The 57,332-nt window shown below is 55.3% G+C and carries 54 protein-coding genes, 1 other RNA gene, 2 pseudogenes and 1 other annotated feature (1 of these 58 running past the window's edge); of the genes and pseudogenes, 30 read left to right on the top strand and 27 right to left on the bottom strand.

Going from position 1 to position 57,332, the window contains the following annotated elements:
* Positions 1-209 precede the first annotated feature (209 nt).
* The 3 genes from clpB to rluD all read right to left on the bottom strand — a co-directional run bounded on the left by clpB (position 210) and on the right by rluD (position 4,621).
* Entirely contained in the window at positions 210-2,783 is a 2,574-nt protein-coding gene (gene clpB / locus ACOTZD_RS04210; RefSeq protein WP_003863168.1) for an ATP-dependent chaperone ClpB, read from the bottom strand.
* A gap of 129 nt (positions 2,784-2,912) precedes the next feature.
* A complete protein-coding gene (gene yfiH, locus ACOTZD_RS04215) occupies positions 2,913-3,644 on the bottom strand; it encodes a purine nucleoside phosphorylase YfiH (RefSeq protein ID WP_003863167.1) in 732 nt (243 codons plus the stop codon).
* Positions 3,641-4,621: a 23S rRNA pseudouridine(1911/1915/1917) synthase RluD gene (gene rluD / locus ACOTZD_RS04220; RefSeq protein WP_003863165.1), complete on the bottom strand. Its 981-nt coding sequence runs from the start codon at positions 4,619-4,621 to the stop codon at positions 3,641-3,643. The genes yfiH and rluD overlap by 4 nt, the downstream gene beginning before the upstream one ends.
* Positions 4,622-4,752: 131 nt before the next feature.
* Here rluD and bamD point away from each other — a divergent pair, with 131 nt between their 5' ends.
* The 4 genes from bamD (at position 4,753) to pheA (ending at position 7,520) form a co-directional block, all read left to right on the top strand.
* Positions 4,753-5,490: an outer membrane protein assembly factor BamD gene (gene bamD, locus ACOTZD_RS04225; protein WP_003863164.1), complete on the top strand. Its 738-nt coding sequence runs from the start codon at positions 4,753-4,755 to the stop codon at positions 5,488-5,490.
* Between the two features lie 267 nt (positions 5,491-5,757).
* Positions 5,758-6,099, top strand: a complete 342-nt coding sequence (gene raiA / locus ACOTZD_RS04230) for a ribosome-associated translation inhibitor RaiA (protein WP_003863162.1) — start codon at positions 5,758-5,760, stop codon at positions 6,097-6,099.
* Positions 6,100-6,203: 104 nt separating this feature from the next.
* Positions 6,204-6,329 (top strand) — a sequence feature (Phe leader region).
* Entirely contained in the window at positions 6,205-6,252 is a 48-nt protein-coding gene (pheL, locus tag ACOTZD_RS04235; protein WP_100229775.1) for a pheA operon leader peptide PheL, read from the top strand. It overlaps the preceding feature by 48 nt.
* Positions 6,330-6,359: 30 nt before the next feature.
* Positions 6,360-7,520 (top strand): bifunctional chorismate mutase/prephenate dehydratase, encoded by a 1,161-nt coding sequence (gene pheA / locus ACOTZD_RS04240; protein ID WP_003863160.1) that lies wholly within the window; start codon positions 6,360-6,362, stop codon positions 7,518-7,520.
* On the opposite strand, the gene ACOTZD_RS04245 is transcribed toward pheA, so the two are convergent.
* Genes ACOTZD_RS04245 through aroF form a run of 3 tightly spaced genes read right to left on the bottom strand, consistent with a single transcriptional unit; the run spans position 7,517 to position 10,652 of the window.
* Entirely contained in the window at positions 7,517-8,389 is an 873-nt protein-coding gene (locus ACOTZD_RS04245; RefSeq protein WP_032609874.1) for an SMP-30/gluconolactonase/LRE family protein, read from the bottom strand. The two genes, pheA and ACOTZD_RS04245, sit on opposite strands and share 4 nt — an antisense overlap.
* Positions 8,390-8,449: 60 nt before the next feature.
* Positions 8,450-9,571, bottom strand: a complete 1,122-nt coding sequence (gene tyrA / locus ACOTZD_RS04250) for a bifunctional chorismate mutase/prephenate dehydrogenase (RefSeq protein ID WP_022649060.1) — start codon at positions 9,569-9,571, stop codon at positions 8,450-8,452.
* 10 nt (positions 9,572-9,581) lie between these two features.
* On the bottom strand, positions 9,582-10,652 hold the full coding sequence (gene aroF, locus ACOTZD_RS04255) for a 3-deoxy-7-phosphoheptulonate synthase AroF (RefSeq protein ID WP_048241938.1): 1,071 nt from the start codon (positions 10,650-10,652) through the stop codon (positions 9,582-9,584).
* A gap of 212 nt (positions 10,653-10,864) precedes the next feature.
* On the opposite strand from aroF, the pseudogene ACOTZD_RS04260 reads away from it, so the two are divergent.
* From ACOTZD_RS04260 to ACOTZD_RS04275, 4 genes and pseudogenes are all read left to right on the top strand, one after another.
* Positions 10,865-11,240 (top strand): annotated as a pseudogene (locus ACOTZD_RS04260) (DUF2799 domain-containing protein).
* A 153-nt stretch (positions 11,241-11,393) separates the two neighbouring features.
* The gene (locus ACOTZD_RS04265; RefSeq protein WP_023323613.1) at positions 11,394-11,930 is read left to right on the top strand and encodes a YfiR family protein; all 537 of its coding nucleotides are present in this window, start codon (positions 11,394-11,396) and stop codon (positions 11,928-11,930) included.
* Positions 11,923-13,143: a diguanylate cyclase DgcN gene (gene dgcN / locus ACOTZD_RS04270; RefSeq protein ID WP_023323614.1), complete on the top strand. Its 1,221-nt coding sequence runs from the start codon at positions 11,923-11,925 to the stop codon at positions 13,141-13,143. Before ACOTZD_RS04265 ends, dgcN begins: the two co-directional genes overlap by 8 nt.
* Positions 13,144-13,155: 12 nt before the next feature.
* On the top strand, positions 13,156-13,641 hold the full coding sequence (locus tag ACOTZD_RS04275) for an OmpA family protein (protein WP_047055250.1): 486 nt from the start codon (positions 13,156-13,158) through the stop codon (positions 13,639-13,641).
* Positions 13,642-13,643: 2 nt separating this feature from the next.
* Here ACOTZD_RS04275 and ACOTZD_RS04280 read toward each other — a convergent pair whose 3' ends face one another.
* From ACOTZD_RS04280 to ffh, 7 genes are all read right to left on the bottom strand, one after another.
* Positions 13,644-15,014: a PepSY-associated TM helix domain-containing protein gene (locus ACOTZD_RS04280; protein ID WP_023314689.1), complete on the bottom strand. Its 1,371-nt coding sequence runs from the start codon at positions 15,012-15,014 to the stop codon at positions 13,644-13,646.
* A 38-nt stretch (positions 15,015-15,052) separates the two neighbouring features.
* Positions 15,053-15,457: a DUF2946 domain-containing protein gene (locus ACOTZD_RS04285; RefSeq protein WP_045346112.1), complete on the bottom strand. Its 405-nt coding sequence runs from the start codon at positions 15,455-15,457 to the stop codon at positions 15,053-15,055.
* Positions 15,458-15,589: 132 nt separating this feature from the next.
* On the bottom strand, positions 15,590-15,937 hold the full coding sequence (rplS, locus tag ACOTZD_RS04290; RefSeq protein WP_002914145.1) for a 50S ribosomal protein L19: 348 nt from the start codon (positions 15,935-15,937) through the stop codon (positions 15,590-15,592).
* A 43-nt stretch (positions 15,938-15,980) separates the two neighbouring features.
* The gene (gene trmD / locus ACOTZD_RS04295; protein ID WP_003863138.1) at positions 15,981-16,748 is read right to left on the bottom strand and encodes a tRNA (guanosine(37)-N1)-methyltransferase TrmD; all 768 of its coding nucleotides are present in this window, start codon (positions 16,746-16,748) and stop codon (positions 15,981-15,983) included.
* 31 nt (positions 16,749-16,779) lie between these two features.
* On the bottom strand, positions 16,780-17,319 hold the full coding sequence (gene rimM / locus ACOTZD_RS04300) for a ribosome maturation factor RimM (protein ID WP_003863136.1): 540 nt from the start codon (positions 17,317-17,319) through the stop codon (positions 16,780-16,782).
* A gap of 15 nt (positions 17,320-17,334) precedes the next feature.
* Positions 17,335-17,583, bottom strand: coding sequence for a 30S ribosomal protein S16 (gene rpsP / locus ACOTZD_RS04305; protein WP_003863133.1), 249 nt, complete (start codon positions 17,581-17,583; stop codon positions 17,335-17,337).
* Positions 17,584-17,699: 116 nt separating this feature from the next.
* Positions 17,700-19,061, bottom strand: coding sequence for a signal recognition particle protein (ffh, locus tag ACOTZD_RS04310; protein ID WP_003863132.1), 1,362 nt, complete (start codon positions 19,059-19,061; stop codon positions 17,700-17,702).
* 166 nt (positions 19,062-19,227) lie between these two features.
* Between ffh and ACOTZD_RS04315 the strand changes: the two genes are divergently transcribed.
* Entirely contained in the window at positions 19,228-20,019 is a 792-nt protein-coding gene (locus ACOTZD_RS04315) for a cytochrome C assembly family protein (RefSeq protein WP_003863130.1), read from the top strand.
* 19 nt (positions 20,020-20,038) lie between these two features.
* Positions 20,039-21,325: an HlyC/CorC family transporter gene (locus ACOTZD_RS04320; protein ID WP_026094274.1), complete on the top strand. Its 1,287-nt coding sequence runs from the start codon at positions 20,039-20,041 to the stop codon at positions 21,323-21,325.
* A gap of 52 nt (positions 21,326-21,377) precedes the next feature.
* Here the strand turns inward: ACOTZD_RS04320 and grpE are convergent, their stop codons facing one another.
* Positions 21,378-21,971 carry a nucleotide exchange factor GrpE gene (gene grpE, locus ACOTZD_RS04325; protein ID WP_003863126.1) on the bottom strand — a complete coding sequence of 198 codons (594 nt, stop codon included), beginning with the start codon at positions 21,969-21,971 and terminating at the stop codon, positions 21,378-21,380.
* A gap of 122 nt (positions 21,972-22,093) precedes the next feature.
* Between grpE and nadK the strand changes: the two genes are divergently transcribed.
* The 3 genes from nadK (at position 22,094) to bamE (ending at position 25,196) form a co-directional block, all read left to right on the top strand.
* Positions 22,094-22,972, top strand: a complete 879-nt coding sequence (gene nadK / locus ACOTZD_RS04330; protein ID WP_003863124.1) for an NAD(+) kinase — start codon at positions 22,094-22,096, stop codon at positions 22,970-22,972.
* Positions 22,973-23,057: 85 nt separating this feature from the next.
* Positions 23,058-24,719, top strand: coding sequence for a DNA repair protein RecN (recN, locus tag ACOTZD_RS04335; RefSeq protein ID WP_022651676.1), 1,662 nt, complete (start codon positions 23,058-23,060; stop codon positions 24,717-24,719).
* A gap of 138 nt (positions 24,720-24,857) precedes the next feature.
* The gene (bamE, locus tag ACOTZD_RS04340; protein WP_003863121.1) at positions 24,858-25,196 is read left to right on the top strand and encodes an outer membrane protein assembly factor BamE; all 339 of its coding nucleotides are present in this window, start codon (positions 24,858-24,860) and stop codon (positions 25,194-25,196) included.
* A 61-nt stretch (positions 25,197-25,257) separates the two neighbouring features.
* Here bamE and ACOTZD_RS04345 read toward each other — a convergent pair whose 3' ends face one another.
* Together ACOTZD_RS04345 and ACOTZD_RS04350 are read right to left on the bottom strand one after the other, a co-directional pair.
* Positions 25,258-25,545: an RnfH family protein gene (locus ACOTZD_RS04345; RefSeq protein ID WP_003863119.1), complete on the bottom strand. Its 288-nt coding sequence runs from the start codon at positions 25,543-25,545 to the stop codon at positions 25,258-25,260.
* On the bottom strand, positions 25,535-25,972 hold the full coding sequence (locus ACOTZD_RS04350) for a type II toxin-antitoxin system RatA family toxin (RefSeq protein ID WP_003863117.1): 438 nt from the start codon (positions 25,970-25,972) through the stop codon (positions 25,535-25,537). The genes ACOTZD_RS04345 and ACOTZD_RS04350 overlap by 11 nt, the downstream gene beginning before the upstream one ends.
* A 156-nt stretch (positions 25,973-26,128) precedes the next feature.
* On the opposite strand from ACOTZD_RS04350, the gene smpB reads away from it, so the two are divergent.
* Positions 26,129-26,611, top strand: a complete 483-nt coding sequence (smpB, locus tag ACOTZD_RS04355; protein ID WP_003863115.1) for an SsrA-binding protein SmpB — start codon at positions 26,129-26,131, stop codon at positions 26,609-26,611.
* An 89-nt stretch (positions 26,612-26,700) separates the two neighbouring features.
* Positions 26,701-27,064, top strand: a transfer-messenger RNA (tmRNA) gene (gene ssrA / locus ACOTZD_RS04360).
* 72 nt (positions 27,065-27,136) lie between these two features.
* On the opposite strand, the gene ACOTZD_RS04365 is transcribed toward ssrA, so the two are convergent.
* From ACOTZD_RS04365 to ACOTZD_RS04385, 5 genes are all read right to left on the bottom strand, one after another.
* Entirely contained in the window at positions 27,137-28,447 is a 1,311-nt protein-coding gene (locus ACOTZD_RS04365; protein ID WP_032609963.1) for an amidase, read from the bottom strand.
* Between the two features lie 53 nt (positions 28,448-28,500).
* Positions 28,501-29,796: a histidinol dehydrogenase gene (gene hisD / locus ACOTZD_RS04370; protein ID WP_022651679.1), complete on the bottom strand. Its 1,296-nt coding sequence runs from the start codon at positions 29,794-29,796 to the stop codon at positions 28,501-28,503.
* On the bottom strand, positions 29,797-30,939 hold the full coding sequence (locus tag ACOTZD_RS04375; protein ID WP_015571629.1) for an ester cyclase: 1,143 nt from the start codon (positions 30,937-30,939) through the stop codon (positions 29,797-29,799). It abuts the gene before it with no gap.
* A gap of 105 nt (positions 30,940-31,044) precedes the next feature.
* Positions 31,045-32,016 (bottom strand): nuclear transport factor 2 family protein, encoded by a 972-nt coding sequence (locus tag ACOTZD_RS04380; protein WP_015571630.1) that lies wholly within the window; start codon positions 32,014-32,016, stop codon positions 31,045-31,047.
* The gene (locus ACOTZD_RS04385) at positions 32,013-33,083 is read right to left on the bottom strand and encodes a LacI family DNA-binding transcriptional regulator (protein WP_003862277.1); all 1,071 of its coding nucleotides are present in this window, start codon (positions 33,081-33,083) and stop codon (positions 32,013-32,015) included. Before ACOTZD_RS04385 ends, ACOTZD_RS04380 begins: the two co-directional genes overlap by 4 nt.
* A 308-nt stretch (positions 33,084-33,391) precedes the next feature.
* On the opposite strand from ACOTZD_RS04385, the gene ACOTZD_RS04390 reads away from it, so the two are divergent.
* From ACOTZD_RS04390 to ACOTZD_RS04415, 6 genes are all read left to right on the top strand, one after another.
* Positions 33,392-34,630 carry an MFS transporter gene (locus ACOTZD_RS04390; protein WP_022651680.1) on the top strand — a complete coding sequence of 413 codons (1,239 nt, stop codon included), beginning with the start codon at positions 33,392-33,394 and terminating at the stop codon, positions 34,628-34,630.
* A gap of 75 nt (positions 34,631-34,705) precedes the next feature.
* Positions 34,706-36,028 carry a histidinol dehydrogenase gene (gene hisD / locus ACOTZD_RS04395; protein ID WP_003862272.1) on the top strand — a complete coding sequence of 441 codons (1,323 nt, stop codon included), beginning with the start codon at positions 34,706-34,708 and terminating at the stop codon, positions 36,026-36,028.
* A gap of 3 nt (positions 36,029-36,031) precedes the next feature.
* Positions 36,032-36,796: an SDR family NAD(P)-dependent oxidoreductase gene (locus tag ACOTZD_RS04400; RefSeq protein ID WP_022651681.1), complete on the top strand. Its 765-nt coding sequence runs from the start codon at positions 36,032-36,034 to the stop codon at positions 36,794-36,796.
* 8 nt (positions 36,797-36,804) lie between these two features.
* Positions 36,805-37,548 (top strand): alpha/beta fold hydrolase, encoded by a 744-nt coding sequence (locus tag ACOTZD_RS04405; RefSeq protein ID WP_045346147.1) that lies wholly within the window; start codon positions 36,805-36,807, stop codon positions 37,546-37,548.
* Positions 37,530-38,321 carry an HpcH/HpaI aldolase family protein gene (locus ACOTZD_RS04410; protein WP_022651683.1) on the top strand — a complete coding sequence of 264 codons (792 nt, stop codon included), beginning with the start codon at positions 37,530-37,532 and terminating at the stop codon, positions 38,319-38,321. Before ACOTZD_RS04405 ends, ACOTZD_RS04410 begins: the two co-directional genes overlap by 19 nt.
* Before the next feature lie 11 nt (positions 38,322-38,332).
* Entirely contained in the window at positions 38,333-39,508 is a 1,176-nt protein-coding gene (locus ACOTZD_RS04415) for a hypothetical protein (RefSeq protein WP_048209485.1), read from the top strand.
* Positions 39,509-39,608: 100 nt separating this feature from the next.
* Here the strand turns inward: ACOTZD_RS04415 and ACOTZD_RS04420 are convergent, their stop codons facing one another.
* From ACOTZD_RS04420 to opgC, 5 genes are read right to left on the bottom strand one after another with little or no spacing between them, the layout of a single operon-like run.
* The gene (locus ACOTZD_RS04420) at positions 39,609-40,028 is read right to left on the bottom strand and encodes an ATP-binding protein (protein WP_022651685.1); all 420 of its coding nucleotides are present in this window, start codon (positions 40,026-40,028) and stop codon (positions 39,609-39,611) included.
* A 7-nt stretch (positions 40,029-40,035) separates the two neighbouring features.
* On the bottom strand, positions 40,036-40,374 hold the full coding sequence (locus tag ACOTZD_RS04425) for an STAS domain-containing protein (RefSeq protein ID WP_003862258.1): 339 nt from the start codon (positions 40,372-40,374) through the stop codon (positions 40,036-40,038).
* Positions 40,364-41,578: a PP2C family protein-serine/threonine phosphatase gene (locus ACOTZD_RS04430; protein ID WP_032609966.1), complete on the bottom strand. Its 1,215-nt coding sequence runs from the start codon at positions 41,576-41,578 to the stop codon at positions 40,364-40,366. Before ACOTZD_RS04430 ends, ACOTZD_RS04425 begins: the two co-directional genes overlap by 11 nt.
* A gap of 8 nt (positions 41,579-41,586) precedes the next feature.
* Positions 41,587-42,486 carry a hypothetical protein gene (locus ACOTZD_RS04435; protein WP_058647809.1) on the bottom strand — a complete coding sequence of 300 codons (900 nt, stop codon included), beginning with the start codon at positions 42,484-42,486 and terminating at the stop codon, positions 41,587-41,589.
* Between the two features lie 10 nt (positions 42,487-42,496).
* Positions 42,497-43,714 (bottom strand): OpgC domain-containing protein, encoded by a 1,218-nt coding sequence (gene opgC, locus ACOTZD_RS04440; protein ID WP_003862253.1) that lies wholly within the window; start codon positions 43,712-43,714, stop codon positions 42,497-42,499.
* 282 nt (positions 43,715-43,996) lie between these two features.
* Here opgC and ACOTZD_RS04445 point away from each other — a divergent pair, with 282 nt between their 5' ends.
* From ACOTZD_RS04445 to ACOTZD_RS04480, 8 genes are read left to right on the top strand one after another with little or no spacing between them, the layout of a single operon-like run.
* Positions 43,997-45,811 (top strand): glycosyltransferase family 2 protein, encoded by a 1,815-nt coding sequence (locus tag ACOTZD_RS04445; RefSeq protein WP_058658377.1) that lies wholly within the window; start codon positions 43,997-43,999, stop codon positions 45,809-45,811.
* A complete protein-coding gene (locus tag ACOTZD_RS04450) occupies positions 45,808-47,139 on the top strand; it encodes a DUF3131 domain-containing protein (protein WP_003862249.1) in 1,332 nt (443 codons plus the stop codon). The genes ACOTZD_RS04445 and ACOTZD_RS04450 overlap by 4 nt, the downstream gene beginning before the upstream one ends.
* Complete coding sequence (locus tag ACOTZD_RS04455; RefSeq protein ID WP_032609971.1) at positions 47,136-48,683, top strand: DUF3131 domain-containing protein; 1,548 nt, start codon at positions 47,136-47,138, stop codon at positions 48,681-48,683. The genes ACOTZD_RS04450 and ACOTZD_RS04455 overlap by 4 nt, the downstream gene beginning before the upstream one ends.
* Positions 48,668-50,062, top strand: coding sequence for a DUF3131 domain-containing protein (locus tag ACOTZD_RS04460; RefSeq protein ID WP_023323636.1), 1,395 nt, complete (start codon positions 48,668-48,670; stop codon positions 50,060-50,062). Before ACOTZD_RS04455 ends, ACOTZD_RS04460 begins: the two co-directional genes overlap by 16 nt.
* Positions 50,059-50,493, top strand: coding sequence for a globin (locus tag ACOTZD_RS04465; protein WP_022651691.1), 435 nt, complete (start codon positions 50,059-50,061; stop codon positions 50,491-50,493). Before ACOTZD_RS04460 ends, ACOTZD_RS04465 begins: the two co-directional genes overlap by 4 nt.
* Positions 50,494-50,495: 2 nt before the next feature.
* On the top strand, positions 50,496-53,204 hold the full coding sequence (locus tag ACOTZD_RS04470) for a response regulator (protein WP_048241976.1): 2,709 nt from the start codon (positions 50,496-50,498) through the stop codon (positions 53,202-53,204).
* Complete coding sequence (locus ACOTZD_RS04475; RefSeq protein ID WP_421636252.1) at positions 53,173-55,371, top strand: glycosyl hydrolase 2 galactose-binding domain-containing protein; 2,199 nt, start codon at positions 53,173-53,175, stop codon at positions 55,369-55,371. The genes ACOTZD_RS04470 and ACOTZD_RS04475 overlap by 32 nt, the downstream gene beginning before the upstream one ends.
* 35 nt (positions 55,372-55,406) lie before the next feature.
* Complete coding sequence (locus ACOTZD_RS04480) at positions 55,407-55,832, top strand: hypothetical protein (protein WP_058658379.1); 426 nt, start codon at positions 55,407-55,409, stop codon at positions 55,830-55,832.
* Positions 55,833-55,871: 39 nt separating this feature from the next.
* Here the strand turns inward: ACOTZD_RS04480 and ACOTZD_RS04485 are convergent.
* Positions 55,872-56,593, bottom strand: a pseudogene (locus ACOTZD_RS04485) (SDR family oxidoreductase).
* Between the two features lie 98 nt (positions 56,594-56,691).
* On the opposite strand from ACOTZD_RS04485, the gene ACOTZD_RS04490 reads away from it, so the two are divergent.
* On the top strand, positions 56,692-57,332 hold the 5' portion of the coding sequence (locus ACOTZD_RS04490) for a LysR family transcriptional regulator (RefSeq protein WP_023323641.1). The gene runs 277 nt beyond the window's last position; 641 of the gene's 918 nt are visible here — the first part of the coding sequence; its start codon is at positions 56,692-56,694; the stop codon falls past the right edge of the window.

The raw sequence follows: 57,332 nt of genomic DNA on the forward strand, positions 1-57,332 counted from the left end.
TGCTTTTCTCTGCTGACCCGGCGGCTTGCGTGCCGTTGTTCCGTGTCAGTGGAGGCGCATTATAGGGAGTTATTCTGAGGCTGCAAGTGCAAAGTGAAAATTATTTACCGACTGCTCACTTTCCAGGCAAAACACATCTCAGACATTAATTCTTGCCTGGTTTTTAAACAAAAACGAGCCGCAAGCGGCCCGTTTTTGCGTTTTGTGACTTACTGCACTGCCACAATTCGGTCTTCGTTGGCTTCCAGACGGATAACTTTGCCCGGAACCAGCTCCCCAGAGAGGATTTGCTGTGCCAGCGGGTTTTCGATCTGCTGCTGGATAGCACGTTTTAACGGACGCGCGCCATAAACAGGATCGTAACCATTCTCGCTCAGCAGTTTCAGCGCATCATCAGAGATGTGGATTTCATACCCACGCTCTTCCAGACGTTTGTACAGACGCTGCAACTGGATCTGCGCAATCGACGCAATGTGTTTCTCACCCAGCGGATGGAACACGACCACTTCATCAATACGGTTGATGAACTCCGGACGGAAGTTTTGGCTGACCACACCCAGCACCAGATCTTTCATATGGCTGTAATCCAGCTCACCGAAGCGTTCCTGAATCAAATCGGAACCCAGGTTCGAGGTCATGATCACCACCGTGTTACGGAAGTCGACCGTTCTTCCCTGCCCATCCGTCAGACGCCCATCATCCAGCACCTGCAACAGAATGTTAAACACGTCAGGATGTGCCTTTTCTACTTCATCCAGCAGGATGACGGAATAAGGACGACGGCGAACCGCTTCCGTCAGATAACCGCCCTCTTCATAACCGACATATCCCGGAGGCGCACCGACCAGACGCGAGACGGCGTGTTTCTCCATAAACTCGGACATATCGATACGCACCATCGCGTCATCGCTGTCGAACATAAAGTTAGCCAGCGCTTTACACAGCTCGGTTTTACCGACACCGGTTGGCCCCAGGAACAGGAACGAGCCGATTGGACGATTCGGATCGGACAGCCCCGCACGGCTACGACGAATGGCGTTAGATACCGCTTCGACCGCTTCGTTCTGTCCAATGACGCGCTGATGCAGATCCTGCTCCATACGCAGCAGTTTCTCGCGTTCGCTTTCCATCATGCGAGCCACAGGAATACCCGTCCAGCGCGCCAGCACTTCGGCAATCTCGGCATCCGTCACTTTATTACGCAACAGACGCATGGTTTTGCCTTCCGATTGCGTGGCGATCTCAAGTTGTTTTTCCAGCTCAGGGATCTTGCCGTACTGTAGTTCGGACATCCGTGCCAGATCTCCTACGCGACGCGCCTGCTCAATGGCAATTTTAGCCTGCTCCAGCTCCGCCTTGATTGTCTGGGTGCCAGAGAGGGAGGCTTTCTCAGCTTTCCACTCTTCTTCCAGCTCAGAATACTGACGCTCTTTCTCGTCCAGTTCTTCGTTGAGCATATCAAGGCGTTTCTTGCTCGCTTCATCAGACTCTTTGTTCAGCGCCTGCTGTTCCAGCTTGAGCTGGATAATACGGCGATCGAGTCGGTCCAGCTCTTCCGGTTTCGAGTCAATCTGCATACGGATGCTGGACGCCGCTTCATCGATAAGGTCAATGGCTTTATCCGGCAACTGACGGTCGGCAATGTAACGATGCGAAAGCGTCGCCGCCGCAACGATGGCCGGGTCGGTGATCTGCACGTGATGGTGCAGCTCATAACGCTCTTTCAGACCACGCAAAATGGCGATGGTATCTTCTACGCTTGGTTCAGCGACAAACACCTTCTGGAAACGACGCTCCAGCGCGGCATCTTTTTCAATGTACTGACGGTACTCGTCCAGCGTAGTGGCGCCGACGCAGTGAAGTTCACCGCGCGCCAGAGCAGGTTTCAGCATGTTCCCTGCATCCATTGCGCCGTCAGCTTTACCCGCCCCCACCATGGTGTGCAGTTCGTCGATAAACAGGATGACGTTACCTTCCTGCTTCGCCAGATCGTTCAGCACGCCTTTCAGACGCTCTTCAAATTCACCGCGGTATTTCGCCCCGGCCACCAGCGCGCCCATATCCAGCGCCAGTACGCGACGGCCTTTCAGCCCTTCGGGCACTTCGCCATTAACGATACGCTGCGCCAGCCCTTCAACGATGGCGGTTTTACCGACGCCTGGCTCACCAATCAGCACCGGGTTGTTTTTGGTACGACGTTGCAGTACCTGGATTGTCCGGCGGATTTCTTCGTCGCGGCCGATCACCGGGTCAAGTTTGCCCTGCTCGGCACGTTCGGTCAGGTCGACCGTAAATTTCTTCAAAGCCTGACGTTGGTCTTCGGCTCCCTGGTCGTTCACGCTTTCACCTCCGCGCATTTTCTCAATCGCCTGGGTCACATTAGCGGTGGTTGCACCGGCGGATTTCAGCAGGTCGGTTAAGGTACCGCGTGATTCAAGCGCCGCCAGAACAAACAGCTCTGACGAAATAAAGTTGTCCCCACGTTTTTGCGCCAGCTTGTCGCAAAGGTTCAGCACGCGCACCAGATCCTGCGACGGCTGCACGTCGCCGCCGGTACCTTCGACCTGCGGTAAACGGCTCAGCGCCTGATCGATGGCGGTGCGTAACTGGCCGGCATTAATGCCAGCGGACGTTAATAACGGACGTACCGATCCCCCTTCCTGATTCAGCAAGGCGCTCATTAAATGAAGAGGTTCGATAAATTGGTTGTCGTGCCCCAGTGCGAGGGACTGGGCATCGGCGAGAGCAAGCTGGAATTTATTAGTAAGACGATCCAGACGCATAACTCCTCCCATAACAGGTCAAATTTGCTACTGGAGATTAAATGAGGTCATCCCTCAATTATTCAAGGTTAATAACCTGAATTATGTGAAAAGAAAACGGCGCGTACCGGATCGTCTTGATTCTTTAGGTTATATCAGCCAAATGAAACTTGCCATACGGCCTGTCGTCTTGTCGCGGCGATAGGAGAAAAAATCACCCTTTTCGGTGAAGGTACAGCGATCTCCGCCGAAGATTTGGGTCACACCGACGTTATTCAGGCGCTGGCGGGCAAGCTGGTAAATATCGGCCAGATATTTATCTCCGGAAGCCACAAACGCTTCGACCGCTTGTGGATCTTTTTCCATAAAGGCATCGCGCACTTCGGGCCCGACCTCAAATGCCTGCGGGCCAATCGCCGGGCCAAGCCAGGCGATGAGATTTGCAGAATCGTCCTGGAAGCAGGCGACGGTCTCTTCCAGCACGCCTTCGCACAGGCCTCGCCATCCGGCGTGGGCAGCAGCCACTTCAGTTCCTGCCTGATTGCAGAACAACACCGGCAGGCAATCAGCAGTCATCACCGCGCAAACCGTTCCCGGCGTATTGCTGTACGAAGCATCGGCGCGTTTAGACGCATAGGGCTCACCCGTCAGCTTCAGCACCGCTTTACCGTGCACCTGCTCAAGCCAGACCGGTTTTGAAGGAAGGTTTCCCGCAGCAAAGAGGCGTTTACGGTTCTCTTCAACGTGCTCCAGGTTATCGCCACAGTGCGCACCGAGGTTCAAAGACTCCCACGCGCCCTGGCTCACGCCACCGATACGGGTTGAACTACAGGCGGCCACGCCTTCAGGCAGTGGCCACTCCGGGACAATCAGTTTGGTCATAACCAGTCCACGTGATCCTTATGTTCTTCGAAATCTGCGCGCATCGCGTCGATAAGTTCCACCATATCCTGTGGGATCGGCGCATGCCATTCCATCTGAATTCCGGTGATTGGGTGGTAAAGACGCAGCATCGTCGCATGCAGCGCCTGGCGATCGAATTTACGCAGCACGGAGATGAATTCATCCGATGCGCCCTTTGGTGGACGCGGACGACCGCCGTAAACCGGGTCACCCACCAGCGGATGGGTAATATGCGCCATGTGCACGCGGATCTGGTGAGTACGCCCGGTTTCCAGGCGCAGACGCAGGCGCGTATGAATACGGAAATGTTCCATGATGCGGTAATGGGTCACCGCCGGTTTGCCCATCGGGTGTACGGACATATGCGTACGCTTGGTTGGGTGACGGCTGATAGGCTCTTCCACCGTGCCGCCAGAGGTCATATGACCAATCGCCACCGCTTCATACTCACGGGTGATTTCGCGCAGTTGCAACGATTCCACCAGGCGAGTCTGGGCGGGAACCGTCTTCGCCACCACCATCAGACCCGTGGTGTCTTTATCCAGACGGTGAACAATACCGGCACGCGGTACGTCGGCAATCGGCGGATAATAATGAAGGAGTGCGTTAAGTACCGTACCGTCAGGATTGCCCGCGCCCGGGTGAACAACAAAGTCGCGCGGCTTGTTGATGACCAGAATGTCGTCATCTTCGTAGACGATATCCAGCGGGATATCCTGCGGCTCGAAGCGGATTTCCTCTTCGATTTCAGCATTGATGGCGACAGCTTCCCCACCAAACACTTTCTCTTTTGGTTTGTCCCAGATCTTGCCGTTTACCAGCACGCGCTGGTCAAGGATCCATTCTTTTATGCGTGAACGCGAATAATCAGGGAACAATTCGGCCAAAGCCTGATCTAAGCGTTGACCGAGCTGATTTTCGGAGACTGTTGCGGTGAGTTCTACTCGTTGTGCCATAAACTGCTTCTTCGTTTAACGTTGGGTTTTACGGCTTTGCCGTTTAATATAGTGTGCTATTGTAGCTGGTCTTAATCGGGAGCAGGAACTGAGTTTCTCCCGGACAAACATTTGAGGAAAGTCAAAACGTCATGACGCGCATGAAATATCTGGTGGCAGCGGCCACGTTGAGCCTGGCTTTGGTGGGCTGCTCCGGTTCGAATGAACAGGTCCCTGACAATCCGCCGAATGAAATCTATGCGACTGCACAACAAAAGTTGCAGGACGGTAACTGGAAACAGGCGATAACGCAACTGGAAGCGTTGGATAATCGCTATCCGTTTGGTCCGTATTCGCAGCAGGTACAGTTAGATCTTATCTACGCCTACTACAAAAATGCCGATCTGCCGCTGGCTCAGGCAACGATCGATCGTTTCATGCGTCTGAACCCTACCCATCCTAACATCGATTACGTGATGTACATGCGCGGCCTGACTAACATGGCGCTGGATGACAGTGCATTGCAGGGCTTCTTCGGAGTGGATCGTTCAGACCGTGACCCGCAACATGCGCGTGATGCTTTCAATGACTTCTCCAAACTGGTGCGTAGCTACCCGAACAGCCAGTACATTACCGATGCCACTAAGCGTCTGGTGTTCCTGAAAGATCGTCTGGCGAAATATGAGTACTCCGTTGCGGAATACTACACCCGCCGTGGCGCATGGGTTGCCGTGGTTAACCGTGTAGAAGGCATGCTGCGTGATTATCCGGATACCCAAGCCACGCGTGATGGCCTGAAGCTGATGGAAAATGCGTATCGCCAGATGCAGATGACGGCTCAGGCTGACAAAGTGGCGAAAATCATCGCCGCGAACAGCAGCAACACCTGATACCGCTACAACGCATAACGGCAGCCCGCGGGCTGCCGTTTTTTTATTCTTTCAGACTTACGCTGAAGCGGTTTAGCTTCAACACATCCATTCAACTATGACCGCAATTGTTGGCTTCGACAAGGTAAATCTCACCTCTTCCTGCCCTGCCTCACAAAAAAGATTCCCTGACAAAAACCGACAAAATAACGTGATCTAAATCACACATTTTGACATTGGGTCGGGTATGCTGGAATCACCAAGACGGAAAGACAAGAGGTAAAATTTATGACAATGAACATTACCAGTAAACAAATGGAAATTACTCCGGCAATCCGCCAGCACGTCGCAGACCGTCTCGCCAAACTGGATAAATGGCAAACACATTTGATTAATCCACATATCATCCTGTCCAAGGAGCCGCAGGGTTTCATCGCTGATGCAACTATCAATACTCCAAACGGCCATCTGGTCGCCAGCGCAAAACACGAGGATATGTACACCGCAATTAACGATTTGATCAACAAGCTGGAACGGCAGCTCAATAAAGTGCAACACAAAGGTGAAGCACGTCGCGCCGCAACCTCGGTGAAAGACGCCAGCTTCGCGGAAGAAGTTGAAGAAGAGTAATCCTCTAAAATTGAGTGTACCGACAACGCGCCTTCGGGCGCGTTTTTTATTGACAGGATCAAAACAGTGCAGGTACTTTAACCCTATCAATTTCAGGATGACTTTATGAAACAGACGCCGTTTTTCTTCGCATTCTTTTTTACCTTCCCCTGACCGGGAGGCGTTTCGTCGTGTGATAAAGAATGCGAAGACGAACAACAAGGCCTCCCACACCGGGAGGCCTTTTTTATTGATAACGATAAAATGAGACAGACAACACTATGACACCGGAAAACCCGCTCCTGGATTTACGCGTAAAAATCAGTGCACTCGACGAAAAATTACTGGCCCTGCTGGCAGAACGCCGCGCACTCGCCGTTGAAGTGGGAAAAGCCAAGCTCGAGTCCCATCGGCCGGTGCGCGATATCGATCGCGAACGTGATTTACTGGAACGGTTGATTCAACTCGGCAAAGCGCATCATCTGGATGCGCACTACATCACCCGCCTGTTCCAGCTCATCATCGAAGACTCCGTTCTGACGCAACAGGCCCTGCTCCAGCAGCATCTGAACAAAACCAACCCGCACTCTGCTCGTATCGCTTTCCTCGGCCCGAAAGGGTCCTATTCTCACCTGGCGGCTCGCCAGTACGCAGCCCGCCATTTCGAAGAGTTTATTGAGAGCGGCTGCGCGAAATTTGCAGACATTTTCAACCAGGTCGAAACCGGCCAGGCAGATTACGCCGTGGTGCCTATTGAGAACACCAGTTCCGGCGCCATCAACGATGTTTACGATTTGCTCCAGCACACCAGCCTGTCGTTAGTCGGCGAGTTGACCATCCCTATCGATCACTGTGTGCTGGTCTCTGGCTCAACCGATCTGAGTCAGATCGAAACGGTGTACAGTCACCCGCAGCCGTTCCAGCAGTGCAGCCAGTTCCTGAACCGTTATCCGCACTGGAAAATTGAGTACACCGAAAGCACCTCGGCGGCGATGGAAAAAGTGGCGCAGGCAAACTCTCCTGCCGTCGCGGCTCTCGGTAGCGAAGCGGGCGGCGCGCTGTATGGCTTACAGGTGCTGGAACGCAATCTGGCCAACCAGACGCAGAATATCACCCGTTTCGTGGTTCTGGCCCGCAAGGCCATCAACGTGTCGGACCAGGTCCCGGCGAAAACCACCCTGTTGATGGCGACCGGCCAGCAGGCGGGTGCGCTGGTTGAAGCGCTGCTGGTGCTGCGTAATCACAACCTGATCATGACGAAGCTGGAATCCCGCCCAATACATGGCAACCCGTGGGAAGAGATGTTCTATCTCGACGTTCAGGCCAACCTGGAGTCTGCATCCATGCAGAAAGCCCTGCGCGAACTGGGCGAGATCACACGCTCCATGAAAGTGTTGGGCTGCTATCCGAGCGAAACCGTGGTCCCGGTCGATCCGGCTTAATGTTCGATAAAGCGGCTTTTCTTCATCCCTGCCACATTTACAGGCAGGGTGAAGATGGCACCGGAAAGCGGGTATTTCTCCAGCTCCTCCGCCTCCATATTTTCCCGCGTGGTGGTGATAAACAGCGTTTTCATATCGTCGCCGCCAAAGCAGACCATTGTCGGGCAGCGTACCGGCAGCCGGTGCTCTTCCAGCTGTTCGCCTTGCGGTGAAAACCGTGCGATACGCCAGCCGTCAAACAGTGCGCTCCAGTAGCAGCCTTCCTCATCCATTGCCGCACCGTCGGGAATACCGTCTCCCTCGCTAAACCGGCGAAACTCTTCGCGCTTACCGGGTTCCCCCTGCTCATCAAGCGGCGTACGGTAGATCACACCGTTCGGCGTATCAGAAGTAAACATCCACCGTTTGTCAGGACTAAACGCTAAACCGTTATGCCCCTGGATATCGCACTGGATCACTTTCGGCGTCAGGTCGTTGTCGATACGCATCAACATGGCCCCGTTATAATCTCCCGGCCCCCAGAACGTGCCCGCATAAAACCGTCCCTGATGATCGGTACCGCCATCGTTAAAACGTGCAAGCTGCGGGTTGGATGGGTTATCGCAAACCTTACGCTGGAGCAGGCCGTGTTTATCGGTCAGCCAGATGGCGTTTCGCATCGCGACGATAAATCCGCCGCGTTCACGCAGGGCAAAACACCCAACTTCTTCATGGAATGAGAGCACCGAGTGTTCCGCGGTGGGCAGATGGTACCGATGGATCTCCCCTTCCAGGATATCCGCCCAGTAGAGCGCCTTCTCTTCTGCACTCCACGTCGGGCATTCAGGCAGATGCCCGGTATAGTTCAACAGCAGCTGCGGTTCAGCCATGACAGTTCCCCAAAATGAAAAAAGCCAGCAATGCTGGCTTTCAGTATATACATCATTAGATTACTGGCGACTGTCATTTGCCTGGCGCAACAGCGTGCGGCTTTCACTCTGGAATCGCGTGGCGTAATCACCGAACCAGTGCTCCACTTTACGGAAACTGTCGATAAACGCTTGTTTATCGCCGTGTTCCAGCAAGGTGATCGCTTCGCCAAAACGCTGATAGTAGCGCTTGATCAGCGCCAGGTTATTTTCAGACGACATGATGATGTCGGCGTAAAGCTGTGGATCCTGGGCAAACAGTCGCCCCACCATCGCCAGCTCCAGACGATAGATTGGCGAGGAAAGCGCCAGCAATTGTTCAAGCTGAACGTTCTCTTCCGCCAGGTGCAGACCATAGGCGAAGGTTGCAAAGTGGCGCAGCGCCTGAATAAACGCCATGTTCTGATCGTGCTCAACCGCACTGATACGGTGCAAACGTGCCCCCCAGACCTGAATCTGTTCCAGGAACCACTGATACGCTTCCGGCTGACGACCGTCGCAGTAAACCACTACCTGCTTCGCCAGGCTGCCGCTGTCCGGGCCAAACATCGGGTGTAACCCAAGCACGGGCCCGGTGTGCGCCGCCAGCATTGCCTGTAGAGGACCATTTTTAACGGACGCCAGATCCACCAGAATGCAATCTTCCGGCAGCGGAGGAAGTTTCGCGATAATCTGCTCCGTCACATGAATCGGTACGCTGACGATAACCATTCCGGCATCCTTCATGAGTTCCGGTGCATGCGGCCAGTCCTCTTTTTCCAGGATGCGCACCTGATAGCCAGAAAGCGTCAGCATTTTTTCAAACAGACGCCCCATCTGGCCGCCGCCACCGACAATCACCACCGGACGCAGCGACGGACAGAGGGTTTTGAAGCCCTTGTCGTTTTCGCTGGAATAGGATTCCCGCATCACACGACGCAGGACATCTTCAATTAAGTCCGGTGAAACGCCCAGCGCCTGTGCCTCTTTACGGCGGGAGGCGAGCATAGAGGCCTCACGCTCCGGAACGTAAATTGGCAGGCCGTATTTGCTTTTAACTTCGCCGACCTCAGCAACCAGTGCCATGCGGCGCGCCAGCAGGTCCAGCAACGCCTTATCCACTTCATCAATTTGATCGCGTAATGCGGTCAATTCAGCAACCATAACTATCCTCTTATGCCAGACGCGTCGCCAGCTGGCCGTTCAAATCTTTGTGGATCTCACGCAGTAGCGCATCAGTGGTTTCCCAGCTGATGCAAGCATCCGTGACGGAGACGCCGGGCTTCATCGCGCTACGCGGCTGTTCCGATGACTGATTGCCTTCATGAATATTACTTTCAATCATCAGGCCGATAATTGAACGGTTACCATCTTTAATCTGTGCAATCACAGATTCTGCAACCGCAGGCTGGCGACGGTAATCTTTATTCGAATTACCATGACTGCAATCTACCATCAGCGCCGGACGCAGTCCCGCCTGTTCCATCTCTTTTTCACACTGCGCGACATCCGCCGGGCTGTAGTTTGGCGCTTTACCGCCGCGCAGGATCACATGCCCGTCCGGGTTGCCCTGAGTTTGCAGCAGGCATACCTGGCCCGCCTGGTTGATCCCGACAAAACGATGGGGCATAGCGGCGGCGCGCATGGCGTTAATCGCCGTAGCCAGGCTGCCGTCGGTACCGTTTTTAAAACCAACCGGCATAGACAGGCCAGACGCCATCTCGCGGTGGGTTTGCGACTCGGTGGTGCGCGCCCCAATCGCAGACCAGCTAAACAGATCGCCGAGGTACTGCGGGCTGTTCGGATCCAGCGCTTCGGTTGCCAGCGGCAGCCCCATGCTGACCAGCTCCACCAGCAGGCGACGCGCAATCTTCAGGCCCGCTTCCACATCAAACGAGCCATCCATGTGCGGATCGTTAATCAACCCTTTCCAGCCAACCGTAGTACGTGGCTTTTCAAAATAGACGCGCATCACCAGATAGAGGCTATCGCTGACCTCCTCCGCTAATGCTTTAAATCGACGAGCGTACTCAATGGCGGTTTCAGGATCGTGAATGGAGCAAGGACCACATACCACCAGCAGGCGCGGATCGCGGCCTGCGATAATGTCAGAAATGGTCTGGCGCGAGTGCTCAATCTGAGTTTCCTGCGCGACGCTCAGCGGGAATTCCGCCTTCAGTTGATCCGGGGTGATTAACACCTGTTCGTCAGTGATATGTACGTTGTTCAGCGCGTCTTTTTGCATGATTGCGATCCTGTCAAACTCGTTTGCGATAGTGGTTTTCCTCGAAGAGGTGACACAACGATATCACATCAAGTAAAGATTTCAATCCAAAATACGTACACATTACTTTACAGAAGCCCTTTAATTGCAAAATTAATGGCCTAAAACCGTAAATTTAAAATTACACACGCACACTTGTAAGCCAGGCTATGCTCACAAAAAGGAGAATAGCCATGCGTTCAATTACTCTCATGTTGTTGTCGCTGATTTTGTCGGGTTGCCAGATCAATCCTTATACTTTTCAGCCTGGCTGGACCAGCCCGGACTGGTTCACTGCCGGTAAAGAAGACGCTATGAATGGTGTTCCGGTTAAAGATAATCAGGCTCTGGCCGATAGTTTTAATGACCCTCAGGTTGATCGAGGGGAATATCTTCGTGGCTACGCTGACGGACAGAAAAAAAATATGCGAAGAGGGCTTTATTCACGCCTGGGGATTAGCGGGAAAATCATTTCCTGCCAGCTGCGATACAACTGAAAATGCAGTAAAACTGCATGAATCCTGGCAACAAGGATTGGATGAAAGTATGCGTTCCAGCAGGCTTAATTGAGCCTGCCTTAATTCCTCTGAATATAGCTCACTGTAAGATTTAGCTTAGGTCAAAACAGGGATATTTCTGACATAATGACGGCTTTGATAAACAATGGTATTCTGCCGACAATTCTTAAGGACATCTATTTCCGGGGCGGTTTGGCGGATTCTGATGAGAAATGCAATCTTGATCGCTTTGCTCCGACTCCCCCTGGCGCTAATGCTGTTCATTTTAGTGGCCCCTGCAAAGGCAGGCTCGTTCACTGAAACGGATAAATCAGTACGTTCGATTGTTTCTGGTATTGTGAGCTACACCCGATGGCCAGCACTGTCTGGCCAGCCTAAGCTCTGTATTTATGCCTCTTCCCATTACAGACAGGCGCTCAGCAGTGAAGATGAACACAACCCGTTGCCCTATAGTCCTGTCATTGTGCATAGCGATCGGGAAGCACTCACAGCAAGGTGCGATGCCCTCTATTTCGGGAGCGAGTCGCCAGCAAAACAACAGGAAATAATAAATCAATATCAGGACCAGGCGTTGCTATTAATGTCAGAACAAAATCCTGAATGCGTTATTGGCAGCGCATTTTGTCTGATAATAGAGCACAACCAGGTCAGGTTTTCCGTAAATCTGGATGCGCTGGCGCGCAGTGGCGTAAGAGTCAATCCGGATGTATTAATGCTCGCACGGAATAAGAAGCATGAATAAGGAAGTCGTACCAACACCGCGTCCGACGTTTAAAAGAACGTTGCGGCGAATCAGCATGATAAGCGTCATTATAACGATGACGTTTATATGGTTGCTGCTGTGTTTCGCTTCCGTGGTGACATTAAAGCAATACGCGCAAAAAAACCTCGAACTTACCGGCGCCACCATGAGCCACAGCCTTGAAGCCTCTCTGGTGTTCAACGATGCCATGGCAGCAAATGAAACGCTGGCGACCCTCGGCAAGCAGGGGCAGTTTGCCGTGGCGGAAGTGCTTAATGCACATCATAAACGGTTTGCCTGGTGGTCGTGGAACCCGGCGGATAATACCGACACGCTGGGCGCGCTGGTCAACCGGTGGCTGTTCCCTGTTCCTGTCGCACAGCCCATCATACATAACGGCAATGTGATTGGCGAAATTCGTCTGACCGCACGCGACAGCCTGATTAGCCACTTTATCTGGCTCTCGTTTGCAGTCCTCACCGGGTGCATTCTTTTTGCTTCTGCCGTCGCATTGACCATCACCCGCTCGCTACATCATGGCATGGTTGTTGAAATGCAAAACATCACTGACGTTGTGCATGACGTTCGCACCAACCGCAACTTTTCTCGCCGGGTAACGGAAGGCCGCATTGAAGAGTTCCACCAGTTTGGAGAAGACTTCAACAGCCTGCTGGATGAAATGGAAGAGTGGCAGCTCAAACTACAGGCGAAAAACGCTCAACTCTTGCGTACCGCCATGCACGATCCGCTCACGGGGCTTGCAAACCGCGCCGCGTTTCGCAACAACATTGCAGCATTAATGAATGACGCTTCGGCAAAAACCAATTCCGCCCTGCTATTTCTGGACGGTGATAACTTCAAGTTTATCAATGACACCTGGGGTCATGCCGCGGGTGACTGCGTTCTGATCGAAGCCGCAAAAAGGATGGTCGAATTTGGCGAAAAACGTCATCAGTCTTACCGTCTTGGCGGCGACGAATTTGCCATGATCCTTTACGGCGTCCACACCGCGCGTGAGGTCGAATATATTTGTGCTGCGCTGTCGCAGCAATTTATCCGTCCGTTTGATCTGCATAACGGGCACACAGCATCAATGTCACTCAGCATTGGCTTTGCTCTGGCATGGGAAAATGCCTCCGTTGAGGCCTTACTGGAGCAAGCCGATCGCAATATGTATCTGGTCAAAAACCAGCGTTCGAAAACAATATCCTGAAAGGAAGACGATATGTTAAAGCGATATTTTGCGCCGTTGTTACTGGCATCACTGGCAATGTCCGGATGCCAGTCATCCCCTGAAGGGAAATTCACGCCAGAGCAAATCGCGGCCATGAAATCCTATGGCTTTAACGAACTGAATGGCGACTGGTCTCTGGGCCTGTCAGATAAGATCCTGTTTGATAAAAATGACGCCAGGCTGCGCCCGGAAAGTGAAACGCAGATCCAGACTATGGCCTCACGCCTGGCGGCAACCGGCCTGAACCACGCCCGGATGGATGGCCATACGGATAACTATGGCGAAGAGAGCTACAACGAAGTGCTTTCGTTAAAACGTGCCAATGTTGTGGCGGATGCCTGGGCGAAGGGCGCGAACATCCCGCGCAGCAACCTCACCACGCGGGGCTTAGGCAAAAAATACCCTGTCAGCAGCAACCGCACTGCACAGGGGCGCGCTGAAAACCGCCGGGTTGCGGTAGTCATCAGCACGCCTTAAGGCTATTTAACGGATGTTCCGGCGAGCGACACGCCTGAAACCGCTCGCCAGCGCAGCCAGTCAATCACAATAAAGACCACCAGACTGACGCCCATTACCGGCAACGCCAGCCCCAGCAGGAGGCTTATCAGGAACGTCACTCCCCTTCCCCACAGCGGCAATGCCAGCCAGCTTTGACAGAGCGTCTGTACCGGGTTCGCGGCTGACGTTGCAGGGCGACGCATCCACCACATCCGGTATCCCCAGATAATCAACACGCACAGCGCAACGCCAAACGCGATGAGCAGCAGCTGATTTGCCAGACCAAACAGGATCCCCATATGGAAATCCACGCCCCAGCGGGTGAGTTTAGCCATCAGCGGGAAATCCCCGAAGCGAGTGCTGTCCAGCACCTTCAGTGAGTGGGGATCCACGGCAACGGCATCAACCTGCGTCGGCCAGCGGCGATCGATTTCCGTCACCGTCCAGGCCTGGTCGTCCCTGCTTGCCGGGCGGATCTCAACCTTTTTCGCATCAATTCCTGACTGGCGGGCGGCCTGCAATACGCTGTCAAAAAGCGACAGTTCAACAGGCATTTCAGGCATCGTCATTCCCCCGTGATGACCACGATGTTCGGCGTGTTCATCCCTCATTTCCGGCGCACCGGAAAGGGTGGTATTTACCTGCGGCGTCAGCCAGTTCATCTCTGCACGCAGCTTATCGACGTTGCCACCGGCCCATTGTGACCAGGTTAACCCGGTGACTGAGAACAGCAGCATTCCCGTCAGTAACGTCCAGCCTAAGATCACATGCAGGCGACGACGATTCTGGAAACGATTGTTAATACGGCGCTTCGGTCGGGTGTAGAACCACAGCGCGATCCCGCCCAGGGCAGCAACCCACATCCACGAGGCGGCTAACTCGCTATAGAGGCGTCCGATGTTGCCCAGCATCAGCGAGGTATGCAGATAATCGATAGTCTGACGCAGCGGTAAAATCCCGCTGGTGCCGTACACAGTCATATCCCCTCGAACCTCAAGGCTGGCGGGATCAATAAAAATAGCCCGATGCTCGGAGGGACCCAGCGCCGGGTCGGCAAACATCACGCGGGTCGTTTCACCCTCTTCCAGCCCCGGACGAACAGCATGTAAACGCAGCGCTGAACCCACGGCCTTTTCTGCCACGGCAATTTGTTCAGCAAGAGGCTGCGCCTCACCAACGGCATCCGTGTGGAGTGCATAATGGTACAGCGCATTTTCAAGCTGCGGCGTGGCGACATACAGCGTACCGGTCAGCGCTGCGAAGAAGATAAACGGACCGACAAACAGCCCGATATAGAAATGGAGGCGACGCAGCAGGTTTCCCCATGCCGCGCGCGGAGTGCAGGTAGTCATACTTTTCCTTTTTAAGGCAAAAAGTGAGTGATTTTGTTTTAAAGGGAGAAAGCAGACCGACGCGGCGGCGCGCGGGTATCGGGGTAAAGCCAGGGGAAAAAGTGCCAGTGGCTGACCGCCTGACGAGGCGGCTTCACGCGCAGCCGCTGCAACACCACGCTGAGCAGAACGATAAGCGCCAGCATCACGCCCGGTACATGCGCTAACAGCACGCAGTAGCCGCATGCTTCAGCATGGTCAACTGGCATAGAATGCGGCATATCACCATGATGCTCGTCCACCGACATCATGCTCATGTCGTGGTGCATGCCCGGCATGGCGCTCATGGGATCTTTTTGCAGCGAGACGGAGATCAGCGGCGCCACGACGATCAGCAGGATCGCAAACAGCGCGGTCAATGCCGCTGCGCGTTTCCAGCTATGCTGATGCAGTACGTTATCCACTTACCCTCCACCCAAGAGGCGAACATTGTAAATGATTTATGACGGAAGGGTTAACGCGAGAGGTGCGATGGGATAAAAAAAGGGCCAGCCTTTCGGCCAGCCCTTTCTAACAGGATGTCGCTTAAGCGAATCTTAGTTCAGACGCTCTTTAATACGAGCAGACTTACCAGTACGCTCACGCAGGTAGTACAGTTTAGCTTTACGTACAGCACCACGACGTTTAACAGCAATGCTGTCAACTACCGGAGAGTGAGTCTGGAAGACACGCTCAACGCCTTCGCCGTTGGAAATTTTACGAACAGTGAATGCAGAGTGCAGACCGCGGTTACGAATAGCGATAACCACGCCCTCGAATGCCTGCAGACGTTTTTTGGAACCTTCAACAACCCATACTTTCACTTCCACGGTGTCACCTGGACGGAAGGAAGGTACGTCCTGCTTCATCTGCTCTTGTTCAAGTTGCTTAATAATGTTGCTCATAATTTAATCTCTTATCCTGGGTAAACTGATATTCGGGAGCGTATTACGCTTTCCCATCATGTTCATGCTGCTGGTGCGCGTGTTCAGTTTTGAACTCGGCCAGCAACTTTGCTTGCTCTTCAGTCAGAGCCAGGTTTTCCAGAAGTTCAGGTCTTCTAAGCCAGGTTCGGCCCAGCGACTGCTTCAAACGCCAGCGACGTATCTCGGCATGGTTTCCAGACAGTAACACTGCCGGGACTTCCATCCCTTCTAACACTTCAGGACGAGTATAGTGTGGACAGTCCAGCAACCCATCGGCAAAGGAATCTTCCGTTGCCGAAGCTTCATGGCCCAGAACCCCCGGAATAAACCGGGCGACGGAGTCAATCAGCGTCATTGCTGGTAACTCACCACCGCTGAGAACGTAATCGCCGATAGACCATTCTTCGTCAATCTCGGTTTGAATTACGCGCTCATCTATTCCTTCGTAGCGACCACAGACCAGAATCAGTTTTTGATTCGTCGCCAGTTCGCTCACGCCCGCTTGATCAAGCTTGCGTCCCTGAGGTGACAGATAAATCACCTTCGCGCCTTCACCTGCCGCGGCTTTTGCTGTGTGAATGGCGTCCCGTAAGGGTTGCACCATCATCAACATCCCCGGTCCGCCGCCGTAAGGACGATCGTCCACGGTACGGTGCCGGTCGTGCGTGAAGTCACGAGGACTCCAGCTCTGGATGCTCAGCAGGCCATTCTTTACTGCCCGGCCAGTTACCCCGTAATCGGTAATCGCGCGGAACATTTCAGGAAACAGGCTAATTATGCCAATCCACATAGCGCCGTCTTTTACCGTTTATCCGGAGAATTTAAAAACCAGGATCCCAATCTACTTCAATGGTTTGAGTAGTGAGATCGACTTTCTTGATAACCTGTCCATCGAGGAACGGAACCAACCGCTCCTTGATGCCAAATGCATCTTTCAGGTTTGCCTTAATGACAAGAACGTCATTTGACCCGGTTTCCATCATGTCGATGACTTTCCCCAGGCTGTAGCCTTCAGTGGTCACTACCTGGCAACCCATAAGGTCTTTCCAGTAGTAGTCACCCTCTTCCAGCTGCGGCAACTGCGACGAATCCACGACAATCTCACAATTAGTCAGCGCATTCGCGGCATCACGATCGTCAATGCCTTTCAGCTTGATGATGATGTCCTGATTGTGGTGACGCCAGCTTTCCAGCTCGACCTCTTCCCACTTACCGGCTTTCTGGATAAACCAGGGCTGGTAATCAAAAATGCTATCAGCGTCTTCAGTGGAGGAAAACACTCTGAGCCAACCACGGATACCGTAGCAAGAACCCATTTTTCCCAATACGATCGGTTCAACAGGTGCTTTATTGCTCATCATGACCACCGTGACAGATTAAGCTGCTTTGTTTGCTGCTTTGATCAGCGTAGCAACGCGATCGGAAACAGTAGCGCCCTGGCCAACCCAGTGAGCGATACGATCCAGATCCAGACGGGTTTCTTCTTCTGCGCCAGCGGCCAGTGGGTTGAAGAAACCAACGCGCTCGATGAAGCGACCGTTGCGTGCATTACGGCTGTCAGTCACAACAACCTGGTAGAACGGACGCTTTTTAGCGCCGTGACGTGCTAAACGAATAGTTACCATAACATCCTCTTGTGTGAATAAAACAACCGGGCCCCATCGAGGAACGGAGCCCGGGTGTCATATTAAAAGCCCGAAAATTTTACTCATTTCCGGGCAAAAAGCAATCTCAAAAGCGATTATCGCCCAGGAAAACCGGGCGGCATCATGCCTTTCATGCCGCGCATCATCTTCGCCATGCCGCCTTTCTTCATTTTCTTCATCATGCGCTGCATGTCGTCGAACTGTTTCAGAAGGCGGTTTACGTCCTGCACCTGCATGCCGCAACCGGCAGCGATACGGCGTTTACGGGAACCTTTGATGATTTCTGGCTTCGCGCGCTCTTTCAGCGTCATCGAGTTGATGATGGCCTCCATACGCACCAGCACTTTGTCATCCATCTGGGATTTGACGTTGTCCGGGATCTGGCCCATGCCTGGCAGTTTGCCCATCAGGCTTGCCATGCCGCCCATGTTTTTCATCTGACGCAGCTGCTCAAGGAAGTCGGTCAGATCGAAACCGTCACCTTTTTTCAGCTTGCTGGCGAGCTTTTCCGCCTGGGCGCGGTCAACCTTGCTTTCAATATCTTCGATCAGCGACAGCACGTCGCCCATGCCGAGGATACGGGAGGCAATACGATCCGGATGGAACGGCTCCAGCGCTTCGGTTTTCTCGCCCACGCCGAGGAACTTAATTGGCTTACCGGTAATATGACGAATAGACAGCGCCGCACCGCCGCGGGCATCGCCGTCGACTTTGGTCAGCACCACGCCGGTTAACGGCAGGGCTTCGTTAAACGCTTTTGCGGTGTTTGCCGCATCCTGACCGGTCATGGCGTCAACAACAAACAGGGTCTCTACTGGATTGATAGAGGCATGAACCTGCTTGATTTCGTCCATCATCGCTTCGTCAACGTGCAGTCGACCGGCGGTATCCACCAGCAGCACGTCGTAGAATTTCAGCTTCGCCTCTTTCAGCGCCGCGTTAACGATGTCGACAGGCTTCTGGGCCACGTCGGACGGGAAGAAGTCCACGCCAACCTGCTCGGCCAGCGTTTCCAGCTGTTTGATCGCCGCCGGGCGATACACGTCCGCCGACACCACCAGCACCTTTTTCTTGTGCTTTTCGCGCAGGAATTTCCCCAGCTTACCGACGCTGGTGGTTTTACCCGCACCTTGCAGACCCGCCATCAGCACGACGGCTGGCGGCTGAGCCGCCAGGTTAAGCACCTGGTTCTCTTCGCCCATCGCCGAAACCAGCTCGTTACGGACGATTTTGACGAACTCCTGACCCGGAGTCAGGCTCTTGTTCACTTCATGGCCAACCGCTTTCTCTTTCACGCGGTTGATAAAGTCACGCACGACCGGCAACGCGACGTCTGCTTCCAGCAGCGCCATGCGCACTTCGCGCAGCGTTTCCTTGATGTTCTCTTCGGTGAGGCGTCCACGGCCGCTGATGTTGCGCAGCGTGCGCGACAAACGATCGGTTAAATTATCAAACATTGTCTCTCGCCTGGGGTAGAAACGTTAGGTCGCCTGGGCGACACATACACAGAATTTTGCCGGAGTATAACATGAAGGCGCCTTTGTTGTTATGCAACGGTTGGAGCAGGCGTCACGTAACGTTATACTGCTTCTCTTTCTTATTAAGACAACTGTCGACGCCTATATGCCTGTTTTCGCACTGATCGCCCTTGTTGCCTACTCTGTCAGCCTCGCGCTGATCATTCCTGGCCTGCTGCAAAAAAACAGCGGCTGGCGGCGCATGGCTATTCTTTCGGCAGTGATCGCACTGATTAGCCACGCGTTTGCGCTGGAATCACGCATTATCCCCGGCGACGGCAGCGTGCAAAATCTGAGCGTACTGAACGTCGGCTCGCTGGTCAGCCTGATGATCTGTACGGTCATGACCATTGTCGCGTCTAAAAACCGTGGCTGGCTGCTGCTGCCGATAGTCTACGCCTTTGCGCTGATCAATCTGGCGTTAGCCACGTTCATGCCCAATGAGTTTATTACTCACCTGGAAGCCACGCCGGGGATGCTGGTGCATATCGGCCTGTCGCTCTTTGCCTACGCGACGCTGATCATCGCCGCCCTTTACGCCATGCAGCTCGCCTGGATTGACTACCAGCTGAAAAATAAAAAGCTGGCGTTTAACCACGAAATGCCGCCGCTGATGGTGATTGAGCGTAAGATGTTCCACATCACCCAGGTCGGCGTGGTGCTGCTGACGCTTACGCTGTGCACAGGCTTGTTTTATATGAAGAACCTGTTCAGCGTGGAGAATATCGATAAAGCGGTGCTCTCCATCATCGCGTGGTTTGTCTATATTGTCCTGTTATGGGGCCATTATCATGAAGGCTGGCGCGGTCGCCGCGTGGTCTGGTTCAACGTTGCGGGTGCGGGCATTCTCACGCTTGCCTATTTTGGTAGCCGCTTCATACAGCAATTTGCTGGCTAAGTAACAAAAGGAGTTCCCCCTGGAACACATCTCTACCACCACGCTGATCGTCATTCTGGTCATCATGGTGGTCATCTCCGCTTATTTCTCTGGCTCTGAAACCGGCATGATGACGCTGAACCGCTACCGGTTACGTCATCGCGCCAAGCAGGGTAACCGTGCCGCGCGTCGTGTCGAAAAGCTTCTGCGTAAGCCGGACCGTCTGATTAGCCTGGTGCTTATCGGTAACAACCTGGTCAATATTCTCGCCTCTGCACTGGGCACCATCGTCGGGATGCGTCTGTACGGCAACGCAGGCGTGGCGATTGCCACAGGTGTGCTCACGTTTGTGGTACTGGTGTTTGCGGAAGTGTTGCCCAAAACCATCGCGGCGCTTTACCCGGAAAAAGTCGCCTACCCGAGCAGCTTCCTGTTAGCACCGCTGCTTATTCTGATGATGCCGCTGGTCTGGCTGCTGAATATGGTGACACGGGTGCTGATGCGCATGGTCGGTATAAAGGCAGACGTCACCATCAGTAGCGCGCTCAGCAAAGACGAACTGCGTACCATCGTGAACGAATCCCGCTCGCAGATCTCCCGCCGCAATCAGGACATGCTCCTGTCGGTGCTGGATCTGGAAAAGGTCAGCGTTGACGACATCATGGTGCCGCGCAATGAAATCGTCGGGATTGATATCAACGACGACTGGAAGGCCATTGTCCGCCAGCTGACGCACTCCCCGCACGGGCGTATCGTCCTCTATCGCGATTCTCTCGACGATGCCATCAGCATGCTGCGCGTGCGCGAGGCCTATCGCCTGATGACTGAGAAAAACGAGTTCACCAAAGAGGTAATGCTGCGCGCCGCCGACGAAATTTACTACGTGCCGGAAGGCACCCCACTCAGCACGCAGCTGGTGAAGTTCCAGCGCAACAAGAAGAAAGTCGGCCTGGTGGTGGATGAATACGGCGATATACAGGGGCTGGTGACGGTCGAAGATATTCTGGAAGAGATTGTCGGGGACTTTACCACCTCAATGTCGCCTTCCCTTGCGGAAGAAGTCACCCCGCAAAATGACGGGTCAGTGCTTATCGACGGCAGCGCCAACATTCGTGAAATCAATAAAGCGTTCAACTGGCATTTGCCGGAAGACGAAGCGCGGACGATGAACGGAATGATCCTGGAAGCGCTGGAAGAGATCCCGGCGGCAGGCACGCGCGTGCGTATTGAGCAGTATGATATTGATATTCTGGACGTTCAGGACAACATGATTAAGCAGGTTAAGGTCCTGCCCGTTAAACCTTTACGCGAAAGTATCGCCGAGTAATGTTGTAGGCCGGGTGAGGCGAAGCCGCCACCCGGCACTACGGGTCGGCAAATTACGCTTTCGCTTTCGCCACGGTCACCATCGCAGCGCGAATAGTACGGCCGTTCAGGGTATACCCTTTCTGCATCACGCCCAGCACGTTACCCGCGGCAACGTCTTCGGATTCCACCATCGCAATGGCCTGGTGAACGTTTGGATCCAGCGGTACATCCGTATCGGCAATCACTTCAACACCGAACTTACGCACCACATCCAGCATGGATTTCAGCGTCAGCTCAATGCCTTCAATCATCGCCGCGTTATCCGGGTTAGCTTTATCCGCCACTTCCAGCGCGCGATCCAGGCTGTCGATCACCGGAAGCAGTTCGTTGACGAATTTCTCCAGCGCAAATTTGTGCGCCTTTTCAACGTCCAGCTCGGTACGACGGCGCAGGTTTTCCATTTCCGCTTTGATACGCAGTACGCCATCGCGTTCGCGATTCTGCGCTTCTACCAACTGAGCTTCCAGGTTGGCAATTTTTTCATCGCGCGGGTCCACCTGCTCAGCAGACGTGTCTGGCTCTACTGCCTCAACTTCATCGTGCTGTTCCGTGATAATTTCTTCAGGGGCTTGCCCCTCAGGCGTTTTCTGTTCTTTACTACTCATGAATTTCTCCGCGTTTTTCTGCATTCATCTCGCTAACTTCGCTTATTATGGGGATCAGTTTCCTGGATTCAAGGGAACAAGGCAGATTGTCATCATTCATCAGGCACAAGGACCTCCAGAAAATGAATAATCATTTCAGGTGTATTGGGATCGTCGGCCATCCGCGTCACCCTACCGCATTGACGACACATGAAATGTTGTATCGCTGGCTGTGTGGTAAAGGCTATGAAGTGATGGTCGAGCAGCAGATTGCCCAGGAGTTGCAGCTTAAAAGCGTCAGAACCGGCACGCTGGCGGAAATTGGCCAGCAGGCGGATCTCGCCGTGGTGGTCGGTGGCGACGGCAATATGCTGGGCGCGGCGCGAACGCTGGCTCGCTATGATATTAAGGTTATTGGTGTTAACCGTGGCAATCTCGGTTTCCTTACCGACCTCGACCCGGACAATGCGCAGCAGCAGCTGGCGGACGTGCTGGAAGGCCACTATATCAGTGAAAAACGGTTTTTGCTGGAAGCCCAGGTGTGTCAGCAGGACTGCCAGAAGCGCATCAGCACCGCCATTAACGAGGTGGTTCTCCACCCCGGTAAAGTGGCGCACATGATCGAATTCGAAGTCTATATCGACGAAATCTTCGCTTTCTCGCAGCGGTCTGACGGGCTGATTATTTCAACCCCGACGGGGTCCACCGCCTACTCGCTTTCAGCCGGAGGTCCAATCCTTACGCCATCGCTGGATGCCATTACCCTGGTGCCGATGTTCCCGCATACGCTCTCGGCGCGTCCGCTGGTGATCAACGGCGACAGCACCATCCGACTGCGTTTTTCTCATCGCCGCAGCGATCTGGAGATCAGCTGCGACAGTCAGATTGCGCTCCCCATTCAGGAAGGTGAAGATGTCCTCATTCGCCGCTGCGATTACCACCTGAACCTCATTCACCCAAAAGATTACAGCTATTTCAACACATTAAGCTCCAAGCTCGGCTGGTCAAAAAAATTGTTCTGATTTTGCATCCAGCACTTTACTGTATATAAAACCAGTTTATACTGTATACAAACACAGTTATGGTTTTTCATACAGGAAAACAATTATGCTGGCACAACTGACCATCAGCAACTTTGCCATTGTTCGTGAGCTTGAGATCGACTTCCATAGCGGAATGACGGCGATTACCGGTGAAACCGGTGCAGGTAAATCCATTGCCATTGATGCCCTCGGCTTGTGCCTCGGTGGTCGTGCAGAGGGGGATATGGTGCGCACAGGCGCCGCCCGTGCCGATCTCTGCGCCCGCTTCTCGTTAAAAGACACACCTGCCGCCCTGCGCTGGCTGGAAGCAAACCAGCTCGAAGACGGACGTGAGTGTTTACTTCGCCGCGTCATCAGCAACGATGGCCGCTCCCGCGGTTTTATCAATGGTACAGCGGTTCCCCTCTCCCAGCTTCGCGAGCTGGGCCAGCTGCTCATCCAGATCCATGGTCAGCATGCGCACCAGCAGTTAATCAAACCCGAACAACAGAAAGCCCTGCTTGATGGCTATGCAGGTGAGTACGCGCTTACTCAACTCATGGCGGAGCACTATCGTCAGTGGCATCAAAGCTGCCGCGAACTTGCGCAGCATCAGCAGCAAAGCCAGGAGCGTACCGCGCGCGCCGAGCTGCTGGAATATCAACTGAAAGAGCTGAACGAATTTAACCCGCAGGCGGGTGAATTTGAGCAAATCGACGAAGAGTACAAGCGTCTGGCCAACAGCGGTCAGCTGCTCTCCACCAGCCAGACTGCCCTTAACATGCTGGCGGATGGCGAAGACGTGAATTTGCAGAGCCAGCTGTACAACGTGCGTCAGCTTGTGACCGAACTGACCGGCATGGACAATAAGCTTTCTGGCGTACTGGAAATGCTGGAAGAGGCCGCGATTCAGATTTCAGAAGCCGGGGATGAGCTGCGCCACTACTGTGAACGTCTGGATCTCGATCCGAACCGTCTGTTCGAGCTTGAGCAACGCATCTCCCGTCAGATTTCACTGGCGCGTAAGCATCACGTTACCCCGGAAGAGCTGCCGAATTACTATCAGTCTCTGCTGGAGGAACAGCAGCAGTTGGACGATCAGGCCGATTCCCTTGAAACCTTGTCTCTGGCGGTTAATCTGCATCATCAGCAGGCGCTGGAAACGGCGAAACGGCTGCACGACGTGCGGCAACACTATGCGCAGGAGCTTAGCCAGCACATTACCGACAGCATGCATACGCTGGCGATGCCGCATGGGGTGTTCACCATAGATGTTCGCTTTGAAGAGAATCACCTGACGGCGGAAGGCGCAGACCGCGTAGAATTCCGCGTCACCACCAACCCGGGCCAGCCTTTGCAGGCAATTTCGAAAGTGGCTTCCGGTGGTGAACTGTCGCGTATCGCCCTGGCCATTCAGGTGATTACCGCCCGTAAAATGGAAACCCCGGCGTTGATTTTCGATGAAGTGGATGTGGGGATCAGCGGCCCGACCGCGGCCGTTGTCGGCAAACTGCTGCGTCAGTTGGGTGAATCGACGCAGGTCATGTGTGTGACTCACCTGCCGCAGGTCGCCGGATGTGGTCATCACCACTTTATCGTCAGCAAGGAAACCGATGGCGAAATGACGGAAACGCACATGAAGCCGCTGGATAAACGCTCACGCTTGCAGGAGCTGGCACGCTTGCTCGGCGGCAGTGAAGTCACTCGCAATACCCTCGCGAATGCGAAAGAACTGCTGGCGGCATAAACTTTTTCGGGATCTCAGGGTCATACAGAACAACAAAAACGCCGCCAGACCGGTTTCAAAGTGGGGCAAGGTCTATTATCATCGGCATATTACATATGAGCCGCGTACTGCTCGGGCCCGAAAAGGAATCAAATCACTATGCGCTGTAAAACGCTGACCGCTGCCGCAGCGGTTCTTCTGATGTTGACCGCAGGCTGTTCCACTCTGGAGAAAGTGGTTTACCGTCCTGACATCAACCAGGGGAACTACCTTACCCCTAACGATGTGTCCAAAATCCGCGTGGGTATGACACAACAGCAGGTCGCTTATGCCCTGGGAACCCCGATGATGTCCGATCCGTTCGGCACAAACACCTGGTTCTATGTATTCCGCCAGCAGCCTGGTCATGAAGATGTAACCCAGCAAACCCTGACGCTGACCTTCAGCAGTGCCGGCGTGCTGACCAACATCGACAACAAGCCTGCCCTGACCAAATAATCAGGCGTCAACAACGCAAAAAGGTGCTCAATGAGCACCTTTTTTGTGTACATTTATTTGGCTACTTACCGGATTTCTCTGCTCGCTGACGGCGCAACTCTTTCGGGTCGGCAATCAGAGGACGATAGATTTCAACCCTGTCGCCCTCTTTCAGCACATCACCGAGCTTAACCGGACGGCTATAAATGCCGACTTTATTCTTCGCCAGGTCAATATCACGGCGAAGTTCAAGGATGCCGGAGGCCCGGATAGCCGCCTCAACGGTGGCGCCCTCTTCAAGCGTCACGCGCTGCAAATACTGCTTCTCCGGCAGCGCATACACCACCTCAACAGCAATCTTATGCGACACTGTAAACCTCTTTGGCGCGCGTGGTGAACGCCTGAACCATATTCGAGGCCAGCTCTTTAAAGATTCGGCCAAACGCCAGTTCGATCAGCTTATTGGTAAATTCAAAATCCAGATGAAACTCAATGCGGCAGGCGTCAGCGCTCAGTGGCGTAAACTTCCACCCTCCCATCAGTTTTTTAAACGGACCATCCACCAGATGCATCAAAATACTCTGATTGCTCGTCAGGGTATTGCGCGTGGTGAACGTTTTGCTGATCCCCGCTTTGGAGACATCCACGGCCGCAGTCATCTGCGTCGGGCCGGATTCCAGCACTCGGCTACCGGTGCATCCTGGAATAAATTCCGGATAGGACTGAACGTCGTTCACTAACTGATACATTTGTTCCGCGCTGTAGGGAACAAGCGCAGTACGGCTAATCTGAGGCATAGCATTTTCCATGGTCACACAACAGACAAATAATAACATTTATCACCTGTTAAAAAAACGCTAAGCCTTATCTCGTGCTAATATAGCGCGTTAGACCTCACAGGACGCAATGAGGTGACTTTTTAAAATCAGATTACCGACGGCTTTACGACACTTATGACGAAGAAAAAAGCACATAAACCTGGTTCGGCGACCATTGCGCTTAACAAGCGTGCTCGCCACGAGTATTTCATCGAAGAAGAATTCGAGGCCGGCCTTGCGTTGCAGGGCTGGGAAGTAAAATCGCTGCGTGCCGGGAAAGCCAATATCGGCGACAGCTACGTGATCCTGAAAGACGGTGAGGCCTTCCTGTTCGGCGCGAACTTTACGCCGCTGACCGTCGCCTCTTCACATTACGTTTGCGATCCTACCCGCACCCGTAAGCTGCTGCTGAACAAGCGCGAACTGGAATCCCTCTACGGACGCATCAACCGTGAAGGCTTCACCGTGGTGGCACTCTCTTTGTACTGGAAAAACGCCTGGTGCAAAGTGAAAATCGGCGTGGCGAAAGGTAAGAAACAACACGACAAGCGTACTGACCTGAAAGCACGCGAGTGGCAGCTCGATAAAGCACGTATCATGAAAAACGCAGGACGTTGATTCTGCGCGCTTATTGTACTATTCAATAAGTTAGCGTTTCGGGCTGGTGTCGAGGAAGTGAAATCTGGTATACTGAGTTCAACACTATTGGGGCTGATTCTGGATTCGACGGGATTTGCGAAACCCAAGGTGCATGCCGAGGGGCGGTTTGCCTCGTTAAAAGCCGCAAAAAAATAGTCGCAAACGACGAAAACTACGCTTTAGCAGCTTAATAACCTGCTAAGAGCCCTCTCTCCCTAGCTTCCGCTCTTAAGACGGGGATCAAAGAGAGGTCAAACCCAAAAGAGATCGCGTGGAAACCCTGCCTGGGGTTGAAGCGTTAAAACTAATCAGGCTAGTTCGTTAGTGGCGTGTCTGTCCGCAGCTGGCGTGCGAATGTAAAGACAAACTAAGCATGTAGTACCGAGGATGTAGAAATTTCGGACGCGGGTTCAACTCCCGCCAGCTCCACCAAATAATGATACGGATATGTCCGGTGAAGTACAGAAAGCCCGCACGGCACAAGCCCTGCGGGCTTTTTTGTATCTATCCCTTCTCGCCCAGCGCCCCCTCACACGCCAGCGCCAGCACCATCAGTGCCGCCTCATCCTCCTGCACCGATAACATCTCCATCCCCACCGGCAGACCGATACGGCTTACGCCACAGGGCAACGTAATGGCAGGCAGGCCGCTGATGGCGGCCAGTTCCGGCGCGCAGCCTGGCGGCATCTTCGCCATACTTTCTGGTAATCGTTGTACGGTGGGATACACAAATCCGTCGATGCGCTGCGCCTCCGCCACCTGGCAAAGGTTCTGCCGCAACAGGCGCTGAAAGCGACGCCCCGCCAGCCAGAGCGGGGTTTTCAGCGTGTTACTCGCCAGCATCTGACGTAGAAACGGCGCAAACTCTGGCAGGAAAGCGCCGGAGTCCACAATGCTTGTCAGGCCGGAGGGAGCGCCAGGCTGTTTGCTAAGCCAGTCGTCAATCGCCACGCGAAATTCATACAGACTGAGGCAGGTGGCCTGCCTCACCTCTTCAAGGAAGGGGAGTGAAACCTCCACCAGCGTCGCTCCGGCACGGCGCAACGTGTGCAGCGCCGACTGCCAGACCTCCAGCTGTACCTCATCCTCTCCCTGTAACGCGGTTACCACACCAAAGCGAACGCCTTTCAGCGAACGCACAGGAAGCGCAACCGGCGGCAGGCCATGGATCACCGCATGCAGCAAGGCGGCATCTTCAACGCTATGTACCATTGGCCCAACGGTATCTTTGCTGGGCGAGAGCGGCGCTACACCGTCCAGCTGTGAACGGCGAAAGGCAGGCCGTAGCCCCACCAGCCCGGTATAGCTACAGGGAATGCGGATAGAGCCGCCGGTATCGGTACCCAATGCGCCATCCGCCATTCCCGCCGCCACGGCCGCAGCGCATCCTCCGCTGGAACCTCCGGCGGTGAGTGTCGGGCAAAGTGGATTCGCCACATCGCCCCCCAGCGAGCTTCGCGAGCGCACATCGAACGCGAACTCGGACATATTGGCCCTGGCGAGAATAATCGCCCCCGCGCTGCGCAATCGCTGCACCACCCGTGCATCCGCTGTCGCGTTAAGTGAGGCCAGCGCCCGGCAGCCAAGAGTAATGGGCATCGGCGCGCAGGCAATATTATCTTTGACGATCAGCGGCACGCCGTGCAGGGGGCCGATCGGCTCTCCACGTCGACGCTGCTGCTGATGCTGTTCCGCCTGAGACATAGCGTCAGGGTTAACCCCGAGGATCGCGTTGAGCGCCCGGTGCTGCTGTATGACGTCGAGACGGCGGGCAATTTCCTCCGGGCAGTCGTCTGGCGGTATCAGGCGCTTCATAATCTCAGGCTCCCCGTGCTGAAAACCGGGCAGAAGGCTGCCCGGGATACGTTTTAGTCCCGCATGCCGGTAGTAATGGCATCAATGTCCTGCGGACGCAGACGAATTTCCGCCGCCCGTCGGTGCCCCTGCATCCCCTCGGTACGGCTCTGGCGGATCGCCGGTTCTGCGATTGCCGGGATACCCTGCTCGTCAATCCACTGATGGGTACAGATTTTGACGTACGCCCCTACCCACAGACCGCCGGTATAGCGTGCCGCCGCCATCGTCGGTAAAGTGTGGTTGGTGCCGCAGCATTTATCAGAGAACACCACACTGGCGTTCTGACCAATAAACAGCGAGCCATAGTTGCGGATCTTCGCCGCCGTCGCGTGCGGATCGCGGGTATGCACCTGCAAATGCTCCGTCGCCATATGGTCAGCAAAAGCAATCAGCTGCGCTTCATCTTCGCAGAGCACAATCTCACCCTGCCGGCGCCACGCCTCCCCCGCCGTTGCCGCCGTTGGCAGGCTGGCGAGCTGACGCTCAACCTCCGCCAGGGTACGCTCAGCGATATCCCGGCTGGTTGTCGCCAGCCCGACGCGGGTATGAATATCGTGCTCTGCCTGCGCCAGCATATCGGCGGCCAGAATGCGCGGGTCGGCGCTGTCGTCCGCGATAGTGAAAATCTCGCTCGGCCCGGCGAGGGCATCAATGCCGACCCGACCAAAAACCTGGCGTTTCGCTTCATTAACGAAGGCGTTGCCTGGCCCAACGATTTTGTCCACCGACGGAATGCTCTCCGTTCCCCAGGCCATAGCCGCAATGGCCTGCGCGCCGCCAACTTTGAAAATGCGGTGCGCGCCTGCCAGATGGCAAACTGCAATCATCGCCGGATGGGCGCCCGGGGGCAGACAGGCGATAATCTGTTCACAACCCGCCACCGTCGCAGGAACAATCGACATCACGGGAGCGGAGAGAATCGGATACCGACCGCCCGGCACGTAGCAGCCCACCGTCTGCACCGGGATGATCCGGTGACCGAGATGCACGCCAGGCAGCGTCTCTACCTCCAGCGGCTGCATGGTCGCCAGCTGCGCCTGCGCAAAACGACGCACCTGATTAATCGCAAACTCACTGTCGCGGCGCGTCTGGGCATCCATCCCCTCCAGTGCTTCGGCGATCTCCTGCTCGCTCACCTCAAACTGCGCGGGCACGACCTTATCAAACTGCTGCGAAAAGGCTCTTAGCGCCGTATCGCCTTCGGTTTTCACGCGCTCGATAATGGCGCTGACCTTCTCCGTCAGGGAACGATCGGCCTGCGCATCCTGCCCCTGCGGGCGCTTAATCCAGCTCACCTTATTTAACATTTACGCGTCCTCCATCTGGCCGAGTTTGATTTGCGCCAACAGCGCCAGATGGTCGTAAACCACCCACTCATCAACAATTTTTCCGTTGACGATGTGGTAGTGCGACATGCCCATCACAAACAGTCGTTCTCCGGTCGGCTTGCCCAGTTCGCCGTAACCCAGGTGATGCCCTTCGATGATCCAGCGAACGGCCACTTTGACGCCGCCTTCATCGCACGGGTTGGAACAAATATGCTGCGGCAGCCACGCGCCGTCAGGGATCATCCCCACCAGCGCCAGCGTCTGATGGGTTACCGCCGCGGTGCCGTACAGCTCTTTCATCAGCGGACCGTGCCACTGTACGTTAGGCGCATACACTTCTTTGATCTTGCCAAACATCCGGCGGTTGTAGATCTCATGCAGCCAACGCAGGCACTGCTCCTCAGTATCAGTGTGCGCAATGGATACATCGCACTCCATCTCCGGCGGATATTGCCCCAGCATGCGGCCGTTTTCGCCGATGTCCATCACGCGGAAGCCTTTATCGAACTGCTCTTTTGCCATATTAAATGCGATTTGATCGGTGTTCAGGCCAAGCTGTTTCATTAACGACATGTTGTCGCTGACCACCCACTCCCGATAAATTTTATTCTCGTGGATCATGCAATCCGCCACGGTCCGGGTAACGAAGGTGCGGTTGGTCGGCTTGCCTAAATGGCTGTGCTGGGTATGCCGCCCGCTTCCCGTCACCAGGTGAGAGGTATAAAAACCGTCAACATCATTTCCGTTCCAGATAACCTGGGTTGCCATTCCGCGCCGTTCCGGGAAGGCAATTAAGCGTTGCAGCGTATCCTGTACCACCTGTTCACGGTTATAGAGTGTCCCCAGCGCGTTATACAGCACGCAGTTATGGGTATAGTGAGAATAAATTAAGCCGACATCGCGCTCGTCCCATATTTTATGGGTGCAGCGAACGATATAATCGACAATATCGGTATAGCAGTCATCAAAGCCGCGTAATGATTGCACACGCGGTCTTTTTTCCGGTACCAGATCGACAAAATCACGACGCTCCACCTGTAATACAGGTTCCTCTTTCAGCGATTTCACGCTGCTTTTTTCGGGTACGGCTGGTGCTTTATTTGTTGCTTCGGTGGAAGACATATAAACTCCTGCTCTGTTTTCAGACAATAAGAACCCGCACCCGTAAGTGAGGGTGAATTAAACACGGTTAATATTTGCAGCCGGAATAAGGGGGCTGCCGCCCCATTAATTAAATATTTGCGACCAAATCGCTAATTCATCGATCCCCAGGTATTCACGGAAAATTAAACCATCACGTAATTCAAGCTGGCTGATACCGGTAATTGATATGGGTTTACGGGTCGGCGCACCAAATTTGCCGTAACCGTCATGCCAGGTTAACAACGACCAGCGCAATGAAAGTCGAATCGGCTCATTAGGATCTTTACGCACAATCAGGTGATGAAGTTGCGTTTCGCTGTCGGCAAATGAAGCGCGATAACCGGAAAGCTGTGCGCCAATTTCCTGTTCGCCGGTGCAGAGGCAGTGCCCCGGCGCGTACAGCGTCGCCGCCGGGTGATAGAGACCGGGCACCACGCCGCTGTTACCGCCCGCCCACATCGTTAAGTAGCGCTCAACGACCCCGGCCAGCGCCCCTTCCACGTCGTCGCCCTCGGGCCCGCCCGCCCAGCGGGCGTCCAGCGTCTCAGCAGACACAGATTCCAGCCCAAGCTGCTGGCGCATGGTCGCCAGGTTAAAAGCAAAATCGCGGACATCCAGCCCCAGTTGCGCCACAATCGCGGCACGATCCTGAAGCAGCCACTCCTGGCGTACGGCACCATCAACACAGATGCGATCGGCCCAGGTGCGGACCCAGACATTTTTCCCCGTCGGCGGGCCAAAAAATCCCTCCCCCTGGTGCTGAATGCGGGCTACGGTACGCTGCGCCGCATAGTACTCATCCCCCGGGTTCTGGCTGCACAGAATATCCTCCGTCAGCACCGCTCGCTGCGGGAAGCTGTGCATCGCCTCAAGCGTCAGGCGCATAAACTGGGAAAGCTCATGCAGCTGTTTTTCGGGGGTAGTGAAAACCACCGGCGTGGCGTAAAAATCCGCCAGCTGGCCGATATCTTTCTGCTCCCACACCACGTGCGTCAGCGTCAAAATGAACTGCTGGATAGAGTCGAATTGAGGGCTGAAGCCCCGCAATCTGGTCATGTGCGCTCCTTAGACTGGAATAGCGTTAAACCATTGGTTTCGATAACGCCGCTGCGTGGGCGACGCGCCGAGTGGCGTATCACCAGCGTACCGGGCACCGTAATCTGTTCAGGCTCTATGGTTCCGCTGTCAATTTGTTTCATTAACAGTTCCACCGTGGCATCCACCATCGCGCCGACCGGCTGCGACGCCGAGGTCAACGCATAAGAGGGCCAGCCGGAAGGGCCAATGTCGTCATACCCGACAACGGAGACCTCCTCCGGAATGCGCAAACCAAACTCATAGCGCGCCACATCCATTACCGTGACGGCCATATGATCGTTGGCGACAAAGACCGCATCCGGCGCTGGCGACGTCGAAAACAGGGTATAGGCTGCCCGGGTGGTTTGCTGAGCGTCGTAATTCCCGTGCACCACCCGCACATCGGTGATGCCATGTTCTTCCAGCGTGGAGATGAACCCGCGCTGGCGGGCAATATTGACCGGGGAATCGGCCACGCCGCCCACGTAGGCAAAACGCTTGTGCTCCCCCGCCAGCAGAAACTCGGCAATCTGCCGCGCGGCCGCTTCGTTATTACTGTTGACGCTGGAGGCCATGCCACTCTCTTCGCTGCGGTTAAACAGCACTACCGGGATCCCGGCGGCAAGGCATTCTTCAGATAACTCCAGCGACAGCGTCACCGAGGCCAGCACAATACCATCCACCCGGTACTGCATAATCTGGTCAAAAATACGGTCAACGTTGCCTTCCCGGTCGCCAACGAACAGCAGCAGGTGATAGTTCAGCGTATCCAGCTTTTGCGCCAGCGCCTCCAGCACCTGCGAGTAAAAGGGGTTATCAAAGTAAGAAATGACGACACCGATAATGCGCGAACGAGCCGTGTTGAGCGAACGGGCGATCGCATTCGGGCGATAACCCAGCTCGCGCGCTGCCTTCAGCACTTTTTCACGCGTTGCCGGCGAAATGCTCGCCCCCGGCGTGAACGTTCGCGACACCGCAGATTGCGATACCCCCGCCAGCTGAGCGACCTGTTGGGATGTGACTGCTGCAAAAGTCTTACGTTTCATTACCCCTGATTCCTTATCAACGTCCTGCCCATTTGCGCGTGCTTCAAACGCCTCAGCAAGTGGGTGTTTTTTATACTTACACCACCTTTGCATGCGTATGCAACACAAAAAATTAAAATTCTCACAACAAGATCGAGATCACTTTACAAACATGAAACCTTTTCGTAACTTCAAATCTTGAATACGTATGCAAAGAGTTTTCATACCGTCAATGGTACCGGAGAGAACAGGAGTCGCCCAAAGGATTGAACCGGTAAACGTCGTCCCTGACTGGTTATAACCCATTAATTCTCAAGAGGTTCAAAACCATGTTTCAAGCACTGTTACGCCGTCGGGAAGCCCGGCTCTTTTTTATCATCAGCATCCTGTTCTTTATCTGCATCCATAGCATTGATGCATTCCTGGCCCCCATGATGATCAACCAGGGCATTGAGCCACAGATCATGGGCATCATTATGGGCGCGTCTGGTCTGGCAACCCTTCTGATACGCTTCCCGTTAGGCATTATTTCCGACGTGGTTAAAAGCCGCAGGATCTTCATCCAGATTGGCCTGCTGCTGCCAATTATCGCCTGGCCGATTGCCTGGCTTGAACCCAATGCCATTACGCTGTATCTGGCGAAAGCGGCAGACGGCGTCACGGCGGCGACCTGGGTGCTGTACAACATCCTGTTCATGCGTTACTTCGGTCGCAACGAAGCCCCTGCCGCCGTCGCGCTGCTGGCGCTTGCAGGGCCCATCGGCGTGTTTCTCGGCAACTGTATTGGCGCGGTGCTGATTCACTATTTCGCCAATAACATCGCCTTTTTTGTCTCCTGCATCTCCGCCCTGGTGGCGTTGATCCTGACGACCCGCATTCAGGACGTGCACGACCCGGTTCAGGCCCCCACGCTTAAAGCCTGCATTACCGGCGCGCGCCAGCAGCTGGCCGACCGTTCCGTCTGGCTGATTGGCATTCTGGCGACCGTCGTCATTCTGGTGCCCTTCGCCACCCGCGACACGCTGACGCCGGTCTATGCCGAGCAGCTTGGCGCCCGGGCGGGGATCCTCGCGCTGCTGGGTAACATTCACCTTCTTTTTTACGGGCTGGCCATCGCCCTGTGCAGCTCGGTGTTTTATCAGCGACTTGGGCTGGTAAAAACCGCCGTGCTCGGCATCGTTTTACAGGTGATATCCACTTTCGGCATTCCCTTCACCAGCAATATCTATGTTATTTACCTGTGGCAGGCGCTGGCGGGGTTCTCGTTCGGTATGGCCTTTGCGGCATTCATGTCGCTCAGCGTAGTGAATACCTCGTCTGATGAACAATCCACGCGAATGGGGCTATTCCAGACCATTTATTCCTGCGGCATGTTTGTCGGGCCGGTAATGATGGGCGTAATGATGCAACATATTAACCTGTCGTCCGGTTATATATTGATTGCCGCCCTTTCCGTTGTGGCCGCTATTGCCACGCCGCTGTCCGCTCGATGGGTATATGCCCGTAAAACGCAAACCTCAGCCCAATTATTAAAAAACGGTGCGTACGCTGCCGCGCCGGATCAATAACCCTTTCTGAAGTAAATACCCTTTCCCGGCTCGCCGGGAGGACAACTGACATCTGAAAAAAGTAAGGAGAAGCGAGTGTCCTGGAAATTAAAAACCGGTAAATCTACCGAAGAGCGCCAGCAAGCCAACCAGCAAATAAGAGAAACGGTTGAACAAATACTTGCGGATATTGAAAAACGCGGAAATAAAGCCATTCGCGAATTATCCATTAAATTCGATCGTTATGACCGTCAGGATTATCGTCTGACGTCCGCGGAGATTGACCGCTGCATAAAACAGTTAAGCCGTCAGGATATTCAGGATATTGAATTCGCCCAACAGCAGGTCGCGAATTTTGCCCGCGCGCAGAAAGAATGTCTGCGGGACCTGGAAATTGAAACGCGTCCCGGCGTTATTCTCGGGCATAAAAATATTCCGATTAACGCCGTGGGATGTTACGTGCCTGGCGGAAAATATCCCCTGCTCGCCTCCGCGCACATGTCGATCATCACCGCCAGCGTGGCGGGATGCTCAAGAATTATCAGCTGTGCCCCGCCGTTTAACGGTCAGCCCGCCCCGGCGATCGTCGCGGCGCAAAAAATGGCTGGCGCAACGGAAATCTATGCCCTTGGTGGCATTCAGGCGATAGGCGCCATGGCGCTGGGCACGGACTCGCTGGCACCGGTCGACATGCTGGTCGGCCCCGGTAACGCCTTCGTCGCGGAGGCCAAACGACAGCTGTTCGGCCGGGTAGGTATCGATCTGTTTGCCGGTCCGACGGAAACGCTGGTGATTGCCGATGACACGGTTGACGCGGAAATGTGCGCCACGGATCTGCTGGGCCAGGCCGAACACGGCGTCACCACCCCTGCCATCCTGCTGACGAACTCGCTCCAGCTTGCCAAAGAGACGCTCAGCGAAGTGGAACGGCTGCTGGAAAAGCTCCCTACCGCCGACATTGCCCGCCAGTCGTGGCAGGACTACGGGGAAATCATCGTCTGCGACAGCTACGATGAGATGCTGCTGGAGGCAGATCGTATCGCTTCCGAACATGTTCAGGTGATGACCGACCGGGACGACTGGTTCCTGGCTAACCTGACCAATTACGGCGCGCTGTTCCTTGGACCACGTACTAACGTGGCCTACGGCGATAAGGTGATCGGCACCAACCACACCCTGCCCACGCAGAAAGCCGCACGTTATACCGGCGGCCTGTGGGTGGGCAAGTTCATGAAAACCTGCACCTTCCAGAAAGTCCTCAGCGACGAAGCCACCGCCGAAATCGGCAGCTATTGTTCGCGTCTGTCGCTCCTGGAGGGGTTCGCCGGACATGCCGAGCAGGCCAATATTCGCGTGCGCCGTTATGGCCAGACGGAAGTTCCCTACGCCACACCGGCCCCGGTCAGGGAAAAGGTGTAAGCCATGACGCTTTTGCAAACGCCCTCTTTCACCCTGCACGGCAAACGCGCGCTGGTGACCGGCGGGTCAAGAGGGATTGGCTTCGCTGCCGCCGTCGCCCTCGCACAGGCAGGGGCAGAGGTCTGGATTGCCGCCCGGGGCCGCGAGGCGCTGGCGCATGCCGCAGGTCTGGCAGCGGAACACAGGCTCGCATTCCACCCGCTGGAACTGGATATTACCGACGCTCAGGAGGTGGAGCGTGTGCTGGCGACGTTGCCCACGCCCGACATTCTGGTGAACAGTGCCGGGCTGGCCCGCCACCAGCCGTTTCTTGAGGTGAACGAGGACAATTTCGATGCGGTGATGACACTTAACCTGCGCGCCACCTTTTTTGTCAGCCAGCGCGTGGCGCGCAGAATGCGGGCGGGCAGTAAGGGAGGAGCGATTATTCACATCTCATCGCAAATGGGACACGTTGGCGGCCCCGAGCGTAGCGTGTACTGCGCTTCCAAATTCGCGCTAGAAGGGTTAACCCGAACGATGGCGCTGGAGCTGGGCGATGCGGGGATCCGCGTCAATACGCTGTGCCCGACCTTCATTGAAACCGACCTGACGCGTTCGTCGCTTGCCGATCCGGCGTTCCGCCACTACGTGCTGGACAATATCAAGCTGCGCCGGTTAGGCAGGCTGGAGGACATTATGGGGCCGGTGGTGTTCCTCGCCTCAGACGCCGCCGGGCTGATCACCGGCAGTGCCCTGATGGTTGACGGCGGCTGGACGGCTACGTGAGGGATGCAATGGAATATCCGCTTCTGGACAATACCGATCTGCCGCTGGTGCTGCTTGGTGGCACCCTGTGTAACGTCCGGCTCTGGCAGCCCGTCATTGAAAGGCTGAACATCTCAGCGGTGCTGTGCATCACGCTGACGGGCGCAGAGTCCGCGCCGCAGGCGTCACGGCGGTTATTAAAGGTTCTGCCGCCGCGCTTTCTGCTGGCGGGCTTTTCGCTCGGCGCGATTGTCGCGCTGCAAATGGCCGCCGACGCGCCAGAAAGAGTGAACGGGCTGACGCTGATTTCCGTTAATCCGTTGCCCGTTGCGCCAGACACCCTCGCTTCACGCCGGGAAGCGGTACACACCGCCCAGGCGCATGGCCTGGCCGACTGGCTGGTCTCCTCGCTGTGGCAGAGCTATGTCGCCCCGTCACGTCTGTCCGATCGGATCCTGCAAGAGACTATTTGCCGAATGGCGCAAGAGTGCGGCATTGAGACCTTTGCCGGGCAAACGGAAATGGCCATTCACCGGCAGGACAACCGGACTGCGTTTAACGCCCTCGCCTGCCCCACATTACTTCTAAACGGCGCGCAGGACGTTATCTGCACGCCTCATCATCATCAACTACTGGCAGCAGGCAATGCGAACGTGACCAGGCATACGGTGGAGGCTGGCGGGCATTTTATTCCGCTGGAAACCCCGGATGAGATCGCGCCGCTGCTGCGTCAGTGGATAACGGAGTGCATACAGTGCGCAAAAACAGTTTAAAGACCGCATTTCTGGAAAATACCCCGATCGTTAACGGCTGGCTGGCAATCCCCTCCGGGTATAGCGCGGAAATTATGGGCCATCAGGGTTACGACGCCGTCACCGTCGATTTGCAGCACGGCATGATTGATTTTGCCAGCGCGTTGTCGATGCTACAGGCGCTATCGGCCACGCCTGCCGTGCCGCTGGTGCGGGTGGCAGATAACGATCCGGCGCAAATCATGCGCGTATTAGACGCAGGAGCCTACGGCGTAATCTGCCCGATGATCTCCAGCGCGGAACAGGCTCGCCGTTTTGTCGCGGCCTGTCGCTATCCACCGCTGGGGGTTCGCTCCTTTGGTCCGGCCAGAGGTCTACTCTATGGCGGCAGCGATTATCCACAGCACGCCAACGACGAGATCCTGACGCTGGCAATGATCGAAACCCGCCAAGGGCTGGCGGATCTTGACGCCATCCTTGATACCGAAGGGCTGGACGGTGTGTTTATTGGCCCCAACGATCTCTCGCTGACGCTGACCGGCAGTGCCAGCGCCGAATCCCAACATCCCGAAATGCTTGCTGCTATTGAGCGGGTGATTCACTGCTGCCGCCAGCAGCAAAAGATTGCCGGTATTTTCTGCACTTCCGGCGCGGCCGCGGCAGCGCGTATTGCTCAGGGTTTCCAGTTTGTTACCCCTGCAAACGACGTTATGCAGCTGGGTCGCGCCTCACGTGAAGCCATTGCCCTCGCCCGCGGCAACGCCATCCCTACCACCGGTGCATCCGGTTATTAAAAGGAGAAATGATGAAAACTATCCATCTTACCCAGAGCCAGGCACGAACACGGTTAATCGCCCCCGACGATATGGTCTCCTGCAATCTTGCTTTTATTGATTGCAAGCTGCCCGGCTCGCATCTCAAACAAAACTATTCCTTCATCGGCCCGGGTGTAACCCAGTCCAGCGAGCAGGTCGTCAATATTCCCGAGCCGCACGGCTTTAACATTGGCGCGGCGGCTATGCCAAAAGGGGTGACGAATAACCTGCATCTGCATTTCACCGCAGAAGTGTTCCTGATCCATGAAGGGACGTGGCGTTTTCGCTGGGGCGCCAACGGCGAGCATGAAGCTGAATTTAGCGCGCCCACCATCCTCTCAATACCGACCTGGATCTTCCGCGGTTTCACCAACGTCAGTAAAGAAGATACCTGCGGCATGGTATTTACCGTGCTCGGCGGGGACAACACGGGCGGCATCATCTGGCACCCGTCAGTGCTGGCGGCCGCCAGCGAGTACGGTATGTATCTCAGCAAGGATAATATGCTGATTGCGCAGGAGCCAGGTGAGCCAACGCCCGATCCCGCCGCGCTGCTGACGCCGCTGTCAGAGCAATATATTGCCGGTCTGCGTGACTACAGCGTTGAGGAGATGCGCCAGCGTGCGGTAACCGGCGATGACCGCCGCTGGTCAGCACAGGGACTGCTGGATTCGGTGCTGCCGGGACACGGCGGCGAAATTGCGCCGGTTATCGGTTTCGGCATTTCACAGGATCGGGATTCCGCTCCCGCTATCCTGAGCCCGCACGGTTTTTCCGTCGAATGGTTGCGTCTTGCTGACGACCACATTGTCGGTCGCCATCTCTGCCCGGATATTCAGGTGATCATGGTATTTAAAGGCCAGCTGGAGGTGACCTGGAACGAGGCGGGTAAGGAAGTCAGCATTATCGCCCCGGAACGTTCGGTGATCTCCATTCCGGCAAACAGCTGGCGCCGCTACCGCGCGGTTGATGGCAATGTGGAGTTTATTCTGACGACCCGGGGCGATCAGCGTAAGCGCCTCTACTGGGACGAGGCGATCCTGCACGAGGCGAGAGAACACAATCGCTGTATCGATCCTGATGGCTACGTGGCGGATGCCGACATCCTGCCAGCCACGGCCCGTCGGGCCGGTGCGATACTGGCAAAATGGCTGGCGGAGGCCTGACTGGGCTTGTGCTCGTCATCACGATACTGGCGCAGATTGATCACTGCGCCATTGTGAATACCCACATACAGCCCTGATCGGACCTTCTTAAACGTCACAATTATCCGACCATCCTCTTCTCCAGAACGGTGATATTTTTCCCTGCAATATTTTCTACCGTGAAATTATCCACATACAACAAAATGAGTTTCAGTCCTCTGCCGCTTTCAGCCAAAAGAGAGGCATCGAACGTCGCGTCGTCACGCACCGCCGCGAGACGTTCAGCGGGAAATTTATCGCCATCGTCCGTAAAACGCAGCGCCGCGTCCGAGACGGTAACGATGAACTCCACGGTGAAGCAACGTTCCGGATCCTCATGTAGCGCATGACGAATAATGTTGGTAGCCGTTTCACAGGCGGCGAGATCGAGCGCAAAGCGCCAGTCATCGCTAACGGACAGCGAAGCCATCTGACGCTCAAGCCATGCCGCAAGCGGCGAGACGGAGGTTAACGTGGCGGGAAAAGTAATGTCGTTAGCCACAGTCAACTCACTGATTTAGATGCGAAAGTGCCGTAGCGCGATCCGGGCAAATGCGAAATATGCGATCCATACGGGTCAGGGTGAACATGTTGCGTATACCGGGGTTCAGCGCACACAGCATCATTTCACCTTTACCATTCATCATCTTCAGCAGGGAAACCAGTGCGCCAAGGCCGCTGCTGTCGATAAAATCGATTTTGCTGAAATCGACTATCAGGGCTTTACGATCCACCCCAATCTCCCGGGCAATAGCTTCCTTAAATACCGCCGCCACCGAGGCGTCCAGTCGGCGCACCGAAGGCGTCATAATGTTTACGTCGTCCAGTCGGTCTGTATCAATGTTCATCGTTTACTCCTGTACGCTCAATCACTAATAAGGAAACATCGTCCGCCATGGCCTGCTGTTCACGGTATTTTCCGCTGCGCCAGCGTATAAGATGCTGCGCAAACTGCGGTAAGAGCCGTTCCAGTGCGAGCGTGGCGTCATCCTGAAGCCGACGCTGCAAACGAGCCTGACCAAACTGTTCGTTGTCAGGATTTTCACACTCGGTGATGCCATCGCTAAACAGGCAGAGGCGCTCACCCGGCGCCAGCGAGAAGCTTACGTCTGACCAGCTGAGATCCGGCATCAATCCTACCGGCGCGCCGCCTTCACCTACCGTCCTGACCTCGCCGCCAGGGTTCACAATGAACGGCGTAGGATGCCCGGCCTGGCAAAGCTTGCCTTCACCTGTTGTCAGGTCGATAACACCGTAAATCATGGTGAAATAACTCATTATCTCAACCTCTTCGCTGCAAAAGCGACCATTCAGGATCCGAACGACTTCCGCAGGGGAGGCAACGTCGCTATCGTCTGCAAACAGAAAACGCTCTACCGCCCTGCCATGCAGAAACTGACGGGCCACGGCAAGTGACATCATCGCCGCACCAACGCCGTGCCCCGACACATCTACACAGTAGAATCCCAGGTGATTGTCCAGCGGGAAGACATTGAAAATATCGCCGGACACCCAGGCTGACGGCAAAAAAATCCAGTCTGCAAAGTAATCCCGGTAACGCAACTGATGCGCAGGCAGAACCGACTGCTGGATCCGCGCCGCCACTTCAAGGTCTTGCTCTATCTGCCTTAACGCCTCACTGAGGCGTGCATTACGCGTAGCAAGCGTGGCCTCAAGGGACAGAACCCGTGCCCCCGCGTGCAATCGCGCCCGTAGCTCACTCTGCTCGACCGGCTTGTTGAGAAAATCATCCGCACCGGCGTCAAACCCCACCGTCAGATCGCCCGGCTCTTCGCGTGCGGTAAGCAAAATTAAATAAACATAATGTCCGAACTGACGGCTGCGAACCTCCCGGCACAACGTCAGGCCATCCATTTCCGGCATATCCCAGTCGCTGATCACCAGGCTGACTGGCTGGTTTTCGAGGATCTCAAGCGCGGCAACGCCGTTCTCCGCCTCGTAGACGGTATACCCCCACTGCGTCAGCATTCGGCTAAGCAGGCGACGATAAACCAGTGAGTCTTCAACTATCAGGACGTGCTGTGACAACATACGCCCTCCTAAAGCGGTAAGAACCAGATGACGCTGACGGTGCCTTCCCGGAATTTACCGCTGCCGCTCTGGTGACCGGGGTAACGGGTGCCGGAGTAGTTAGCATACTGAACAGAGAATGAACCTGGCGTATAACCCGCATAGCCAAAACTATAGCTGTAGTCGCCGTTCCAGGGCTGTTGCTGGCTGCTGTCCGGAAACCAGAACGCCGTGGCGCGCACGAAGAAGTGCTGCTTCAAGGTATAACCACACCCGCCCAATACCACGTTCTTGTTTTTGCGGATATCGTTGCTGTCCAGATCGTAATAACGCGGAACCCAGCTGTAGCCCATCTGGCAAATGATAGAGTCGCCTTTGTTAATCAGGAGCGTATTCTCTATCGGTTTCGGCAGTGAAAATTTATACGCCAGCGTCACGGCCCCCTGCTCAAAATAGGTGTGGCGACGGTTTCCTGACGTCCAGAAGCGGTTATCCCCGTAATTGCTGTACACCAGGCTGAAAGTGTTGGCATGCCAGTCATCATAGCCAAAACTGTAACGAAAATCGGCCGTGTAGCGGCTGGTGTCCGTCACCGGCAAACGCGATGTCACGTTCGCAAACCAGTAACTGTAGGGTGAGTATTGCAGGCTGAGATTAAGCGTCTGGTTGTATTTACGTTTCTGCTCTGCGGTGTCCGAGCTGTTAGGAATAGTCATCCACTGCTCTTTTAGTCCCGAACTAAAGCTCAGCGCGCCAGAGAAGACGTCTTCATTACCGGAGAACAGGCGACCCCAGCGGCTGGTGAACACGCCAGCCTGCACCGGCTCGCCGTTCTTGTCACGTAGTGAATCCGCATCGTCCTTCGGCGCCGACTCTGCGCCAGTGGCAACGCACAGCAGTGCGCAGGTCAGCAAAAATTTATCCCGCATCAGCCCTTCCTTAGTTAGGTATCCAGCGCGCGGCGACGTTATATTTCGCCATCAGCCACAGCACGCCCAGCGCCGCAGCGTGAATGAAGGTGTTCACTATCCAGTCCTGGCGCCACAGATCGAACGTGACGAACTGGCTTACCAGAAATACGACGTAGACATGCAAAATAAAGGTATAAAGCGAATGTTGACCCAGCGGAATAAGAAACCAGCCTGCGAGGCGATACAGGGGCAGCCAGCACCAGGTCAGCACCAAATAGACGGTCACCATCAGACAGATATCGTTAAGTACCCTGACGGGCCCAAGGCCATTTTTTGCCGCCCAGGTATGATAAAAAGCGTTGAAGTCCTCCGGCGAGAGGCTGTGCATTAGCAGTGCGGGCGGCATAAACGGGTTGGTATGGTTCTGGGCGATAAAGCCAAGAAGCAGCGCAATTATCACCAGCGCCACGAGCACGACCTTACCGGCGGGCGTACGGGCAAAAGAGATCAAATCCTCTTTGTACCAACCGCTGCACATACCCAGCACGAAAATAAACTGCCAGGCCAGCAGCGGAAACGCGAATTCAAACTGAGACGGCGTAGCGCGTACCGGCCACATCTGCCAGCCGCCGTAGACGAGCAACGATAAACCCAGCAGCCAGTAGACGTATCCTTTCTGGAGCATCCCCAAAAACAGGGGGCTTAACAGCAGAAGAAAAATATAGAGCCCAAGGATTTGCGTTTGATGAGGGCCAATTTGCAGGTAGAGGACAATGTTAAACCAGGTTTCTTTAATTTGCGGCGTCACCGGATACAGTGACCAGGTTGTACCTGAGTAACGATCGGTAAAATGGGTCACCTCAAAGACGTTAATAAACGGCAGATATCCTAACAGTAAAAATGAAAGAATAATGATGATATTTATCCGATATATTTTCCATGCACGCAGATAAAGCCCCCAGGATATAGTCAACAATACTGCTTTTTGCAATCTTACACGGTTTAACATTCCCAGCATAAATCCTGAAAGGATCACAAAACCCTCAGCGCCGGTGACCAGACCAAACCTTTCCCAGGTAAATATATTAAATATCGACATCACTTCCGTGTGCGCCACCACCATCATCACTAAGGCGATACCGCGCATAAAATCAATACGTAAATCACGTTTATCCGACGCGATGTAACGCCATGTCGTTGGTTTTTCAACGTCTTTATTTATAAGCACAGGCGCAATCTGGCTCATGGGGCGTCGCGTTCTCCATGCTAAAAAGTTTCTTGTATTTTATTTAGATAGCGTAAACAAAAGCATCTGGCAATTTTTGATAACGCTTCAAATATTATTAAGCGTAGTTAACAGTTATTTTAGCGCGTGTAAACAATCGAGTTTTAACCTCTCTGGAATTATTTCCTCCGCCATCTACACTTACTTTACTTTTTGTTTACGGACGTTATTTTCCGTTTTGCGCTCCCTGTCAGTAACGGGTCTGTAATTAATAACTATCGTGGAAACAGGATATCCTTCTCTATGGATTTTTATTTTACCCGTTTTGAACATCGCCAGCCGCCTGAACCGCTTAAGACACCGCGATGGGTCATGTTAACATGGCAGGTATTGGCGGTTGCCTCGCTGATTTTAGGCGCTAATTATATTTACTGGCGCTGGACAGCTTCCTTAAATACCGACGCGCTGTGGTATGCCATTCCATTGGTGCTGGCTGAAACCCTGGCCTGGATCGGCACAGTGCTATTCACCATAAACCTGTGGAAAGAAGACGATCCGCCGCAAAATCCGCCCCCGATTGAGATCAATGATTGCCTGCGCTCCGAAGACGCGGAAGCCTCAAGACCCATCAAGGTCGATCTTTTTATCGCAACCTATTCAGAAGATGTTGAGCTGGTCAGGCTTTCAATTCGGGACGCCATGAAGATGGATTACCCCGGCCCGCTGGACTACAAGGTGCACGTGCTCGATGATGGCCGGCGTCCGGAGATGAAAGCCGTCTGCGATCAGGAAGGCGCAAACTACATCTCCCGCCAGACCAATATTGGCTTTAAGGCCGGTAACTTGCGAAACGGACTTGAGCAAACCGACGGTGATTTCCTGATCATTTGCGATGCCGATACCCGGGTCTTCCCCACTCTGCTCAGCCACACGCTGGGCTACTTTCGTGACCCTGACGTGGCCTGGGTTCAGACACCGCAGTGGTTCTTCGACCTGCCGGAGGGGGAAAACCTCGCGCGCTGGCTTGGGCGAAAAGCGGGCAAAACGGGATACGGGCTGGGATGGCTCGCCCAGAAGTTCATCGGGCCAGTAACCATCGGCCGCGATCCCTTTTTTAACGATCCGCGCATGTTTTATGACGTCATTCTGCGACGGCGAAACTGGGCCAACGCCGCCTTCTGCTGCGGTGCGGCCTCTGTCCACAGGCGCGAAGCGGTAATGCAGGCAGCGCTGCGCAGCTACGTCTGGACGGTTGAAGAAGAGATCGATCGCCACACGCGGGATATACGCGATCCGGTCATGCGCGAAACCCTTCAGGACGCCATGCGCCCTCACGTGGCCTTCGACACGGAACTCACGCCCTATAAATTTCACGTTTCAGAAGATATTTATACCTCCATCCTGCTCCACGGCGATGCCGCCCGCCGCTGGCGCTCGGTAATGCACCCGCGGATCGAATCGAAAATGCTCTCACCGCAGGATATGCTGACGTGGATGATCCAGCGCTTCAAATATGCCGCGGGTTCACTGGATATTCTGTTCCATGACAATATTTTCAGCCGCCGCCGTTTTAAGCTCTCTTTGCCGCAAACGCTGATGTACGCCACCACCTTCTGGTCCTATCTGGCCTGCGTGTGGAACACTGTTTTCCTGATATCGCCCATTGTTTACCTGTTTACCGGCATTCCGCCTGTATCAGCCTGGTCTGAACCCTTTTATCTTCATTTTTTGCCCTTTTTTATTGTTTCGGAGCTGGCGTTTATGTTCGGCACCTGGGGAATATCAGCCTGGGATGGCAGAGCATCGTATCTCTCATTCTTCTCCATGAATTTGCGCGCGCTCAACACAGTCCTGCGCGGAGAGCAGATCAAATTCCACGTTACCCCCAAAGAGAGGCAGACGGGACGGTTTCTATACCTGGTGAAACCGCAAATCGCCATCGTCGTGCTCACGCTGGCGGGGCTGATTTGGGGCGGTATTCAGGTTGCACGTGGGCAGGTTGACGATCCGTCCGGCTACGTTATCAATATCTTCTGGGGTGCAGTCAACATTGCCGCCATGCTGCCGCTGATCTTCGCCGCCATGTGGACTCCGGCTGAAGAAGAGGTGAGCGAATGAGAAAACGCGACGCACTTTTGTCAGCCCGCAGCTACCTCACCATTCTGCTCGGCTTTCTGCTGGGATTCGCTATTGTCGTCTGGGTTGAAAAACAGATGCCGACACGCGTTGAGAGCAGCGCAGGGATATCGCTGAGTAACGATTTCCCACCCTTGCCCGCTCCGCGTGAACTGACATTCGAAGAAGCCATCTGGGCGCGGGTGGCCTGGCAATATTATGTGAACAACACGCAGCCGAATGGCCTGGCCAACGCGCACGACGGCGAACCCTGGCTCAGCCTGTGGAGCACCGGCAGCTATCTTTTTGCGGTTGCAGCCGCCAGGCAGCTCAACGTTCTTACTTCCGAGGAGTTTGATGAACGCATCGCGGCCGCACTGGCGGCCCTCGCAAGCCTTCCACTCAATCCTCAGGGGCTGCCCGCCGCCTATTACCATGCCGACACGCTGGAGACCCTGGGCAAACCGGACGCCTCGGCTATCGGCATGGGCCGCCTGCTTAACGCCCTGCAAACTCTGCTGTGGCGCTATCCTCAGCACGCTGGCGCCGTACGCAATCTGCTCGATCGCTGGAAGATGGGCGCCCTGATTGCCAATAACACCACCAGCCAGGCCGCGGTCCCGCTCCACCATTGGGCGCTGGCGACGGACGAGCCGAGAAACAGCTTCGGCTATCGTCTTTATGCAAGCCATACGCTTCGGCTGATCGACAGCGCGGCGGGACTGGCCGTGACGAATCCACCAGAAGGGCAGCAGATGATCGACATCGACGGAATAATGGTGCCCGACGAGGGGCTGCGTACGCCGTGGGGTCGCCAACCTTCGCTTATCAGCCTTCCCTATTTATTAACGGGGCTTGAGCTGGGTTTTGATGCGCAGAGCGCAGAAATCACATGGCGCATAATGCAGATCCAACAGCGTCGACATAGCCTTCGGGTCCGCAAGCCGCCGATCAGCACCGATTACGCCGAGCCCGCGCCGGATTACGTCAACGATCTGCCCAATCGCCAGCCGCTGCAAAATAGCGCTCTGCTTGACGCCACGCCGGAGCAAACGGCGATGACTTCGACCCGCACCGCCTTTGCCTGGTACGCCCTGTTCCGCAACGGCTGGAGCGAAGCACTGCGCCAGCAGGTGCAAAAGCTACAGGTACCAGGCAAGGGCTGGCAGCGCGGGCTTAACCTCAACAGCAGCGTGAACGAGATCGTTGATGCCGATACCAATGCGGTCGTCCTCGAAAGCCTGGCGTACATTGCCCACGGTCAGATGCTTTGTCTGGCCTGCCCTGGCCCCGCCACTCCCCAAACCTCTTCAGCAGGAGCGAAGCCATGAAGCTGAAATCAATACTCTTTTTTCCTCTTCTGGCCGGGCTTGTGGCGTGCTGGCTCTCACTCTCTGCGGCACAGGCAGCGGCTGGACTTCCCGCTTCTGATTACCCACCGCGTAGCGGCGAACTCACGCCTCGCGAGATGACTATTGCCAAAAACGCCTGGCAATATTTCGTTGCTAACTATCAGCCCACAACCGGCCTGGTAAATGCCGTTAATAAATACCCCTCAACCACTATGTGGGACAGCGCCTCTTATATGGCCGCGATGACGGCCGCAAGGGAGCTGGGGATTATTGATAAAGCTGAGTTCGATCGCAGAATGCTGAAATTACTCGCTACCCTGAACAAACTGGATTTATTCCGCAACGAACTGCCCAATAAAGCCTATAACACCATCACAGGTCAGAAGGTTAACTACCAGAACAAACCTGGCGAGATTGGCTTCTCGGCGCTGGACATCGGCAGGATGTTGATCTGGCTGAAGGTCATTAAGGAGCGCTATCCGGAATACAGCAACAGCATTGATAACGTGCTGCTGGGATGGAACTTCACCAACGTCATCAACCCCTGTGGAATGATGTACGGAGCCTACCTGGAAAATGGCCAGCCAAAGTACGTGCAGGAGGGGCGGCTGGGCTACGAAGAGTATGGTGCAGCGGGCTTTGCGCTGTGGGGCTTTGGCACCTGTCAGGCCAGCCAGCCTCAGCCCTACGAGCTGGCTGAGATCTACTGCGTAATGGTGCCTTATGACTCGCGCGATCCGCGCCTTACCAGCCAGCATAATTACGTCGTAACCGAATCCTATGTGCTTTACGGCCTCGAATTTGGTTTCGACAAACCGACGGACAGGGAAAACAGCCCGCGTGACTACACCCATCCGTGGATGAAAAACTTCGCCGACAGGGTTTACCAGGCTCAGGAGAATCGCTACGCCATCACCGGTATTTTATCTGCTCGCTCTGAGCATCAACTCGATCAGTCACCCTACTTCGTCTACGACACCGTCTTTAGCGACGGCTTCAACTGGAACACCATCACCGATAAAGGCGTGTACGTTCCCAATACGGCCGCCGTCTCTCTGAAAGCGGCGCTCGGGATGTGGGTTCTCTGGAATTCGCCTTATACCGACCGCCTGCTGGACGCCATTGAAAACGCCAACGAGGCGGGCAAAGGCTACTATGAAGGGCTGTACGAAAACGGCGACGGCCCCATCAAAGAATTCACGGCCAATAACAACGGCATCATGCTTGAAGCATTGCTGTTCAAAAAAGAGGGCAAGCTGTTGCAGTTCAACAGCGATAATCCCAAAGATCCCCACTTTGCCCCTTCCCTGTGGGAAAAAAAGCTGGTGGATCTCTTTGAGCCTAATAATGCCTCGCGCAACCGTCCATTCCTGAACAGTACGCCCGCAGTGAAGACATGGTGTGAACAAACCGGGACCACTCTGCGCACCAAACCCGCTTGCCAGGCCTGTCAATGTGCTACCTGTAATACGGACGAGCCTGTGAAACTGCCGCCGGTGACCGCACAATGCTTAAGACCTTAGCCCGCTGGCTGGCTGCCGCCGTCCTCATTCTTATTATCGCCTTCGCCCTGTTCAGCTGCGAAAGCGCAGGGTGGCGCTGGCTGACCAAAGGCGGCTGGCACACCACCGCTCGCATCAGTAGCCTGACCCCACAGGAGCGGGAGTGGGCGGGTATCGCCTGGCGCTATTTTGAGAATAACACACAGCCTCAGACAGGGCTGGTCAACGGTAGCGATAAACAGCCACGCGTTACGCTGTGGCAAATGGGCGATACGCTTATCGCCCTGCTGGCAGCTCGCGAGCTGGGTCTGATCCAGGCGGCCGAGTTTGATGCACGGCTGACGCGCCTGCTCGGAACACTCAATCGCCTGACGCTGACCGAAACCCGCACGCCAGGCAGACTCTATTCCAGCCGTACGGCCACGCCCATCGATTTCACAGGAAAACCGGCGCAGCGCGGATGGTCGGCGAAAGATATGGCGCGGCTGATGCTGGCCCTGCGTCTCACTGCCGAGCGAGCACCTGAGTACCGCGAATATCTGGAAAAAATCATCCTGCGCTGGAATTTTTGTCCGGTGGTGGATAAAGACGGGGAGCTGTGGTCTGCGTCCGAGCAGAACGAACAGCTGTTGGTACGCGACGAACTGCGGCTGGGTGAAAGCGAATATGCCGCCAGCGCGTTTCGGCTGTGGGGATTCCCGGCGGGCAAGGCATTTTCCCCGCCTTCCCAGAACGTCATCATGTACCAGCGCAGCCTCGCCGTTGACGCGCGCGATCCAAGAACAACCTGGCAGCCATCGCTGCTCTCCACCCTCCCCGCGATGCTCCCGGGTCTGGAGTTTGGCTGGCAGGCTCCCGGAGTGGCCGTCGATATTCAAAAAAGGCTGCGCGCCCGGGGCGAAGGAGTATGGCTCAGCCAAAAAACGCGCTGGGAGCACGACGGCATACTCACCGCACGCGCCGATTTTTACCTCTCTCAGGCGCCATGGCACGTCGAGGACACCGTCTGGGGAAATGGTTACGCCTGGAATACGTTGGGCGATGACGGTAAAAGCTATCCCCGGCTGGCACAGGTGACCACCAAAGCGGTCTTCATGCTCTGGACGCTGTGGGAAAACGAATATACCGATGCCCTGATGGCTATAACCCGACACCTGAATAACCCGCAACAGGGCTGGTTTGAGGGCCGCGTTGAGGCCACCGGCGATATCAACCCGACGCTAACCCTCTCGACGAACGCCATGGTGCTGGAAGCGCTGCTGTACAAACACAACGCCGGACCGCTGTTTGAAAACGGCCTTGTGAAGAATGATGGCTATTTTGCCCGCCGCACGTCGGATCCTTTCAATCCGCCCGGCCTCTGTCTGCCCGGCGAACGTGCCTTGAGGGCCGCACCATGAAATTTTATCGCGATCTCTTTGACGCCAGCCTGAACCGCGTCCTGCCGGAAAATGATAAACGGCACTTTTTTGAAACGTTCTGGGAAACGTTTGTCCATATGTCACCGGAGACAGAACAGCACTTTGCCCGGGACCAGGGCGGAGATGGCCAGCAGACGATCTTCAAGAGCTTTTTCGCCATGCTTGCCGTTGACGGTGCGCTGTTTGTACCCGATTTTCTGGAACGCCTGGCGCGGGAGCAGAGTGATGAAGGACTAGGCCTGCCACCGCGATTTTTCGGCCTCTGGCGGGAGGCAATGCTCAGGACCGTGCGCGCCTGCGATCCACTTTGCGATGAAGAGATCCTCACAGCCTGGGCGATGGCAATTGCCCCCGGGCTGGAGTATCTGCGCCGCCAGGCGGAGCTGCACTATAAGGCCAGAGGTGAGTAACCATGCGAGCCACATCCCGTTTCGATCTCAACGCGCTGCCTGTGGGGGTGATGATTTACGATCCCGCCGAGCATCTGCTGGCCTGGAATGACCAGATATCGCGCTTTTACCCGGTGATCGCCCCCTGGCTGATCGCCGGCGCTTCCCTCGAGAGCCTGGCGGAGAAATTTATTGATGCGGGTTATAACATCGACTCCACCCGCCGCCGGACCCTGCGTGAAGCGATCGTTCGCAACTGCCGTCAGTCAAGCCATCGAGAGGTGCGGCAGTCGGGAAACCGGCGGCTCTACGTGCAGCATCAGCGTCTCGCCGATGGCGGCATTCTCAGCCTGCATACCGATATTACCGAGCTTGACGACGCCCAGCGCTCGCGCCAGCAGCTGCACGATGATTTTTTACTGACCGCAGAGTCCATTCAGATCGGCATCTGGAACTGGCAGGTCTCTCACGACAGCCTGGAGGTGAACGATACGTTGCTGGCGATGGTGGGTCAGTCACGTACGCAGCTGCACTACCCGCTGCGCTTTTTACTGAATCTGGTCCATGAAGAGGATCGTGCCGTCCTGCGCAACGCGATGATCGCCTCCAGGCAGGAGCACATGCCGGTGTTTGAAAGTGAGATTCGCGTGCAACACGCGACGCAGGGCTGGCGCTGGATGCTGGTTTCGGGACAGGTGGTCACCCTCAGTATGCAGCAGCAGGCCGAACGGGTGATCGGCACCCTACAGGACATCACCCGCCGCAAGGAGGCCGAGTTGTTAGCCATTGAAGCGGCGAAAGTGGCCCGGGAGGCCAACGAGGCGAAGAGTGCATTTCTCGCCAACATGAGCCACGAAATTCGCACCCCGATGAACGGCATTCTGGGCATGACTCAGCTCTGCCTCGATACACAGCTCACCCTCGAACAGCGTGAATATCTTTCTCTGGTGATGAGTTCAGCGCAGTCACTGCTGCATATCATCAATGACATTCTCGATTTCTCACGCATTGAGTCAGGTAAGATGACCGTCGATACAGAGCCGCTGGAAATCCGCCCCTTTGTGCAGTCGCTCATCCGCCCGCATATGCCCTCCGCCAGCGAAAAAGGCATTGAACTGCTGGTGGATATCGCTCCGGGGGTGCCGGAAGTGCTCATCGTTGATGGTCCCCGACTACGTCAAATTCTGACTAATCTCCTGGGCAACGCGCTGAAGTTCACCCATCACGGTGAGGTTATGCTGGCAATAGAGCCTACAGAAAGTGAAGGGCACTGGCGTTTTCGCATACGCGACAGCGGCATTGGCATCCCGATGGAGAAACAAAAAGCCATTTTCGAGGCGTTCAGCCAGGCCGATAGCTCTACCACCCGCCGCTACGGCGGTACTGGCCTCGGACTGACCATTTCTGCCCGCCTGGTAAGTCTTATGGGCGGAGAGCTAACGGTTCAGAGCGAGCCGGGTGAAGGCAGCGAATTTGCTTTTACGTTGCCACTGGAAGGTCAGTTGGCTGTCTCAGCAACCGATGCTCCTGTAGCACGCTTTAACGGCGAATCGGTACTGGTGGTAGACGACAACAGTACCAACCTGCGGCTGCTGGACACCATGCTTCGCCAGATGGGTCTGACACCGACCTGTGTTAACAACGCCGGGGAAGCGTTAAGCCTGACCGCAAAAAGGGGATACTGGCCGCTGATCCTGCTGGATGCCCAGATGCCGGATATGGACGGTGTATCGCTGGCCATTGAGCTCTCTGTTATGCCGCAGGCCGAGCAAAGCCACATCATTATGCTCAGTTCCATGAGCCGCCATTTCGATGCCAATATGCTCAAGCGCATCGGGGTTGCCCACTATTTGCATAAGCCGGTTGCCCAACGTGAACTCTATCAAACCATAGCCAGCGTCCTGGCACCCGCTCCACATCTGGCATCGCCCCCTTCTCTTTCTCCCTCTCCCGTCACCTCGCCTGTACCGGCGCAGGGCGGACTTCACATTCTTCTGGCCGAGGACAACCTGGTGAATCAGAAAGTCGCCAGACGCCTGCTGGAGCAGCTCGGCCACCGTTGCGAAGTGGTATCCAATGGCCGTGAGGCCCTCGAACGCTGGCGTGAACAGTCCTGGGATTTGATGTTGGTTGACTTGCAAATGCCAGAAATGGACGGTGAAACGGCCATTCGCCTGCTTCGTGAGGAGACACTGACGCGGGGGCGTAGCCACCAGCCCGCCATCGCGATGACCGCCCATGCCATGCAGGGTGACAAGGCGCGCTGTCTGGCAATGGGCTTCGACGGCTATATTGCCAAGCCGGTAAGTCAGGAGGCGCTCAGGGAGGAGATAGCCCATGTTCTCGCCGGAGAAGATAAGGGTCTGCCGGATGAGGCACAGCTGTTAAAACAGTGCGCGGACGATCCTGAACTGGTTAATGAATTGCTGGCGCTGTTCGGCAACGGTCTTGACGAGGCGGTGGCAGCCATGGCGCTGAACATTGCGCATAATGACCGCGATGCCCTGCGGCGGGCCGCTCATAAGCTTCGCGGCGAAGCCGTCACCCTCGGTTTCATTCGTCTTTCAGAAGTGCTCCAGCAATTGGAGAGTCAGGCGGTCTCGCTGAACCAGACGGGGCTGAGCGTTTTACATGGCGAGCTTATCGAGGAGGCCAGACGCTCTGCGGCCTGGCTGCGCCGCAGAGCACAGGAGGTTAAAGATGATCAGGCTTCTTCTGCTGCTGGCAATTAGCCCTCTGCTGGCCCAGGCCAGCCAGCCCGTCACCTGGTCACTGGCCGGAATGTGGCGCGTGCATGACGCCAACCTCAGCACCTTTGATGGCGCCAGCGCGCCTGACCGCGACTGGCGATCGATTGCGGTTCCGGCCAACTGGTACAGCGCCGGATACGATCATCAGGGTGCCCTCTGGTATCGGCACGAATTTACCCTGCCCAGGCGCGCGCCCGATACCATGGCCACCCTGGTCTTTGATGGCGTGGACTATTTTGCCGACGTCACGCTCAACGGCAGGCATCTTGCCCATCACGAGGGGTATTTTCAGCGCTTCTCGGTAGACATAAGCGATGCTTTGCAGCGACACAATAAGCTCGCCGTGCGGGTGGACAGTCCCTGGGAAGATCCGAAAACAATCTGGCCGCTGCATAAAACGATGGTTAAAGGCGTACTTAACCAGCACGATACCCGCCCTGGCGGGGCCTGGTCAGAGGACGGCCAGGATGCCAACTCCGGGGGGATCTGGTCGCCGGTAAAGCTACATTTGAGCCGCGGAGTGACCATCGACGAGGTAATACTGCGTCCGGACTGGCGTGAAGGGCTGAGCAAACCAGCGCTGCACGCCGAGATCCGCTACCGGGCGTTGTCTGCCGGTGACGTAACTTTGCGCCTGTCGGCCACGCCAGACAATTTTACGGGCCCGCCTGTAAAGCAGGAATTCCCTGTAAACCTTGCGAGAACGGACGGAAAGCCGCAATCGCTTCGCGTCACGCTGCCAATGCAAGGCGCCAGGCTCTGGTGGCCAGTGGGCTATGGCAGGCCAAACCTGTACCGAGTGCGCGCAACCCTGACGGATAAGCAAGGAGTGATGGATACCGCAGTTGCCCGTACCGGGTTACGCAAGATAGTGAAGCAGCCTGACAACAAGGGCTGGCTCTTTAATGACAAACGCCTGTTTATCAAAGGGAGTAATTACATCGGCTCCCCGTGGCTTAGCACCATGACACGCAAAAAATATCGCCGCGATTTCAGGCTGGTGCAGGCAATGAACGCCAACGCGATACGCGTTCACTCGCATGTGGCAGGCCGGGCACTTTACGATGTGGCTGACGAAATGGGGCTGATGATCTGGCAGGATGTCCCCCTGCAATGGGGTTACAATAACAGCGACGCCTTCGCGGATAATGCCGTGCGACAGACCCGCGAGATGGTTGAACAGTTTGGTAATTCCCCGGCCATTATCGTCTGGGGCGGTCATAACGAGCCGCCATGGAATTCACCGTGGATGGAAAAACGCTTTCCCGACTGGAATAAAAACCTGAACCAGACGCTGACGAAACGCGTCGGAGACGCGCTTTCGCAAGATACCTCGCGCATAGTGCATCGTTTTTCTGCGGTGGAAGAACACTACTGGGCCGGATGGTACTTTGGCACCATGCGCGATCTTCTTGGCCCCGCCAAAACCGCGATCATCACGGAGTTTGGCGCTCAGGCGCTACCGCGACTCTCAACCTTGAAAACCATCATTCCCGCCCGCCTGATGTGGCCGAAAAGCACCGCCGCCGACGATCCCGGCTGGACGCACTGGAAAGACCATAACTTCCAGCCCTTCCAGACCTTTAAATTTGCCAATATTCCGCGGGGCAATACCATTCAGGAGATGATTGCCAACACCCAGCGTTACCAGGCAGAGCTGGTGGCAATGGCGGCAGAGAGCTATCGTCGGCAGCGCTACCAGCCGGTAACTGCCCTCTTCCACTTTATGTTTGTAGAAACCTGGCCCTCCATCAACTGGGGCGTCGTGGATTATCTGCGTAAGCCGAAAGCGGGCTACTACGCCCTGCAAAAAGCCTATCAGCCCATTCTGCCGTCGATTGAACCCGTGACGGCGGTGTGGCGTCAGGGAAGCGAAGCAACGGTTCGCCTGTGGGCGATCAATGACACCTGGTCCGCCTGTGATGCGTGTCGTCTGAAGTGGCAGGTGAAGCAAAATGGTCGGGTGCTGGCTAAAGGCAATACAAGCCTCACGCTTCCCCCCGATTCGGGCAGCAGGATCAAGGACATCACCGTCACACCGACCACCAGGCATAACGTTACCATTGAGTATGAGATTTCGGATCGCGCCGGTAACACCGTGGGTTCCAACCAGCGCAATGAGAGAGTGGAAAGCCCTCCTGAGCAATGAATGCTGGCTACCCAACGATGCTATTGATACCCGGCATGTCAGCCTTTCAGCGTGTTAACGAACCAGCACCTGGCCTGGCCGGGCGGATGTTCTTCCAGGTGCACTGCCCGCATGGAAAAACCGGTCCCAACGTCGGGCTGCATCTGCACGTTCAGCGTAACCCGTTTTCCCGCTGCGAAATCTTCCTCGACCATTGGCAGCGGCATATAACCCCCCCGTCCGTGGAGCTGGCGCCTCAGTTCAACATTCGCGTCACCTCGCTTCAGCCGGGTGCCGTTGAAAGTGAATTATTCGAGCATATCAGTGACAAAAATTATCGTGCACAGATGGAACAGCTGAAGGAAAAGATGACGTTCCTGAAAGCCGATGATGTCGCCGACTCGATTCCTTACGTGTTGCAGGCACCGGAACATGTGAACGTGGCAGAGCTGTTTATTATGCCGCCCGAACAGCCGTGGTAAGAGAGTGAAGCGGGTCAGGCTGATGCCTGACACGCTACGTTAGTTTGCGGAGGCCGTAGGTCTGATGGTGATTTCGGTGGTATCGACACTCTCAGGCGCCTCGATGATGTGGCGCACGGCGCGAGCGATATCAGCTGGTTTGAGAGCAATAGCCCGGTACGCATCCATCACCGCCATGGTTTCTTCGTGCGTAATGGTCGAGGCCAGTTCGCTTTCCACCACTCCGGGGTTGACGCAGGTCACGCGGATGTTTGAACTTTCCTGACGCAAACCATCGGAAATGGCCCGGACCGCAAATTTGGTCGCACAATAAACTGCGGCCGTGGGCACGACGGACAAGGCACCGATCGAGCCAATATTAATGATCTGCCCCGAGTTCTGGGCTTCCATAATCGGCAGAACCGCGCCAATTCCCCACAGTACCCCCTTAATATTCACGTCAATGGTGCGTTCCCACTCATCCTGCTTGCCAGCCGAAAGCGGAGACAGAGGCATAATGCCCGCATTGTTAATAAGAACGTCAATGCGGCCCCACTTTTCCCGTGCTGCCTCAACGAAGGCGGCCATAGACTGGCGGCTGGTAACGTCTAATACCTGAGCCTCTGCCTCTCCTCCTGCGCTGCGGATTTCATCAGCCAGGGCGTGGATGCGCTCCAGCCTGCGTGCCCCCAGGAAAACTTTGCGCCTGCCTTTCCCAGCTCTCTGGCAATACCTTCTCCAATACCGCTGGAGGCACCGGTAATTAAGATCACTTTGTTCATGTTTTGCTCCTTCAGTTGAGTTCAAAGCAATCATAGAGTCTCAACATTGTTTCTTGTATCCTGCCTTTACTGGACTCACTGGTTAGCGATGTTAAACAATGAAAATTGATCTTAATTTGTTACCGCTTTTTCTGGCGGTCGCCGAGGAGCGCAGCTTCAGCGCGGCCGCCGGGCGGCTGGGCATCACCCGTTCCGCTGTCAGCCAGGGGATAAGACGTCTCGAAGATGGGTTTCAGACCCTGCTGGTGATGCGCACCACGCGCTCGGTAAGGCTCACCGAAGCGGGTGAACGGTTGCATAAATCGTTGCTGGGGCCCATCGCCAACATTGAGGCGGCCTTTGACGATGTCACCTCGGACAGCATGCCGCGCGGACAGCTCAGGATCGCTGTCACCTCAATAGCGGAAGCGTTTCTTTCTGGCCCACTGCTCGCCTCGTTTGCGGCAGCGCATCCTGCGGTATCGCTTGATGTCTTCGTGTCAGATGAGGAATTCGATATCGTGGCAGCGGGCTATGACGCTGGGGTGAGACTGGGCGAAGTTATCGAAAAAGACATGATCGCGATTCCCCTTACGGGCCAGCAGCGTGAACGGGTGGTGGCTTCACCTTCCTATCTGGCGACACACAGCGCACCGGCGCATCCCCGTGAGCTGGTCGCTCATCGGTGTATCGGCTGGCGCCCTTCCCCGGACGTTGCCCCCTATCGCTGGGAGTTTGAGGAAGCAGGCGTCCCTTTCGA

The sequence above is a fragment of the Enterobacter cloacae complex sp. SHL022 genome (genome assembly GCF_049237785.1).
GTDB classification, from domain to species: domain Bacteria; phylum Pseudomonadota; class Gammaproteobacteria; order Enterobacterales; family Enterobacteriaceae; genus Enterobacter; species Enterobacter hormaechei_C.

Excerpts from the sequence above, each read along its gene's own strand:
- ACOTZD_RS04445 (WP_058658377.1), top strand. The coding sequence starts at position 43,997 with ATGGATTTTTATTTTACCCGTTTTGAACATCGCCAGCCGCCTGAACCG.
- trmD (WP_003863138.1), bottom strand. The coding sequence starts at position 16,748 with ATGTGGATTGGCATAATTAGCCTGTTTCCTGAAATGTTCCGCGCGATT.
- rimM (WP_003863136.1), bottom strand. The coding sequence starts at position 17,319 with ATGATGAGCAATAAAGCACCTGTTGAACCGATCGTATTGGGAAAAATG.
- ACOTZD_RS04475 (WP_421636252.1), top strand. The coding sequence starts at position 53,173 with ATGATCAGGCTTCTTCTGCTGCTGGCAATTAGCCCTCTGCTGGCCCAG.
- opgC (WP_003862253.1), bottom strand. The coding sequence starts at position 43,714 with ATGAGCCAGATTGCGCCTGTGCTTATAAATAAAGACGTTGAAAAACCA.
- bamE (WP_003863121.1), top strand. The coding sequence starts at position 24,858 with ATGCGCTGTAAAACGCTGACCGCTGCCGCAGCGGTTCTTCTGATGTTG.
- ACOTZD_RS04245 (WP_032609874.1), bottom strand. The coding sequence starts at position 8,389 with ATGGCTGAACCGCAGCTGCTGTTGAACTATACCGGGCATCTGCCTGAA.
- rluD (WP_003863165.1), bottom strand. The coding sequence starts at position 4,621 with ATGGCACAACGAGTAGAACTCACCGCAACAGTCTCCGAAAATCAGCTC.
- hisD (WP_022651679.1), bottom strand. The coding sequence starts at position 29,796 with ATGTTAAATAAGGTGAGCTGGATTAAGCGCCCGCAGGGGCAGGATGCG.
- bamD (WP_003863164.1), top strand. The coding sequence starts at position 4,753 with ATGACGCGCATGAAATATCTGGTGGCAGCGGCCACGTTGAGCCTGGCT.
- ACOTZD_RS04350 (WP_003863117.1), bottom strand. The coding sequence starts at position 25,972 with ATGCCTCAGATTAGCCGTACTGCGCTTGTTCCCTACAGCGCGGAACAA.
- ACOTZD_RS04385 (WP_003862277.1), bottom strand. The coding sequence starts at position 33,083 with ATGAAACGTAAGACTTTTGCAGCAGTCACATCCCAACAGGTCGCTCAG.
- ACOTZD_RS04430 (WP_032609966.1), bottom strand. The coding sequence starts at position 41,578 with ATGTTGTCACAGCACGTCCTGATAGTTGAAGACTCACTGGTTTATCGT.
- smpB (WP_003863115.1), top strand. The coding sequence starts at position 26,129 with ATGACGAAGAAAAAAGCACATAAACCTGGTTCGGCGACCATTGCGCTT.
- ACOTZD_RS04455 (WP_032609971.1), top strand. The coding sequence starts at position 47,136 with ATGAAGCTGAAATCAATACTCTTTTTTCCTCTTCTGGCCGGGCTTGTG.
- recN (WP_022651676.1), top strand. The coding sequence starts at position 23,058 with ATGCTGGCACAACTGACCATCAGCAACTTTGCCATTGTTCGTGAGCTT.
- ACOTZD_RS04375 (WP_015571629.1), bottom strand. The coding sequence starts at position 30,939 with ATGTCTTCCACCGAAGCAACAAATAAAGCACCAGCCGTACCCGAAAAA.
- ACOTZD_RS04425 (WP_003862258.1), bottom strand. The coding sequence starts at position 40,374 with ATGAACATTGATACAGACCGACTGGACGACGTAAACATTATGACGCCT.
- ACOTZD_RS04315 (WP_003863130.1), top strand. The coding sequence starts at position 19,228 with ATGCCTGTTTTCGCACTGATCGCCCTTGTTGCCTACTCTGTCAGCCTC.
- raiA (WP_003863162.1), top strand. The coding sequence starts at position 5,758 with ATGACAATGAACATTACCAGTAAACAAATGGAAATTACTCCGGCAATC.
- rplS (WP_002914145.1), bottom strand. The coding sequence starts at position 15,937 with ATGAGCAACATTATTAAGCAACTTGAACAAGAGCAGATGAAGCAGGAC.
- ffh (WP_003863132.1), bottom strand. The coding sequence starts at position 19,061 with ATGTTTGATAATTTAACCGATCGTTTGTCGCGCACGCTGCGCAACATC.
- grpE (WP_003863126.1), bottom strand. The coding sequence starts at position 21,971 with ATGAGTAGTAAAGAACAGAAAACGCCTGAGGGGCAAGCCCCTGAAGAA.
- ACOTZD_RS04390 (WP_022651680.1), top strand. The coding sequence starts at position 33,392 with ATGTTTCAAGCACTGTTACGCCGTCGGGAAGCCCGGCTCTTTTTTATC.
- ACOTZD_RS04400 (WP_022651681.1), top strand. The coding sequence starts at position 36,032 with ATGACGCTTTTGCAAACGCCCTCTTTCACCCTGCACGGCAAACGCGCG.
- ACOTZD_RS04275 (WP_047055250.1), top strand. The coding sequence starts at position 13,156 with ATGTTAAAGCGATATTTTGCGCCGTTGTTACTGGCATCACTGGCAATG.
- pheA (WP_003863160.1), top strand. The coding sequence starts at position 6,360 with ATGACACCGGAAAACCCGCTCCTGGATTTACGCGTAAAAATCAGTGCA.
- ACOTZD_RS04380 (WP_015571630.1), bottom strand. The coding sequence starts at position 32,016 with ATGACCAGATTGCGGGGCTTCAGCCCTCAATTCGACTCTATCCAGCAG.
- ACOTZD_RS04405 (WP_045346147.1), top strand. The coding sequence starts at position 36,805 with ATGGAATATCCGCTTCTGGACAATACCGATCTGCCGCTGGTGCTGCTT.
- ACOTZD_RS04460 (WP_023323636.1), top strand. The coding sequence starts at position 48,668 with ATGCTTAAGACCTTAGCCCGCTGGCTGGCTGCCGCCGTCCTCATTCTT.
- ACOTZD_RS04280 (WP_023314689.1), bottom strand. The coding sequence starts at position 15,014 with ATGACTACCTGCACTCCGCGCGCGGCATGGGGAAACCTGCTGCGTCGC.
- rpsP (WP_003863133.1), bottom strand. The coding sequence starts at position 17,583 with ATGGTAACTATTCGTTTAGCACGTCACGGCGCTAAAAAGCGTCCGTTC.
- yfiH (WP_003863167.1), bottom strand. The coding sequence starts at position 3,644 with ATGACCAAACTGATTGTCCCGGAGTGGCCACTGCCTGAAGGCGTGGCC.
- ACOTZD_RS04265 (WP_023323613.1), top strand. The coding sequence starts at position 11,394 with ATGAGAAATGCAATCTTGATCGCTTTGCTCCGACTCCCCCTGGCGCTA.
- clpB (WP_003863168.1), bottom strand. The coding sequence starts at position 2,783 with ATGCGTCTGGATCGTCTTACTAATAAATTCCAGCTTGCTCTCGCCGAT.
- nadK (WP_003863124.1), top strand. The coding sequence starts at position 22,094 with ATGAATAATCATTTCAGGTGTATTGGGATCGTCGGCCATCCGCGTCAC.
- tyrA (WP_022649060.1), bottom strand. The coding sequence starts at position 9,571 with ATGGTTGCTGAATTGACCGCATTACGCGATCAAATTGATGAAGTGGAT.
- ACOTZD_RS04450 (WP_003862249.1), top strand. The coding sequence starts at position 45,808 with ATGAGAAAACGCGACGCACTTTTGTCAGCCCGCAGCTACCTCACCATT.
- aroF (WP_048241938.1), bottom strand. The coding sequence starts at position 10,652 with ATGCAAAAAGACGCGCTGAACAACGTACATATCACTGACGAACAGGTG.
- dgcN (WP_023323614.1), top strand. The coding sequence starts at position 11,923 with ATGAATAAGGAAGTCGTACCAACACCGCGTCCGACGTTTAAAAGAACG.
- ACOTZD_RS04365 (WP_032609963.1), bottom strand. The coding sequence starts at position 28,447 with ATGAAGCGCCTGATACCGCCAGACGACTGCCCGGAGGAAATTGCCCGC.
- ACOTZD_RS04465 (WP_022651691.1), top strand. The coding sequence starts at position 50,059 with ATGAAATTTTATCGCGATCTCTTTGACGCCAGCCTGAACCGCGTCCTG.
- ACOTZD_RS04480 (WP_058658379.1), top strand. The coding sequence starts at position 55,407 with ATGTCAGCCTTTCAGCGTGTTAACGAACCAGCACCTGGCCTGGCCGGG.
- ACOTZD_RS04470 (WP_048241976.1), top strand. The coding sequence starts at position 50,496 with ATGCGAGCCACATCCCGTTTCGATCTCAACGCGCTGCCTGTGGGGGTG.
- ACOTZD_RS04415 (WP_048209485.1), top strand. The coding sequence starts at position 38,333 with ATGAAAACTATCCATCTTACCCAGAGCCAGGCACGAACACGGTTAATC.
- ACOTZD_RS04435 (WP_058647809.1), bottom strand. The coding sequence starts at position 42,486 with ATGCGGGATAAATTTTTGCTGACCTGCGCACTGCTGTGCGTTGCCACT.